Origin of the sequence: Fusicatenibacter saccharivorans (genome assembly GCF_015557635.1) — a bacterium.
GTDB lineage: Bacteria > Bacillota > Clostridia > Lachnospirales > Lachnospiraceae > Fusicatenibacter > Fusicatenibacter saccharivorans.
In genome coordinates this window covers 57,672-115,342 of the sequence record NZ_JADNOP010000010.1, presented here as the reverse complement: position 1 = coordinate 115,342, position 57,671 = coordinate 57,672, and the positions used below count along the sequence as shown (strand labels likewise).

Annotated in this window: 55 protein-coding genes, 1 tRNA gene and 2 riboswitches; of the genes, 12 read left to right on the top strand and 44 right to left on the bottom strand. The window is 46.9% G+C overall.

All coding sequences use genetic code 11. The features are described 5' to 3' along the window. The first annotated feature begins 196 nt into the window (after positions 1-196). Both I2G42_RS10070 and I2G42_RS10065 read left to right on the top strand, forming a co-directional pair. A complete protein-coding gene (locus I2G42_RS10070) occupies positions 197-1,795 on the top strand; it encodes an AAA family ATPase (protein WP_195531011.1) in 1,599 nt (532 codons plus the stop codon). Beyond that, entirely contained in the window at positions 1,795-2,931 is a 1,137-nt protein-coding gene (locus I2G42_RS10065) for a glycerate kinase family protein (RefSeq protein ID WP_055225794.1), read from the top strand. Before I2G42_RS10070 ends, I2G42_RS10065 begins: the two co-directional genes overlap by 1 nt. Before the next feature lie 107 nt (positions 2,932-3,038). Here the strand turns inward: I2G42_RS10065 and I2G42_RS10060 are convergent, their stop codons facing one another. From I2G42_RS10060 to I2G42_RS09980, 17 genes are all read right to left on the bottom strand, one after another. Then, positions 3,039-3,485 (bottom strand): GNAT family N-acetyltransferase, encoded by a 447-nt coding sequence (locus tag I2G42_RS10060; protein WP_055225986.1) that lies wholly within the window; start codon positions 3,483-3,485, stop codon positions 3,039-3,041. A gap of 13 nt (positions 3,486-3,498) precedes the next feature. After that, positions 3,499-5,187: an AAA family ATPase gene (locus tag I2G42_RS10055; RefSeq protein ID WP_055225796.1), complete on the bottom strand. Its 1,689-nt coding sequence runs from the start codon at positions 5,185-5,187 to the stop codon at positions 3,499-3,501. Positions 5,188-5,300: 113 nt separating this feature from the next. Further along, a complete protein-coding gene (locus I2G42_RS10050; protein WP_226906354.1) occupies positions 5,301-5,840 on the bottom strand; it encodes a kinase in 540 nt (179 codons plus the stop codon). 80 nt (positions 5,841-5,920) lie between these two features. Next, positions 5,921-6,670, bottom strand: coding sequence for a nucleoside phosphorylase (locus I2G42_RS10045; protein ID WP_055225800.1), 750 nt, complete (start codon positions 6,668-6,670; stop codon positions 5,921-5,923). Positions 6,671-6,755: 85 nt separating this feature from the next. Further along, on the bottom strand, positions 6,756-6,965 hold the full coding sequence (locus I2G42_RS17005) for a hypothetical protein (RefSeq protein ID WP_055225802.1): 210 nt from the start codon (positions 6,963-6,965) through the stop codon (positions 6,756-6,758). 250 nt (positions 6,966-7,215) lie between these two features. Further along, positions 7,216-7,698, bottom strand: a complete 483-nt coding sequence (locus tag I2G42_RS10035; protein ID WP_055225806.1) for a prolyl-tRNA synthetase associated domain-containing protein — start codon at positions 7,696-7,698, stop codon at positions 7,216-7,218. A 38-nt stretch (positions 7,699-7,736) separates the two neighbouring features. Then, positions 7,737-9,323 (bottom strand): AAA family ATPase, encoded by a 1,587-nt coding sequence (locus tag I2G42_RS10030; protein WP_055225808.1) that lies wholly within the window; start codon positions 9,321-9,323, stop codon positions 7,737-7,739. A 463-nt stretch (positions 9,324-9,786) separates the two neighbouring features. Further along, the gene (locus I2G42_RS10025; RefSeq protein ID WP_055225810.1) at positions 9,787-10,476 is read right to left on the bottom strand and encodes a TMEM165/GDT1 family protein; all 690 of its coding nucleotides are present in this window, start codon (positions 10,474-10,476) and stop codon (positions 9,787-9,789) included. A gap of 12 nt (positions 10,477-10,488) precedes the next feature. Then, positions 10,489-11,490 carry a calcium/sodium antiporter gene (locus tag I2G42_RS10020; RefSeq protein ID WP_055225812.1) on the bottom strand — a complete coding sequence of 334 codons (1,002 nt, stop codon included), beginning with the start codon at positions 11,488-11,490 and terminating at the stop codon, positions 10,489-10,491. A 363-nt stretch (positions 11,491-11,853) separates the two neighbouring features. Next, positions 11,854-12,660 (bottom strand): polymorphic toxin type 15 domain-containing protein, encoded by an 807-nt coding sequence (locus I2G42_RS10015; protein ID WP_055225814.1) that lies wholly within the window; start codon positions 12,658-12,660, stop codon positions 11,854-11,856. Next, entirely contained in the window at positions 12,657-15,092 is a 2,436-nt protein-coding gene (locus tag I2G42_RS10010) for an ATP-binding protein (RefSeq protein ID WP_195531010.1), read from the bottom strand. The genes I2G42_RS10015 and I2G42_RS10010 overlap by 4 nt, the downstream gene beginning before the upstream one ends. Next, positions 15,089-16,054, bottom strand: a complete 966-nt coding sequence (locus I2G42_RS10005) for a hypothetical protein (protein ID WP_055225818.1) — start codon at positions 16,052-16,054, stop codon at positions 15,089-15,091. Before I2G42_RS10005 ends, I2G42_RS10010 begins: the two co-directional genes overlap by 4 nt. A 38-nt stretch (positions 16,055-16,092) precedes the next feature. Beyond that, positions 16,093-17,082 carry a protein phosphatase 2C domain-containing protein gene (locus I2G42_RS10000; RefSeq protein WP_055225820.1) on the bottom strand — a complete coding sequence of 330 codons (990 nt, stop codon included), beginning with the start codon at positions 17,080-17,082 and terminating at the stop codon, positions 16,093-16,095. 94 nt (positions 17,083-17,176) lie between these two features. Then, positions 17,177-17,980 carry a vWA domain-containing protein gene (locus tag I2G42_RS09995; RefSeq protein WP_055225822.1) on the bottom strand — a complete coding sequence of 268 codons (804 nt, stop codon included), beginning with the start codon at positions 17,978-17,980 and terminating at the stop codon, positions 17,177-17,179. A 46-nt stretch (positions 17,981-18,026) separates the two neighbouring features. Then, the gene (locus I2G42_RS09990; RefSeq protein WP_055225824.1) at positions 18,027-18,938 is read right to left on the bottom strand and encodes a protein kinase domain-containing protein; all 912 of its coding nucleotides are present in this window, start codon (positions 18,936-18,938) and stop codon (positions 18,027-18,029) included. Beyond that, a complete protein-coding gene (locus I2G42_RS09985; RefSeq protein WP_195531009.1) occupies positions 18,884-19,279 on the bottom strand; it encodes a transglutaminase domain-containing protein in 396 nt (131 codons plus the stop codon). The genes I2G42_RS09990 and I2G42_RS09985 overlap by 55 nt, the downstream gene beginning before the upstream one ends. 20 nt (positions 19,280-19,299) lie before the next feature. Next, positions 19,300-19,572: a hypothetical protein gene (locus I2G42_RS09980; RefSeq protein ID WP_195531008.1), complete on the bottom strand. Its 273-nt coding sequence runs from the start codon at positions 19,570-19,572 to the stop codon at positions 19,300-19,302. 266 nt (positions 19,573-19,838) lie between these two features. Here I2G42_RS09980 and I2G42_RS09975 point away from each other — a divergent pair, with 266 nt between their 5' ends. The 3 genes from I2G42_RS09975 to I2G42_RS09965 are packed head-to-tail and all read left to right on the top strand — an operon-like array spanning position 19,839 to position 23,003. After that, the gene (locus I2G42_RS09975) at positions 19,839-20,309 is read left to right on the top strand and encodes a nucleotide exchange factor GrpE (protein WP_055225828.1); all 471 of its coding nucleotides are present in this window, start codon (positions 19,839-19,841) and stop codon (positions 20,307-20,309) included. Next, positions 20,293-21,900, top strand: coding sequence for an Hsp70 family protein (locus I2G42_RS09970; protein WP_055225830.1), 1,608 nt, complete (start codon positions 20,293-20,295; stop codon positions 21,898-21,900). Before I2G42_RS09975 ends, I2G42_RS09970 begins: the two co-directional genes overlap by 17 nt. A gap of 20 nt (positions 21,901-21,920) precedes the next feature. Beyond that, entirely contained in the window at positions 21,921-23,003 is a 1,083-nt protein-coding gene (locus I2G42_RS09965; protein WP_055225832.1) for a hypothetical protein, read from the top strand. A 286-nt stretch (positions 23,004-23,289) separates the two neighbouring features. On the opposite strand, the gene I2G42_RS09960 is transcribed toward I2G42_RS09965, so the two are convergent. From I2G42_RS09960 to I2G42_RS09920, 9 genes are all read right to left on the bottom strand, one after another. Then, positions 23,290-25,251, bottom strand: a complete 1,962-nt coding sequence (locus I2G42_RS09960) for an ABC-F family ATP-binding cassette domain-containing protein (RefSeq protein WP_055225834.1) — start codon at positions 25,249-25,251, stop codon at positions 23,290-23,292. A 514-nt stretch (positions 25,252-25,765) separates the two neighbouring features. Beyond that, on the bottom strand, positions 25,766-26,290 hold the full coding sequence (locus I2G42_RS09955; protein ID WP_055225836.1) for a GNAT family N-acetyltransferase: 525 nt from the start codon (positions 26,288-26,290) through the stop codon (positions 25,766-25,768). A 25-nt stretch (positions 26,291-26,315) separates the two neighbouring features. Continuing rightward, on the bottom strand, positions 26,316-26,756 hold the full coding sequence (locus I2G42_RS09950) for a GNAT family N-acetyltransferase (protein ID WP_055225837.1): 441 nt from the start codon (positions 26,754-26,756) through the stop codon (positions 26,316-26,318). A gap of 27 nt (positions 26,757-26,783) precedes the next feature. After that, entirely contained in the window at positions 26,784-27,278 is a 495-nt protein-coding gene (locus I2G42_RS09945) for an AAA family ATPase (RefSeq protein ID WP_055225839.1), read from the bottom strand. Then, positions 27,275-27,835 carry a histidine phosphatase family protein gene (locus I2G42_RS09940; RefSeq protein ID WP_276511279.1) on the bottom strand — a complete coding sequence of 187 codons (561 nt, stop codon included), beginning with the start codon at positions 27,833-27,835 and terminating at the stop codon, positions 27,275-27,277. The genes I2G42_RS09945 and I2G42_RS09940 overlap by 4 nt, the downstream gene beginning before the upstream one ends. Before the next feature lie 110 nt (positions 27,836-27,945). Next, on the bottom strand, positions 27,946-28,188 hold the full coding sequence (locus I2G42_RS09935) for a DUF4177 domain-containing protein (RefSeq protein WP_242856654.1): 243 nt from the start codon (positions 28,186-28,188) through the stop codon (positions 27,946-27,948). Then, entirely contained in the window at positions 28,181-28,786 is a 606-nt protein-coding gene (locus I2G42_RS09930) for a thymidine kinase (RefSeq protein WP_022462768.1), read from the bottom strand. Before I2G42_RS09930 ends, I2G42_RS09935 begins: the two co-directional genes overlap by 8 nt. A 24-nt stretch (positions 28,787-28,810) precedes the next feature. After that, complete coding sequence (locus I2G42_RS09925) at positions 28,811-29,185, bottom strand: GNAT family N-acetyltransferase (RefSeq protein ID WP_242856655.1); 375 nt, start codon at positions 29,183-29,185, stop codon at positions 28,811-28,813. Between the two features lie 165 nt (positions 29,186-29,350). Next, positions 29,351-30,301 carry a 3'-5' exonuclease gene (locus I2G42_RS09920; RefSeq protein WP_055225843.1) on the bottom strand — a complete coding sequence of 317 codons (951 nt, stop codon included), beginning with the start codon at positions 30,299-30,301 and terminating at the stop codon, positions 29,351-29,353. A 283-nt stretch (positions 30,302-30,584) separates the two neighbouring features. On the opposite strand from I2G42_RS09920, the gene I2G42_RS09915 reads away from it, so the two are divergent. Beyond that, complete coding sequence (locus tag I2G42_RS09915) at positions 30,585-32,642, top strand: ATP-binding protein (RefSeq protein WP_118601459.1); 2,058 nt, start codon at positions 30,585-30,587, stop codon at positions 32,640-32,642. A 149-nt stretch (positions 32,643-32,791) separates the two neighbouring features. On the opposite strand, the gene I2G42_RS09910 is transcribed toward I2G42_RS09915, so the two are convergent. The 16 genes from I2G42_RS09910 to I2G42_RS09835 all read right to left on the bottom strand — a co-directional run bounded on the left by I2G42_RS09910 (position 32,792) and on the right by I2G42_RS09835 (position 50,648). Then, complete coding sequence (locus I2G42_RS09910) at positions 32,792-33,967, bottom strand: glycoside hydrolase family 130 protein (protein WP_022461807.1); 1,176 nt, start codon at positions 33,965-33,967, stop codon at positions 32,792-32,794. Then, the gene (locus tag I2G42_RS09905) at positions 33,957-35,135 is read right to left on the bottom strand and encodes an AGE family epimerase/isomerase (RefSeq protein ID WP_055221154.1); all 1,179 of its coding nucleotides are present in this window, start codon (positions 35,133-35,135) and stop codon (positions 33,957-33,959) included. The genes I2G42_RS09910 and I2G42_RS09905 overlap by 11 nt, the downstream gene beginning before the upstream one ends. Positions 35,136-35,153: 18 nt before the next feature. Further along, entirely contained in the window at positions 35,154-36,176 is a 1,023-nt protein-coding gene (locus I2G42_RS09900; protein ID WP_117510535.1) for a glycoside hydrolase family 130 protein, read from the bottom strand. A 305-nt stretch (positions 36,177-36,481) separates the two neighbouring features. Continuing rightward, positions 36,482-37,483 (bottom strand): substrate-binding domain-containing protein, encoded by a 1,002-nt coding sequence (locus I2G42_RS09895; protein WP_055266843.1) that lies wholly within the window; start codon positions 37,481-37,483, stop codon positions 36,482-36,484. A 12-nt stretch (positions 37,484-37,495) separates the two neighbouring features. Beyond that, on the bottom strand, positions 37,496-39,685 hold the full coding sequence (locus I2G42_RS09890; RefSeq protein WP_195531007.1) for an alpha-galactosidase: 2,190 nt from the start codon (positions 39,683-39,685) through the stop codon (positions 37,496-37,498). A 111-nt stretch (positions 39,686-39,796) separates the two neighbouring features. Next, positions 39,797-41,515, bottom strand: a complete 1,719-nt coding sequence (locus I2G42_RS09885) for a phospho-sugar mutase (protein ID WP_022461814.1) — start codon at positions 41,513-41,515, stop codon at positions 39,797-39,799. A gap of 275 nt (positions 41,516-41,790) precedes the next feature. After that, positions 41,791-43,050, bottom strand: a complete 1,260-nt coding sequence (locus I2G42_RS09880; protein ID WP_055225854.1) for an AfsR/SARP family transcriptional regulator — start codon at positions 43,048-43,050, stop codon at positions 41,791-41,793. A gap of 255 nt (positions 43,051-43,305) precedes the next feature. Continuing rightward, positions 43,306-43,944 carry a metal-dependent hydrolase gene (locus I2G42_RS09875; RefSeq protein ID WP_022461817.1) on the bottom strand — a complete coding sequence of 213 codons (639 nt, stop codon included), beginning with the start codon at positions 43,942-43,944 and terminating at the stop codon, positions 43,306-43,308. 260 nt (positions 43,945-44,204) lie between these two features. Further along, positions 44,205-45,821: an amidohydrolase gene (locus tag I2G42_RS09870; RefSeq protein ID WP_195531006.1), complete on the bottom strand. Its 1,617-nt coding sequence runs from the start codon at positions 45,819-45,821 to the stop codon at positions 44,205-44,207. Between the two features lie 117 nt (positions 45,822-45,938). Further along, the gene (locus I2G42_RS09865; protein WP_195531005.1) at positions 45,939-47,417 is read right to left on the bottom strand and encodes an alanine/glycine:cation symporter family protein; all 1,479 of its coding nucleotides are present in this window, start codon (positions 47,415-47,417) and stop codon (positions 45,939-45,941) included. 185 nt (positions 47,418-47,602) lie between these two features. Next, positions 47,603-47,777: riboswitch (Lysine riboswitch) on the bottom strand. 104 nt (positions 47,778-47,881) lie between these two features. Continuing rightward, positions 47,882-48,007: a maltose acetyltransferase domain-containing protein gene (locus I2G42_RS09860; RefSeq protein WP_117510523.1), complete on the bottom strand. Its 126-nt coding sequence runs from the start codon at positions 48,005-48,007 to the stop codon at positions 47,882-47,884. 43 nt (positions 48,008-48,050) lie between these two features. Continuing rightward, on the bottom strand, positions 48,051-48,461 hold the full coding sequence (locus tag I2G42_RS09855; protein WP_117805125.1) for a peptide deformylase: 411 nt from the start codon (positions 48,459-48,461) through the stop codon (positions 48,051-48,053). Positions 48,462-48,502: 41 nt separating this feature from the next. After that, positions 48,503-48,919, bottom strand: coding sequence for a hypothetical protein (locus I2G42_RS09850; RefSeq protein ID WP_195531004.1), 417 nt, complete (start codon positions 48,917-48,919; stop codon positions 48,503-48,505). A gap of 13 nt (positions 48,920-48,932) precedes the next feature. Beyond that, positions 48,933-49,538: a class I SAM-dependent methyltransferase gene (locus tag I2G42_RS09845; protein ID WP_195531003.1), complete on the bottom strand. Its 606-nt coding sequence runs from the start codon at positions 49,536-49,538 to the stop codon at positions 48,933-48,935. Continuing rightward, the gene (locus I2G42_RS09840; RefSeq protein ID WP_195531002.1) at positions 49,525-50,082 is read right to left on the bottom strand and encodes a hypothetical protein; all 558 of its coding nucleotides are present in this window, start codon (positions 50,080-50,082) and stop codon (positions 49,525-49,527) included. Before I2G42_RS09840 ends, I2G42_RS09845 begins: the two co-directional genes overlap by 14 nt. Then, positions 50,079-50,648 carry a GNAT family N-acetyltransferase gene (locus tag I2G42_RS09835; RefSeq protein WP_055221134.1) on the bottom strand — a complete coding sequence of 190 codons (570 nt, stop codon included), beginning with the start codon at positions 50,646-50,648 and terminating at the stop codon, positions 50,079-50,081. Before I2G42_RS09835 ends, I2G42_RS09840 begins: the two co-directional genes overlap by 4 nt. A 195-nt stretch (positions 50,649-50,843) precedes the next feature. Here I2G42_RS09835 and I2G42_RS09830 point away from each other — a divergent pair, with 195 nt between their 5' ends. Beyond that, positions 50,844-51,680 carry an AIM24 family protein gene (locus I2G42_RS09830; RefSeq protein ID WP_195531001.1) on the top strand — a complete coding sequence of 279 codons (837 nt, stop codon included), beginning with the start codon at positions 50,844-50,846 and terminating at the stop codon, positions 51,678-51,680. Positions 51,681-51,844: 164 nt separating this feature from the next. Further along, entirely contained in the window at positions 51,845-53,176 is a 1,332-nt protein-coding gene (locus tag I2G42_RS09825; RefSeq protein ID WP_243277169.1) for an MATE family efflux transporter, read from the top strand. Positions 53,177-53,479: 303 nt separating this feature from the next. Here I2G42_RS09825 and I2G42_RS09820 read toward each other — a convergent pair whose 3' ends face one another. Then, a complete protein-coding gene (locus I2G42_RS09820) occupies positions 53,480-54,475 on the bottom strand; it encodes a DUF3878 family protein (RefSeq protein WP_082424834.1) in 996 nt (331 codons plus the stop codon). Positions 54,476-54,649: 174 nt separating this feature from the next. Beyond that, positions 54,650-54,913 carry a response regulator gene (locus I2G42_RS09815; RefSeq protein ID WP_242856659.1) on the bottom strand — a complete coding sequence of 88 codons (264 nt, stop codon included), beginning with the start codon at positions 54,911-54,913 and terminating at the stop codon, positions 54,650-54,652. Positions 54,914-55,195: 282 nt separating this feature from the next. After that, positions 55,196-55,271: riboswitch (cyclic di-GMP riboswitch) on the bottom strand. Between the two features lie 109 nt (positions 55,272-55,380). Here I2G42_RS09815 and I2G42_RS09810 point away from each other — a divergent pair. The 4 genes from I2G42_RS09810 (at position 55,381) to I2G42_RS09795 (ending at position 57,526) form a co-directional block, all read left to right on the top strand. Next, positions 55,381-55,524, top strand: a complete 144-nt coding sequence (locus I2G42_RS09810) for a hypothetical protein (RefSeq protein WP_022461225.1) — start codon at positions 55,381-55,383, stop codon at positions 55,522-55,524. 374 nt (positions 55,525-55,898) lie between these two features. After that, positions 55,899-55,972 (top strand) — tRNA-Arg (locus I2G42_RS09805). Positions 55,973-56,444: 472 nt separating this feature from the next. Continuing rightward, entirely contained in the window at positions 56,445-56,870 is a 426-nt protein-coding gene (locus I2G42_RS09800) for a GNAT family N-acetyltransferase (RefSeq protein WP_055195028.1), read from the top strand. Next, a complete protein-coding gene (locus I2G42_RS09795; RefSeq protein WP_226906398.1) occupies positions 56,855-57,526 on the top strand; it encodes a GNAT family N-acetyltransferase in 672 nt (223 codons plus the stop codon). Before I2G42_RS09800 ends, I2G42_RS09795 begins: the two co-directional genes overlap by 16 nt. Positions 57,527-57,671: the final 145 nt, after the last annotated feature.

The following is a 57,671-nucleotide window of genomic DNA, read 5'->3' as shown; positions in this document are numbered from 1 at the left end:
CGCGCAGACTACTGTCTTCGTCATCGTTTTTCATGCCTTATTATAACTAGGGGCTGTAAGCGTTGTCAAGAGTGGAAAGCATATTTTATCGGTTCTTTTCCGCGATTTTACGGGATTTTCGGGGGTGTGCGTTGCTATTTGGATGGGGGAATGGTAAAATCGGGGTATAATCAAAAAACGGAAAGGAAGTGAAATCATGGGAAGATTTGTGAATCCGGACAACAGTGCATTTCAGGTTGCTCTCAATTCTGAAATCTATGTGGACAAAACAGGACTTTTATCGTATACCAACAAAGTTCTGGACACCATACAGGGCTATATCTGCAACAGCCGCCCGCGGCGGTTTGGAAAATCATTTGCTGCAAATATGCTGGCGGCCTATTACAGCAAGGGCTGTGATTCCAGAAAGATGTTTTCTGGCCTTGCGATCAGCCAGACGGCAGACTTTGAGAAGCATCTGAACCAGTACGATGTGATTCATCTGGACATCCAGTGGTTTCTTTCGAATGTCAGCGATCCGGAACAGATTGTGGCCTACATTACAGAATGTACACTGGCCGAGCTGCGTACCATCTATGCAGATCAGCTTCCGCCGGAAGTTTCCACCGTTCCCGACGCTCTGTCCCGGATCAAAGAGGCGACCGGACAGAAATTTGTGATTATTATTGATGAATGGGATGTCCTGATTCGTGATGAGGCCTCCAACCAGAAAATTCAGGATGATTACATTAATTTTCTTCGTGGAATGTTCAAAGGGACGGAACCGACGAAATATATCCAGCTTGCGTTTCTCACGGGTATTCTTCCGATCAAAAAATTGAAAATGCAGTCTGCCTTAAATAATTTTCATCAGTATTCCATGCTGAATCCAGGCCCGCTGGCTTCCTATATTGGATTCACAGAAGATGAAGTTTCCGCTCTCTGTCAGAAATACGGACAAAATTTTGAGGAAGTCAGACGATGGTACGACGGCTATCTGCTTGGAAATTACCATGTATACAATCCAAACGCGGTGACAAGTCTGCTTCTGGATGGGACATTCCAAAGCTATTGGTCGGAGACGAGCACATACGACTCGATGGTTCCTTTTATCAATATGGATTTTGACGGATTGAAAACAGCAATTCTGGAGATGCTTTCCGGCGCCGCAGTTCCTGTCATGGTTACCTCTTTTAAAAATGACATGGTCAGCTTTGTGAATAAAGATGATGTTCTGACGCTGCTGATTCATCTAGGGTATCTTGCCTATAATCAGCAGACGCAGATGGCATACATTCCAAATGAAGAAATCCGCCGGGAATTTCTGACGGCGGTTACTTCCAACCGCTGGAATGAACTTCTTACCTTTCAGCAGGAATCTGCAGAGCTTCTGGATGCTACACTTGCTATGGATGAAAATGCGGTTGCTGCAGGAATTGGAAAGATCCATGAGGAATATACTTCTGTGATTCAGTATCATAATGAAAATTCACTCAGTTGTGTGCTCACGATTGCTTATTTAAGTTCCATACAATATTACTTCAAACCCATTCGTGAACTTCCGACCGGGCGCGGTTTTTCCGATTTTGTCTTTCTGCCAAAGCCGGAATACCGATACGATTTTCCGGCGCTTGTAGTAGAACTGAAATGGAACAAGAATGCGGAAACGGCACTGGATCAGATTAAAAGACAGCATTACCCGGCTTCCATTGCATCTTATACAGGGGATATTCTGCTGGTTGGTGTTAATTATGATAAGAAGACGAAGGTGCATGAGTGTCGGATTGAAAAATATTTGAAATCAGGAGAAAAATGATGAAAGTTGTGATTGCAATTGATTCTTTTAAAGGAAGCCTTTCCTCTCTGCAGGCAGGAACAGCGGCCGCCACCGGGATTTATCGTGTCGATCCGAAGGTGGAGACGGTTGTGCGCCCGCTTGCCGATGGCGGTGAAGGTACCGTTCAGGCACTGACCGAAGGTCTTGGCGGACGGCTTGTCTCCGTTTCGGTGACCGGTCCTGCCGGAAAGCAGGTTATCTGCCCGTATGGCATCATCGACCGGACGCAGACCGCCATTATCGAGATGTCGGGGGCTGCCGGTATTACGCAGGTACACGGCGATGAGAAAAATCCGCTGTACACCACAACGTACGGTGTCGGTGAGGTTATCTGCGATGCCATCCGCAATGGCTGCCACCGCTTTATCATTGGAATCGGCGGAAGTGCCACAAATGACGGCGGTATTGGTATGCTACAGGCACTCGGTTTCGGACTGCTCGATGCAGAAGGAAAACAGGTTCCTTTTGGTGCTGTCGGACTGGAATCTCTTACCGCGATTACGGCAGATCACGTTCTGCCGGAACTTTCGGAATGCACCTTCCGTATTGCCTGCGATGTAACGAATCCGCTCTGCGGTTCCAACGGCTGCAGCGCCGTTTTCGGACCGCAGAAGGGTGCGGATGCTGTCATGATCAAACGTATGGACACATCGCTTGCCTCCTACGCCGCACTCTGCCGGAAAACATTCCCGAACGTCGACGCGGAATTTCCCGGAACGGGTGCTGCGGGCGGACTTGGATTTGCTTTTCAGACGTTTCTTTCTGCTTCACTGGAACCCGGCATTCAGATCGTACTGGACGAAACCCGACTTCGTGATGATGTGAGAGACGCTGATCTTGTCATCACCGGTGAGGGACAGCTCGATGGGCAAACCGTGATGGGAAAAGCGCCGATTGGAGTTGCAAAACTGTCAAAAGAATACGGCAAACCTGTCCTTGCGTTCTCAGGCTGTGTTACAAAAGATGCATCTGCATGCAACGCCGCCGGAATTGATGCCTTTTTCCCGATTCTGCGGAGCGTCGTTTCACTCGAAGAAGCTATGGATGTGAAAAATGCGGCAGAAAATATGACCGATACGGTAGAACAGGCTTTTCGGCTATTTTTGCTTCAGTAAAGCGGATATTCGCAATCCGCTTCGCTACTTGCTTGAGTCGGTTAAAATACAAGACCGTTTTCTCCTGCTTTAATTTTTGCAGGAAGGACAGAAAACACGTCGTGCTCTCATCGTCTTAATTCCAGCAGATATTCTGTCGTTCCTGCTTCCAGCTGTTTCGTTCCTGTCCACCGAAATCCGTGGCGGTTGTAAAACGCAATGGCACGCGTATTTTTCTCCAATGCCCATAGATGGTCTGCGTCAAACTTTTCAATTGCAAAGGTAATCAGCCCGTGGCCGACTCCGTTGTTCTGCAGACATGGATCTACGTATAGTTTACAGATTTCGGTTCCGTTGATTTCTGTAAAACCTCTTATAATTCCATCATCGTAGACATAGATGCGGTTTAAGATTTCTTCTTTCTTAAAGTACTGGTCGATCATCGGGACTACCTGCATTTCACCGAAGGAATAGGCCTCCTCGTGAAAAATCGGGAAATAATTGATTCGGTTGTTGAACACGAAAATTTCCGCAATTCTGGACAGGTCTTTCAGTTCTGCTTTTCTGATTTTCATATTTTCTCTCATTTTAATTTCCAATCAACACTTTCTTCCCCCGAAACGCAAATCCATAATACCTGATCCGCTCCTTTGCGATTCCTCTGGCAAGCAATTCTGTGTCATACTGTTTTTCCTGAATCTGACGAAGTGCATGCTCCACCGTCTCTTCCAGCGACTTTTCTTTTGATGTGTTCTGAACCTTAAATTCCATTACGATCGCATCCAGGTTTTCTTTCAATGGCTCCATTACTACGTCATACCTTCCGAATCCACTTTCTCTGTTGGAAGTGATTCTGTATTTTCCGGCCAGATCAACAATCAGCCCAAGGACAAATCCATGGTAAAATCTTTCTGGTTCGAGTTCCTCTGATGGTTTTCCGCCCGTGTCGAAACTGCTGAATGTCTGAAGTGCTACCTGATTCATAAACTGGTTCATATAATCCAGATCTCCGGCAAGCAGAGCATCTTTAAAATTGCCATATGCAGAATCTTCTTCTGTAAACCAGTCCTCTATCATTTGTTCAAACATCAGCATTGTCTCATGATTTGTCACTTTCAAATCATACTGGCGCTTTCCTGTTCGGTTATCCATTTCGTACCGATCCACTTTCAGATATCCGCTCGCAAGCATAAGACTCCAGATGGCTCCCCGCTTTCTGCCAAGCTGTTCAAAAATAACCTGCTCATCCAATTCTGTGCAGATCACTCTGCCGTTTAATAAATCTTCCATTTCCGTCTTGATCTTTGCAGGACTTCGACGGATCAGATTGGAGATCAGCATATTTCCGCTGGTGTCTGCCCAGTACGTTCCATATTCTCCCGTGTCCAGATATTTTGTAATGGACCACGGATTGTAAATATCCTTCCGTTTTCCAAAGGAAAATCCATCATACCAATAGCGGACGGTTCCTTTTTCATCGGACAGCCCATTTTCCTCCAGCGCATGAAAGACTTCTTCTTCTGTAAAGCCAAACGAGCCGCTGTACTTTTCCGATGTTGTTGTTACAACTTCAAGATTATTCAGATCGGAAAAGATAGATTCTTTACTGACTCTTGTTATTCCTGTCAGCAGTCCCCGTTCCATATAGGGATTCGTTTTGAATGTGGAATTGAACAGGCTTCTGATAAACGCAGTAAGATTCTCCCAATACCCATGAATATACGATTCCTGCAAAGGAGTATCATACTCATCCAGAAGAATAATCACCTTTTTTCCGTAATAGCGGCTCAGATAATCGGACAGATAATTGACAGCTACTGCTGCCGCATCATCCGACATATTTTCTTCAACGGAATCAAAATAGGCGCGGTCTTTTTCATTTAATACTTTGCTGGATTTGACAAATTCAAAAGTACTATATAATTTTACCAGCTTACGAATTACCGCTCTTCTTGCAGTCTCATATGTGGTTGCCTTGATATCTGCAAAGCTGAGGGAAATCACCGGATACGTTCCCTGCAGCTTACGAAATCTTTCCTCTTTCCAGATGACAAGGTCTTCAAAATATTTGCTGCATTCGGAATGATTTACGGAAAAGAAATATTCGACCATACTCATATTCAGGGTCTTGCCGAATCTTCTTGGGCGTGTGATCAGAGTAACACTGTCCTGATTGTCCCACCATTCCCTGATAAAATCCGTCTTATCGATATAAAAACAGTTATTCTTTCTGATGGATATAAAATCCTGATTTCCAATGGAAATTACTGATTTCATGGGTCTGCTCCTTCCTAAATCCTTTACCACCGACAGGCTTGCAAAAATTTATTTCTGTTTCTATTTTATCATATTTCTCTGGCAGAACAAAGATCATTCCCTGTCCGAAGCAATTATTTTCCATTAGATATTATGTTTTGACAGATGTCACGAACTATGCTTTCTCTGTCCTGATCCGCCGTTATTCTGGTTTCATACAGAACGGATGTATAATCTTTTTCGTTCCACCATCTCTGCATATCTTCTGCACTGAAATCATTGCAGTTCGGCTTTGTTTTGTGGCGCTTCACGGTCTCCTCGAAGGGGATGTCGAAGTAATATGCGTATATATTTTTTCCATATAAAGCTACTGCCAGCTCAAATAATGCACGATACCATTCCGCATTCAGTATTCCTTCCAGAATAACAATCTCGCTGTGTTTTCTTCCATATCGCAGAAGTTCTTCCAGAAGAGGCAGCGCCTTTGTATTTTCTCCGTCTTTGACTTTGAGCATATCTCTTCGGATAACATCCTGCGAGATCAGCATTGTATTATTTCCGAACACTTGCTGTAATTCCTTTGCAATAGTTGTTTTTCCACTGCCGGAATTTCCTCTTAAAATGATTAATTTATTCGTCCGTAAGCAATCGCCCATTGTCATTCCATTCTCCATACATAATTCCCGCTTTCGTATTATCTAAAAGTTTCTGCAAACGGCTCTGAAATATTTCTTTTTCCTCAAACATTGTAATTTTATACACTTTTCGCTATCTGCAGCGCCAGAAACAGCTTGTCCAGATCGTGGTTAGCGGCAGATAATCCATCCGTTTCATAGTTTCCTTCGATCAGCACATCTCCCGCAACAAGAAAATCATACAGTTCAAATCCATAAAAATCACTGATCGCCTGAACGCCTGCGAGTTCCATTTCCACGGCAATGCATCCTTCTTCTTTTCGTTTTCTTACAAGATTTACCGTTTCCCGAAGCATACTGTCTGTCGTCCATACGCGCCCCTGAACGTATGGCAGTTTCCTTTCTTTGAAAAATTCCGCCAGTTTGTCCGTGTTTTTTATTTTTATGTAGTCCTGCGGTTCTGCAAAATAATAGGACAGTCCTTCTCCCCGGTATGCCTCCGTTGGGAGAATAAACTTTCCATCGGTTGCTTCTTTGTCCAGACTGCCGCACGAGCCAAACATGATAAAGACGGATGCTCCTGTTAAATGATTGACTTCGGCAATCGTTCCTGCTGCAAGAGCGGAACCAATTGGTGTCAGGTAGAAAGCAATCGTTTCTTCCTCATATGGCAGAGTCCAAACCGGTATATTTCCATTGCATGCTCTTACTTCTGCAATCTGTCGGCATGGGAATTTTTCAAGCATGTATTCATATATTACTTTTGAAAAAATTACCATACATTTTTTTACCAGATGCTGCTTCTCCCCATAAAAATTCTCCAGCTTTACAATCGGCTCGCTGTTGATATCATAAGAATCAATAATCATTCTGTTTCCTCCATAAATTTTATTTATCTTTACCAAAAAGTCCCATATCCACCACCCTTACTGCGCAGACATGAGACTTCCGTTTTTATTTTTGCATTACTTCAATAACACATTCATGTTTCTTCGTTTTTTTATTATAATTGATACCGGCAAGCATTCGAACCACAGAATCTTTCAGGCCATCCATATCCATTTGAATATAAATTTTTAAGGCCTCATACGTTTCCGTCTGGTTCCAATAGGTTCCGAATTTGTGGCGCAGCATGGCTTCTACCACAGATTTCGGGCTATACATGGAATAAATTTCATCTCCAGTCTGCCGATGCGCAATCAACTGATAACCATCGTACTACGTTTTTGCTTCTTCAAAACTCATCTCATATTTTTCACAGAGGGCAGATATCTCCTGCTCTGTGAAGCCAAAATATTCCGCCAGATCACCGGGATCTGTCATGGAATACTCGGTAAATATATTTAGTGCAGAATGAGAACCATTTTTGTTTGTGAACTTTTCTTTTTTCAGACTTTTTAGCAATACCTTTCGATTATATACATGCGTATTCCACAGTATTTCCATGCTTCTGAATTATTTTCATTAAATCATCAGCCTGCATCCAAACGGTTGCTGTATTATCATTTGGATGAACACCAATTTTATTTCCGACAAATTCCACGTCCATGAAGACTTGAACTCTGTGTTCGGCATCGTTTAGAATACCAAGCGGCGTAACGGCACCGGGTATCAGTTTCATAATATCAAATAATTCCTCCGCAGCTGCAAAAGAAAGTGCACGCAGACCACGTTGCCTGTGAAACGCTTTCAAATCTACTCGCTTGTTCCCTTTCATCGTTATCAAATAATAATTACGTTTTTTATCGTCGCGAACAAATAAATTTTTAGCGCCCCACTCTGGATACGGCAAATCAACAGCATCTGCTTCTTCCATATTGAAAACTGCCTTATGTTCCGTAATTTCATACGCTATATTTTGCCTTTTTAAATAATGATATATCTCTATCTTATCCATACTCTTTTATCTCTGTAAACTGAAATTGAAATATGCCCTTATTTTTCATACTTTTCAATCCGGCATTCATGTTCTTTTGTTTTTTCATTGTAGTTAATTCCCACCAGCAAAAGCTCCCCTGCATAGCATGCAACAGACTCCGGATATTTTCTGTCTCTGATCTGATCTAATGCTGCTCTGACGCTTTTGTCCCATTTCAGTTCCACAACAAGCGCCGGGTAATAATTCTGAAACTCCGGCTTTGGAATAAACACAAAGTCTGCAAATCCACGACCCGCGGGAAATTCGCGGATTGGTTTGAAATAGTATTGCATGGAACTCAAATAGGCAATGGACAGAACACTGCTGAGTGAGTTTTCATTGTTATACTGAATCACAGAAGTATATTCCCTGTGAATTTTTTCAATTTCTTTTGCTACTGCGTTTCCATTCATCTGAATTGTATCTTTCAGAAGCTGCTCTGATTCTTTTTGAAATACAATCAACTCATTCCATTTTTTCCTTTTCGTTGCCAGAATCAATTCCTGACGGATTTCCTCATTCGGAATAAAAGCAGTTCTAAATGTCCGGTCATAGGCCAGATATCCAAGGTGAATCAGATACGTCAGCACATCGTCTTTATTGGCGAAGCTAACGGTATCGTTCTGAAAAGAGGTAACATCAACCGGAACATGATCTCCTGAAAGCATTTCGATTACGGCACTTTTCAGGCCATCAAAATCCATATTGATCAGCGGAACAATCGCCTCATAGGATGCGGTTCCGGACCAGTAGCTCTGGAATTCGCCTTCGAGCATCAGGTTCACAACGGCATTTGGATTGTATACATGATATTTCCCAATCTGATAACCGTCGTACCATCGTTTGACTTCTTCAAACTTCTGACCATATACTTCACATAGTTTTTGAACTTCTGTTTCTGTAAAACCTACATATGGTGCAATCGGCCCGGCATACAGCATCGAATAATCTTTGAAATTGTTCAGCGCCGACTGTGTCTTTTCTTTTTTTACAGGCAAAATACCTGTCAGATATGCCAGTTGAATATATTTTGTCGGCTCCGTCCCTTTGAACATCGCCCGCAGAAAATTGATATATTCTTCCTGTGTTTTGAGATCCGCCGCCTCGTCACGAATCAGAACATCCCATTCGTCTATAATCACAATAAATTTTGTCCCGGATGCCGCGTTGATCCGCGACAGCGCCTCCGGCAGTGACCGGATTTCTTCTGGAAGTATATGGGGATAATATTCTTTTAACTCCGAAATCGTTTTTTCTGAGATATAAGAAACAATCCGCTCCGGTCCGCCTGCCGGTTCCATACACCATTGGATATCCCAGTGGAGCACATCATACTGATTCAGATGTTTTTCAAAATCCTTTGCCCTGCTGATTTCCAGCCCGGAAAACATTTCTTTCGAACTGCAGCCCTTGCTGTAATACGCGGTGAGCATATTTGCCGTAATTGATTTTCCAAACCGCCGCGGGCGGCTGTTGCAGATATATCCCTGCAGAGTGTTCATGACTTTATTCGTATAAGTCAGCAGTCCTGTTTTATCAACATAAATCTCAGAATTTAATGCAACCGCAAATGCTTCATTTCCCGGATTCAGATAACTTCCCATGCAAATCCCTCCCGTCAACATTTTATATGACTCATTATACTTGATCCCTCTGACTATCACAAGGACAGGATTTTCCCACGCAGCTTCCGGTTTTTCACTTTCGTCCTCCTGTGAGAATCCCATACAATTCCGGTCTTCTGTTTTTCAGTCCGCATTTTTCCCGCTTTCTGCATTTCCTGCATTTCGTTGATACTAAAATCAGACATGTTATTATCCTTCATCCTCGTAAATAATGATTTGAAAATATTGTAACTATTCAGAGCCATGCGAAATGGAAGAAAAATCGCGAATCATGTTTACATGAATGAGCTATTTTTCTGGAATTTCATATGGCGAGATGGGGCTCTGAATAGTTACAAAATATTATACCCTATAAATGCTTCAATGGTAAACTTTCATTTTGCCGCATAAAAAATGCGCACCGCAGTTTTCATCAAAATCATGAGTATGCGGCACGCAGTTTTTATTTTGCTTTTTTCTTCTCTCTTTTCACAAAAAGACAGACACATGCAACAACAAAAACAGCCGTTGCAGCGATCAGTACCGGCCATACCGGCAGTGGACAGACGCTTGCGCTGATCAGTTTCAGTCCCTGGTAAAGTGTGTATACACCGAAAATTGAAAAGATGACAAACGCCAGTGTATTCAGCAGCCCATCCGGTGTCTTGCTCTTTAAGAGATAGCCGACCAGCATTCCGAGAATATCCGCTGCGAACAGTCCGAGAGAACATCCGATCCATACAACGAATGCGGATCCCATCCCTTCATTTGCACCAAAGGTGATTGCGGTAAGCTGTGTTTTGTCTCCGAGCTCTGCTACGAAGAACGTACAGAAAACGGCGAGCGGTGCGAACCGAATTTTGGATTTGCCGCCTTCTTCCTCTTCCTCGTCATCATCACCGGAAATGGTGGATGCTGCGAAGTAAAGAAATGCGAGTGCTGCAATCGTCTTAATCAGCCAGTCCGGAATGAATTCGCTGACGAGGCCGCCTGCGAGAACCGCCATTCCATTCAGTACCAGAATCGCGGCTGCGGTTCCCAGGATAATGTCTTTCAGCTTGTACTTCGAAGTAAGCGCAATCAGCATGAGCTGCGTCTTATCGCCCATCTCTGCGATGAACTCGGTAAGAAACACCTTTAGAAATAACACCATTTTCCATTCCCCTTATCTTATAATGATATAAATGGCATATGCGGCATAAAATGCGACCATACAGAAACCTTCGACTCTTCCGATTTTCTTTTTGGTTCCTGCAAAAATCCATACACATACCGTGAATACGATCAATACACACAAATCAATTATATTTTCCGTAATGATGGCCATCGGGCTGATTGCGGATGCAATGCCAAGTACCATAAGAATGTTGAAGATATTAGAACCGATCGCGTTGCCAAGTGCCATATCAACTTCATTCTTTCTCGCAGCAACGATAGAAGTTACGAGTTCCGGAAGGGAAGTTCCGATGGAAACAATGGTCAGTCCGATCAGAGTCTGGCTCATTCCGAGATCGCCCGCGATTCTCGCTGCGGCATCTACGGTCACATCTCCGCCGACTGCAATGGCGACTGCTCCACCGACGATGAACACGATACTCTTCGGAACGGAAAGCAGCTTGATATCCTCGTCGGAACCGCCTTCAATTTCGACTTTTTTTCCTTCGCGGTTTGCCTTTAAGGCAATCTGAACCATGTAGACAATGTAACCTGCAAAGAATCCAATTAAGATCACACCGTCCAGGTGACCGAGCATCATACCGGATTTATCGCCGAGTCCGCTGATTCCTAAAACCATTAAAAGTCCGGCGCAAATCAGGGACAGCGGGATGTCTCTTTTGATGGTTTCCTTTGCAACTTCTATGGTGGTCAGTACGGCACAGACACCGATGACAACCATCAGGTTAAAGATATTGGAACCGATGACATTACTGACTGCGAGCTCGTTGTTGCCGGTAAGTGAAGCCGATACACTGACCGCGGTCTCCGGAAGTGATGTTCCCATGGCAACAATGGTCAGTCCGATGATGATCGACGGAACGTGCAGTCTCTTTGCTGCGCTTGAGCTTCCTTCTACGAAAAAGTCCGCACCTTTGATCAGCAGGACAAAACCGATAACGAGACAGACAAGCACAAGAGCAAACGGGGCGTTGTTGATGAAATTTTCCATGTTTTCCTCCTTTGTTTTCCATAATCGTATCATTAGCAGAAGCGGGGGTTCCTACTCATTACCCGCGTAAAAAAAGACCCATGTATATCAATAAACGGCCAGCTTTTTTGCAGGCTGTTCATTGATATACATGAGTCTCATTATTTAAGATTTGCCAGATTATACTCTTTTTTTATAATCAGAATGTTGACAAATCACACATTCGTGCTAACTACTCCCTCATGGAATATTACATTACTTGATAAATACTATCAAATGTCGCTGGGGTTGTCAACCGGATTTGCATCTTTTTTACTTTTAATTTTACTCAATTAATGTCCCGATGCCTTGTGCTCCAAACGGTCTTTTCCATTGGTCTTATTATCACAAAACATCCAGCCGCACATCCAGATATGTCCTCTGCTTTTCCTCCTCGGTCATCTCTTCTGCCAACTCATTTACCTGACGATATAATTCATCCGCTCGGCCATGCCTCCAGATAGAGCCAAGAGCGCAGTTGGCTGAACCAGCCGCGAATGCATGGATCTCCTGTGAGTTGCCGCCTGCAATCTGATCGGGGTTATGCAGCGCCGCACCGCCCCGCAGTTCTTCTTCTGTTGCAAGTTCCGCTTCTTCCAGGCTGTATCCCTCCTCCATTTTATCCTCAACCAGGGCAGTTTCCAGTCTATCGCGAAAGTCTGCCTGCGCACGGCTTCCTGCCGGATCTCTTCCATTTTCCAAATAAGTTTCATGATTTTTTAAGAGCTCTTCTACTGTAAGCATGTTGAGTCCATCTTCCTGCATCTGTGTCTGCTCCAGAAACTCCTCTGCGGAATAACTGGCTGATGAATTTAACGGCATATCGATATGAATCTCTGCCGTCCGGCTGTTGCTTCCGCCTGTCCTGACACTGCCAAGATCACTGGGAAGTACCTCGTCGAACTCTCCGCTTTCCTCCATTTCCCGTACCACGGCAAGGTCTGCTTCTCCGATTGTGGGATCCCGCAATTCCTCCAGATCCGGTTCTTCCAGATCCCACTCCGAATCGTTTGCACTCAAATCCATGCGATCATCCTCTGCCAAATCAGCATTGTCATCCCAAATATCCTCATCCAGATCGAAACTGTCATCCTGGATATCCTCGGTCATATCATCCGCGTCATATTCCATATCACTCATATCTGCACTCATGCTTTTGATCCTCCTGTTTTCTTTTTGCTTTCTGCCAGTTTCCGCAGTGCCTCTACATAAATTTCCCGCACCAGATGTGACGATGCTGACTCCCGATTCAGCTGCCGGATCAGCTGCGTGATACAGCAGTCGGTATTGTCGGCTTTTGCAATTTTCACAGCCATATAATCCAGAACTTTCCGCAGCTGTTCCTTTGCCATCCTGCTCTCTCTCTGACTTTTTTCGTCCCCCGTTTTCTCTTCTGCCGCTGCACGTTCTGACGCACGGACTGCATTCCAGAACAGACCGCGGCACTCCGCATCCACACTGATCGCAGTCTGACGGGCCTGCTGTTTCTGTTCCAGGGTACAATGTCCGCGGGAAGCACAGGTCCGGCATTCCAGATAGGTTTCAAAAAGTGTACGGGCATTCCTTTCCACAAAAGAATTCTCTGCAGGATATCCCTCTTCCATCTGATAACGGTCTATAATATTGGGCGTAGAAAAATGCGCTCCGACTGACATTCCATATGTCGTATAAACACCTTCTCCCGGTCCCAGAAGATACAGATGTTCCAATGTCGTTTCATCTGCCCGGAAAAGTGCCGCATAACGCTCGATTCCGGAAAATCTGGAAGGTCCAAGGAAAACTTTTGTCCCACAAATATCCGGTATTGTCGTCGGAACGTTGTCTGCCGTCTGATCAGCAATCATAAATCCAACCCCAATCGAGCGCATTTCAAGAAGAAGATTCTGAAAGTTTTCTGCAAAAGAATACACCCCTTCGCCGTCACTTTTTTCTGCTCCCCGAAGAAGATTGTGGGCCTCATCTAAAATGATCACCAACTGAAGTCTGCTGCTGTGTTTTGCATTGATCCGAAGGTATGCTGCCAGTGAAATGAGAATCATAGTCGCAAACATCTGCTTCGCCTCGATCGTTGTAAGACAATTCAGCTGCAGAAGATTTTCTCCATTCAGCAATTCTGTGATGGGGATCGGCTGCACTGCTGTATCATAAACATCCGGGTTTGCATCAAGAAGTGCGTGCATGCGTGTACGGCCTGCTGATTTTATATCGGCCATCGTTTTTCCGCTGTATCCGTTCTGATCCAGAAGACGGTTGAACTCGAGCATAAACTCATGAAGACCAAATGGGATCGTGCCCGGACTGTACATCATACTGGCCTGCGTATATCCATACTTTGCAAAACATCTGGTCAGCGTCGTCTGATACAGTTCTTCCAGCGGGCCGTCTCCCTTAACGCAGGTCTGCAGGATCTCTTTCAGAGAGGCACGGTATTGTTCCAGTGTAACATTGGGCGGGAGGGCAAACGGATTCAGGACAAAGTTACCGCTCTGCGGCCTCCAGACCCGTAAATTCTGCATCGTCTTTCTGAGGTAATGCTGCTCTTCCTTTGCCGATTCCAGCAGCAGCACCGGAATCTTCTGCCGGTGAAGCTGATTGGCGATCGAAAAAATGAAATTTCCTTTGCCGGAACCGGGAGCTCCTGCAACAAACATGTGCTTTTTTAATTCTCGGAATGGGATTCTCTGCTCCTCTCCCATCTCATTTTTCCCCAGCAGCAGAGAGGTATCTTTAGACCAGATACTCTTATTTTCCTGCTCTGAAAACAGTGTGTCATGATTTCGCCGAATTCCATTTTTCTGTGACACTCCTTCCAGACAGGTTAATGTCTGAATCTCCTCCGCCAGAAACAGAAAAGCTGCCGTGCTGCTTCTTGGCATAACCTGCTGGGCAGTCTGTTCTGCTGCTTTCCATACCGTTTCGGTATCTACACAAATCTTAGTCTTCGGAATGTTATATGTCTTCATCCCAGCAAACGCATGCATCAGCTCCATCTCGAGCTGCTTTCGCTCTTCCGGATTCTGTCCAAAAACCGCCATGACACACTGATACCGCGTATCTGCATGAAACAGCTTCTCATAAAGCTGCATGTCGGCATTCTGATTCTGTTCTGCCATATTTTTCAGCAGGGTAGATGTGCGCATGTCCAGCTGCGGAGACTTTCGAATCAGCACCGAATATCCGTATCCCTCAGGCATCTGGCCAAGCGTATAATACAAGCTTTTGCTGCGTCCTGCGTCTGGAACAATTTCCCGCATCAAAAGCGTACTTCCCCGATTCTGTCCCGGAATGATGTGATATGTTTCTGACGCACCGCGCAACAGCAGTGTTTCGGTGCTCATTTCCGAAAGCGGCTCCGCTGAGTGAAAGCCGCAGCGTAGCTGCTTCAACAGCAAAACGAGAGTTTTTGCACAACTAAGGGAAGAGACACCCATGTAGCAGTGAATCGCATCTGCTTCTTTCTGGAGGCGTAATTCCACTGCCTCTCCTCCCTGTGCAAGCCGCTCTGCCAGCTCTGCGGCCGGAGCCAGAAGCGGTGTGTTTTCTCTTGCAATCGGAACGCTTGTAAGTTCTATGTAGGCCTTCATCTGGTAACTCCTCCTGTAAGAGCCTTCACATTTTTCAGTAAAAGTTCCGGCGTATATTTTTCTGACAGTGCTTTCAGCTTGCCGCAGAGCGCTGTCAGTTCATCCGCACTGACCATGGGCTGATTCTGTGCGTAGACTGCCACAATCTGAAGCATCTCCGGCGGGATGGCTGACTGACCATAGGCAGCAATCAAGGCATCGCCTGCTTTTTCCACAAGGCGCATCTGCATAGCCCTTTGTTCTGCTGATTCCGCTTCTTTCTGCCTCCATCTGTAGTTTTCTTTTTCCAGTATGCTCTCATCCAGATCCAGTACCTCCAAGGTCACTTCGCAGGATACTACTTCAAGCCAGGGAAGCATCTGCTCTGCATGGCTGGCCGCTGTCTGACCAATGGAATCAGCTTCCTCATCCAGTTCGGCAATACCTTCGAGTACATGACCGGTTGTAATAATCTGCGGCATCTTACGAGAGATCTCCCGTTTCAGACACTTCTTTATAATCCTCTCGGCACGTCTTTCCGGCGCTGTAACTTTTCCACGTTTTACTTCTTCTTCCATCAAAAGGTCACTGTCACGCACACGAATGGAAATCTCTGCTTCACCATAAATACGGACAGCAGCCTGCTCTCCATCTGAGAGTGTAACAATAACAGGACTCACCGGAATCTCCAGTGGATCAAGAAGAAATTCTTCTACATCAACTGCTATCACCTGTGCAGCGTGACAGCCTGCCCGGAGCGCTTCCAGAATTCCAATCCCATTTTCAACGGTCACTGCGCCATTCTCAGCGGAAAACGGTCCTGCATAGTTGCCGTCTATGCAAGTGTAAAGCAGTTTTCTGCGGCTGCCATCAGACAGTCTGAATCGAAGCATCCGCCCATTGCGCGGCGGTGTGAATCTCTCTGTCAGCAGCATGGTTTCTGTCCACTCATCAATCTCTACTTCATCATATAAAAGCGGCATCTTTCCACCCCCTTTCTGCCATTCTGTACAACACAGATTTATTCTGCCATTTCGTTAAGAAGACATTCCAGCTCTACGCAGACGGCATTGTAAGCCTGATATCTCGGTTTGAGACTTTTTTCACGAAATCCTGCTGCTTCTGCATCATTTTCCATTTCTCTGTATTTTCTGAGCCCTGCCGTCAGGAAAGCCTCTAATTCACGTTTTTCCTCAAGAAGTTTTTCCTGCTTGTGGAACTTATGAACTTTCTCTGCTTCTTCAGCGGCCTGCTCTCTTACCTCTCTTTTATACTTTTCCGTAAAAGCATTTTCATTCAGAAAGAGGACAATTGTCTGATCATCGCCGCGGTGATCTTCCGAAACCATTTCCTTTTTCAGATCACTTTCCTGATATGTTTTCCAGTTTTCTATAGCGTTGTCTAACAGTTTCCACGGAAATCCTCCTTCCGGCTCGTATCCATCACTGTTTAGAACTACAGCGGATGCGGAATCCTCCTGATAGCTGATTCGGAATCGCTGCACTGCATCAGGCTGTACCAGCGATGATGTGATATTTCCATAACAGTTTGGATCCGCAGGCAATTCATTAAACGGAGCTCCAAATGTATCAAGCACCGACAGTTTTCCGTCACCAAGCTGAACACGATATGTACCTTTTGGTGAAATCTTTACTGCCAGTAATGTCGTACCATAGGCATACGTTTCAGGTCTGGAACCAAGTTTTTTCTTTTCCTCATCGGTGAGGGGATGGAGATGAAGATGCTTCTCTGTGTAGGCATCAAAAACCTCTTTGATCTTTTTCGGATATTCTTTCACCGGAATTGTTTCATCTGCCATAATTTTTTGTGCTGTTCTGCATGCAATTTTGGCTCCGAAACCAGAACGCATATATGGAGAGCCTCCATGACCATCTGCTAACGTCAGAATCCATGTGTTCTCATCGATTTTTTTTATCATGGAACGATCCTGGCATGGTTTTCCTGTTTTCTCATGGGTGCGTCCTCTTTTGCTGATGTTCAGAACTACCATAATACATCACATCCTTTGCTTTTCTGTTATATGCTCCAGCTTCTGCTTACCCCTTACATTAAAAGCTGGAGCTTTCTTTCCTGTTGCCTTCTTATCAAAATCCGAGCAATTTCTTCAGCTCCTCGTGAAGCTGCTCATCTTTCTGGTTCTGTGCGCTCTGTGCTCCCTCAATAGCACGTTTTTTCTGCTGTTCTGCCAGCTCAACCGGGCTGTTTGTTTCATTCTGTGTATTTGTATGTGTTGAGTCTGTACTTAACAATGTAGAACCGATAAGCACTGGAGTTAATAATGTGTCTACATCGCTTTCAAGAACCACTACATTATCCTCACTGCCGACAAGCTCTGCGGCATCAGCGCGACGGTTTTCTGATCCAAGATAAATACAAAGTCGTCTCGTTTTTTCATAAAAACGGTTGGACAGAAGTTTATTTTTTGCCTTTTCATAATCTTCTTTCGTATCTGTCGGCACATAATCGCTCACATAAAGAACCATCGGATAAAGATCACCAGGCTTCATCTGAGTCAGAAATCCATTTTTCTCGCGGCTGAAAATCCGATCCAGTTCCGTAAAGACATTAGCCAGACTCGTTCCCCCTCCACACTTGTAATCTTTACGCTCAAATAACTCCAATACCTGTTCTGGCGGAAGAGGTGTATTATTTGGATTGAAAACATGCACATTGTTATCAAAAGTGAGCAGAACCACCTTAATTTGCATATCCAATGCGGTCTCATTCTGTTTGGCAAGCTTTTCCATCAAATTTGTAAATGCATCATAAATACTCCCTTCTTTCGTGGTTACGCTGCCTGATTTGTCAAGAAACAGGAACAGTACGCATGTACGCATTCCTTTGTTCTCCTTTACTTTGATATACATTCCATTTCCTTTTTTATACATATAATTTTTCCTCCTTCATCAGGTTCTATTTTTTTCCGTTTTCCTGTCAGCAAAATCTCTGTAAAATTGTCAACAGCATCTGAGCCGTAGGACGTTTCTCCGGTTCATGCAGGCATTTGTTCGAGAACATCACATTAAAGTACAATTGGAGCTGCGCAGGAAGTTTCTCAAAACGCTGTCTGTAAAACTCATCCAGAGGTGCATTTTCAGTTGCCTCAGCAAAAATATATTCGGGATTTTTTCCGAAGGACTCCTTTACAAACTCCGGAGTGAACGGCTGTGCATGAGTGCGAACGCCATCAAGAGGATGACAGCCCGTAAGCATCCGAAATGCGGCTACCGCAAGTGCATATGCATCACTCATTTCTGTCGGTGAAGCCCCCAGCATTACCTCAGGAGCTCGAAATAAACCGCTTCCGGCGAGACCCAGCGACTCTCCAGTCAATGAAATGTTGTCACAGTCCAAAACACGCACATCAACTCTTCCGTCAGGAGCGATACCGTAGCAGATATTTGTACCGGAAACATCGGAATAAATAAAACCATTGTTCCCGAGGCTTGAAAAAACCTCTGCCATCTGTCTGCAGATTTCCATCTTCTGATCCATAGTCAGAAGATCTGGATTTTTCATTACCATAGCGATTGCATTATACTCACAGCTGATTTCATCCATCAGATATACAAAGCTGTTGGTTTTTTCATCAAAATCACCTACTTCCTTTGGCCAGATCAGACGTACATGAGGAGCAGAATGCGTACTGAGAAGTTTCACTTTTCTGTAAAACAATTTTTTATTACTGCAGTAATCTCCATATAGATGTTTGATCACCATGTGCTTTTTCTTGTCGAAGTTAACAACACGATAGACATCGGCCTGCATTCCAGAAGACAAAAATTTTTCTACTACGATGCGTTCATTGCCAACTGTAATGCAGTCGCCTTCTCTAAAATACGGCATATTCTTTCCACCTCTTTTTTCTTAATGTTTATAGTTTCTCTGTTGTCTTCCGAGCATTTGTAATCCTTTTTATTCCATAAGTGAGAATGCTCTTCCATAAACTGATCGCTTTTCAGAAAGTAACTGTTTTCACAGGACTTTCCTAAGCTCCACGTCACATCCACATGGTACTGTTTTAACGTTACGTTCCCATTTTTTTCAGATTCCGGAAGTGTGACAATATTCCATGCATGAAGTCCAGCATCCTCGGTAAGCCCCTTGTTCCAGGCAAATCCAATAACAATGCTGCATTCGATTCCAAGACTGTAACAGAGAATACAATACAGTTCTGAAAAGCCCATGCAGACTGAGTTTCCAGTAATTAATGCAGAGACATATATACAAAACGATTCTCATTCTCTTCGTCAACATATGTACCTCTTTTTACCAGGATTTCAAACAGAAGCGCCGCTTTCTGTTTCGGTGAAAAGTCAGCTGGAATCATTTCTGTGAATTTCCTGATAAGTCTACGTATACATTCTATTTCTTTTTGATTCATCAGACGAAACGTCCGTTCAAGGTGCCATGGAACATAATCATCTCCAACTTCCTTTCTCAGGAATTCTAATGCTTCCTTTTCATCCTTTGGAATCATTTTGCTCACCCCCTTTCGGTGACCTTACGATATCATAGTGCAACCCTTTTATCAATTTCCGCTCTCCGTTTTTCCATTATTTTTTCCTGTCTTTTTCCGTTTTTCCGTCTGTTTGATTGTATTTTTTCATTTTTCCCGTTTTTTTCCTTTTTTCCGAGGAAATTTCGTTTTTTTTCAAATTGACGCTTCCCTTTTTTCCTGTTACACTACAGAAAAAGAGAGTTTAAACACTGCGTTTATTCTGTATTCTCAGGAGGAAATATATCATGATGAACCATTCCACTACTTCCCCTGCCGGATTTGAGGAACTGGAACAGCAGATGCGGCAGATTCTGCAGCAACAGGCAGGACTTCAGCATTCCATTCTGGCGCTTCGGGACACCACAGCATCGCTTGGGGAAACACTCCGTCAGGCTGATCTGCAGCCCGGTTTAGAAAAACTGTTTGATCTCTGGAATATGATTACCCGATCTTCCGGAGAACTGAATCCCTGTTATGCGGATCTTCTGGAACAGGCACTGCTGCTGCTCGGTGCCGAGCCGATTATTCCAAAACCCGGAGACCTCTACGATCCTGCACTGCATCTGAAACAGGTATTTTCCTCTCCTTCTGACCGCATCGTTTCCTGTGATCCCTGCAGCCGCGGATGGAAATTCCACGATGTTGTTCTGCGGAAGGCAGTTGTTATAACGGATGATTCCGGAAAGGAGGAACACAAGGATGACCTGGAAAACTGATTCGAACTCTCATCCAGAAGCATCGCTGTTTGACGATTTATTCTCTTTGTTTTACGGATACGGTCTTGACTTCGGTACCTACCGCTCTATGATGGCCTGTAAATCAACAGAAGAGCCTTTTCCTCTTGCCGCCCCTTATGAAACGCCATCCACACGCGGCGGAGTCCCGAGTCTTTTCTGGTACTCTGCACGCAGCAACCGGGAATATCTCTGCGAAGAGGTTGCCGATTACAACGGACTTTCTGACGATCCGGCCGGGATCTGTTCTTCCATCAAAATGAAACTCGACGAACCTTTTGTCACTCTACATGGAAAGCAGTTTTCTACCGCAGATATCGCAGAAAAAGAAATCCGCCGGATTTTGTCTGTCAGCCATCAGGCACTGGAAAAATCCCTGTTCTCCAAACCTGCCTATCACAAACTGGTAGTCGGTGTTCCGGTCCGCTTCGGTGCTGCCAAACGTCAGACACTCCTGCAGATTCTGGAACGCGCCTCCGACGGCAAAGAAATTGTTCTTCTTCCGGAACCGATTGCAGCCGCCCTTACTTATTCTCACTATGCACGAAAGACTTTGGAAAAAGTGCTTGTTTTTGATCTTGGCGCCGGAACGTTTGATACCGTTCTTCTTGTTCCTAATCTGCACAGGACAGATAAACATCCTTACGAATACAAGGCTCTCTGCCCGGACGGCCTTACCCTTGCCGGTGATTTTTTTGATTCCGCGATGGCCGAACTGATTCTGGATGCACTGCATGCCCATCCCGGAAATCTGGATCCGGACCGCCTTTCCGTTTCTGGAACCGCAGACCATCAAAAGCTTCTGCACACTGCAAGACAGATTAAAGAACAGCTTTCTTCCGCAGAATCCTGTTCTGCTTTTATCGAAGGTACGGATGTTTCCGGCCGCCCTGGTATTCAAAAGGTAATCATCACCCGAAAAGATTTTGAACGGAAAATTTTTCCTGCTCTGCAGCAGTGTGTCGACTGTGCCGCCCGCGTACTTGACCGCGCCGGAGAATCCACCAATCCCCAAATTGAAATTCTTCTGACCGGCGGTTCCTCTTATATCCCGCTTGTCCGCACTCTGTTAGAACAAAAATTTCCGCATCTTGCCAAAGATCATATCCTGCAGCGTTTTCCGGAACAGGCTGTTGCGCTCGGCTGTGCATTGTATGCAAACCGTCAGCTTTCCGACACCCCGGTTGCCTATGCCTATGCTCTGCGGGTACGGCTGCCTGGCAGCGGACAGCAAAAGCTGAAAGTGCAGATCCCCTCCAATGCGCCGCTTCCATTTCAGGTCAGCGGAACCTACACAACACATTCCGCAGATCAGACTTCTGCCCGCTTCGCTTTTTTCGAAGTAGAAAACGGAGCCGCAAATTCTTATCTTGAGCTTGATGATGGAAATCCTACTTCTCTGGTCATTCAGCATCACTTCTCACATCCGGTTCCTGCCGGTACGCAAATGCTGCTGACAATGACGCTGACTCCAAACGGAACACTGATGGTCGTTGTTGATGACCATGGTATTTCCCCTGTTACTTCTCACTCAATGAGTCTTGCAGACCTCAGGCATTCGAACGATACCTGACGCAGAAAGGAGACATTATTTTGAAAAATTCTTTTGCATTTGCAGACGATATCTGGTATTCTTTTTTCTTCAGTCTTGCAGACTGCGGTCATGCGGCTGTGATCCGGTGTTTTCTGGCCCCGGCTTATCTTCCCGCGTTTGCAAAAGAAGCCGGTTTACCAGAGGAGAAAACCACTTCCAAATACTGGTTTAACTATTTGATGGGACAAGTTAAATCTTATAAGGCCGATCCTCCGGAAAGTACCAACGAGAAAAAAATCATAAAACAGCGGATTAAAGCCCTTGGCACTTTTCTCTGTGATGCTGTTTTGAACGATCATAATCTTGATTGCAGTGATTATCTTGGAAAAAACCGTAATGTTCTTGCTTTTCCAGAACGATACTTCCAGGCAATTTTTCCTTTTCATGAAAAAATTTCGGAAAATCTGCTTTCCGTCGCCGACACCTGGTATCATACCCTTTTAAAAACGCTGTATGCTGGACTTCCCCGGGCACTTTCTGAGCTTTTATCTAACCTGCGGAGCCAGAACAAAAAACTCTCCTGGATGCAGGTACCGGAGATCACTTCTTCTACGGATTATTTAAGTGCATCCTCACTTTTGTCTGCCTTTGCTTTATTAAGCTCTGCACGTCAGACGGAACGAGCCGACAAAGGCGGGCTGCTCCCGGAAGAAAAAACGGGGATCTTTCGGATGGTACAGAATATTCTCGAAGTTCCTGTAACATCAGACAGTACTCTGGAAAGTACCTCTGTTTCTTTTCACCCATCCGCTCCCGTTCCAGGTTCCGGTACTTTTTCTGTCCCTGTTTTTGATTTTATTCTGTTTTGTACTGCCGCTTTGGATGCCCCCAACTGTGATCTTTTACGGCACATGTACCAGCTTTCTCTCTTTCTTCCCGGCAAACTGCCATCTGGAAGCAAAGCATCTTCCGCTGCCCGTGATCTGCTTGAAAAAATCCAGTTCTGCAGACAGGACATTCTAATCAGCCTCACAAAAAATCCGAACGCGGATGATAGCTTTTATGACGCAGAAGAAGAACTGCATCTGCTTGTAAAGCTGGAAAGATACTGGAAAGATGTTGCACTGGCTGGAGAATTGTAAGAGCAATAAAAATATCCCCTTTCACTGAACATAAAATCCAGTAAAACAGGGATATTTTTTATTGCTCTTTTCATATTTTATCTGTACTTATAGCAAGACCCGAAAATAATGCAAAAAAGGCAGTGCTGCAGAGCGCGAATTGCAATGAACAGATTTGAAGGCGTACCGGGGTACGACGTTATGTATCAGGGCCGGGATAAGAGTGTGGCGCAGAAAGACAGTGTTCTTTCGCCTGATTTAATTCTGCAATGGACTGTGATATCTTTTCGATCGTTCTCACCTCGCTTTACTCGTCTGCCTCGTATTCTTCCAGTTCCAGTTCTGTCTCCATCATGCGTTCCAGCAGGGATTCCTGTGTTTTGTTTTCCTCGTCTATTTTGGTCTGAAGCTCCATCAGCCGTTCGTAATCCGCAGAAAGTTCCGGATCCATCATTTCCAGCTGGAGTTCGGAGAGACTGCTTTCGCTTTCGGCGAGCTGCTGCTCGTATTTTTCAAGCTGCCGTTTCAGGCGCGACAGAATTTTTCCCGGGTTATAATATTTTTTCTTATCGAACACATCCTCCAGAGTCGGAACATCGGCTGGTTTTCGTACATTCGTTGCTGCATTTCCCGTCTCTCTTCCCGGTGTCTGCCGCTTGATTTCCTCCAGATACTGCGCATAATTCATGCCGTAAAACTGTACGTCGTTCTCGCCGAACGCCAGAATGCCGGTTGCGACCTGGTTGATGAAATAGCGGTCGTGTGATACAAAGAGAACGGTTCCCTCGTAGCTTGTCAGCATTTTTTCCAGAGCTTCCTTGCCTGCCAGATCCATGTGATTGGTCGGCTCGTCCAGAATCAGGAAATTCGGTTTTGTATAGAAAATCCGGCAGAGCTCCAGCCGCACTTTTTCACCGCCGGAGAGCTGTCCCATTTTCTTTTCAACATCCTCCCCGGAGAACAGAAAGGCTCCCAGTGCACTTCTGACGTCGTTGCGGAGCAGATTCGGATAAAGACTCCAGAAATAGTCGAGCACCGTCTGCTCCGGGTCGAATTTCTGGTTGACTGCTTTGTGCTGATCGAAGTAGGCAAAATCCACGCGGTTTCCAAATTGATAACTTCCGCCCAGTGGATTGATTTCGCCCACAACGGTTTTCAGAAGCGTCGATTTTCCTTTTCCGTTTTCTCCGATGATCGCAATCCGTTCTGCTTTTTTGATGACGGCCGAAACCTCGCTCAGAACGGTATCGTATCCTATTTTCAATTTTTTCATCGTGAGCACGTCCGTATAGCTTTCGCGTGCCGGATGGAATAAGGCATGGAACGTCTTCGTGTCAAACCGCCGCGGTTTCTCGATTTTTACCATGTGCTCGATCGCCATTCGTTTCGAACGGGTGGCCGCAACTTTTGTCGGTGTGTTTTTCCATTTCTCAATCCACGCCGTCAGACGCTCAATTTCCTTCTGCTGCGCCTCATAATCTTTTTCCTGCTTGATCTGCGCTTCTTCTTTTAATCTCACAAACGCAGAATAATTTCCCGGATACCGTTTGATGTCACCGTATTCGATTTCATACGTCACATCAATCACGCGGTCCAGAAACATGCGGTCATGTGATACAATGATAACGGCATTTTCGTAGCTTTTCAGATAATTTTCCAACCACTCCACTGCAGCGATGTCGAGGTGGTTGGTCGGCTCGTCCAGAAGCAGGATGTCCGGACGCTGTAAGAGGAGCTGAATCAGCGCAATTTTTGTCTGCTGTCCGCCCGAAAATTCACCGATCGGTTTTTCCAGATCTTCGAGCGCAAAACCAAATTTCTGGAACATCGTTTCCATATCTTTTTTCCAGCTGTACCCGTGCAGGCTCTCGATTCTCCGCTCCAGGTAATCATACTCCGCCAGCAGTTTTTTATGATCTTCGGTCTCGGCAAGCAGCTTTTCGATTTCCTTTTTTCGCGCTTCACACGCAAAGACTTCCGCGAAAGCCTTCTCCAGCTCCTCTCTTACCGGCACATCTCCATCGGTAAAATTAATCTGGCGCAGAAAACCGATGTTCTGTTTTCCGCTCATTGTAATCCCGCAGGTCTCGTCGCTGTCCAGATTACTCATCTCAATCTCCCCGGCAATCAGCCGCAGAAGTGTCGTTTTTCCACAGCCGTTTCTACCAACAATTGCAATTTTTTCTGTGTCGTGAATTTCGAAATTCACACTGTTTAAAATCGTATCCGCGCCAAACTGTACTTTTGCATTTCTGATCTGATATCTCATGTTTTATACCTTTTCTGTTGTGTGAACCTCACAGTCGGTATTTTCACGGAGTCTGACATGTCGAAAATAGTTCGACTGTGACTTACCTCATGTCAGTGGAAGATACCGTTTTCTCTCCGCCCGCCACTGCTGTTATGTTTCTTTTAACAATTCATCCCACCGTTTTAGAAGCGGGGGACTTCTTGTCTACTGATGTTAAAATTCTGTTTCCATTATACCGTCTCCGCCCTTCGTTCTCAATGCCAAAAATTTTTCGAATCAAATTTGGTACGCCTGCGGCATAAAAATATCTCTGTTTTACTGATTTGTTCCAGTAAAACAGAGATATTTAACTTCCTATATATTCCGAAAGTCCCTTACGCAAAAATACTACTCATGAGTAGTATATAATATGCTTCTAAAAAGCTGTTACTGTACGGCTGAATAATGAGCCTTTCTGTTTTTAACATAAACTCCACACTTCTTTCTCCCATCGAACTTTCTTTACACTCGTCCCTCATTTATTTTACAATTTCTATTTCAGATTGCAAAACTCATCCGCCGTCAGCTCATAGTCGACAGAAGATTCCATTTCCCCCAGCTGATTTTTCCAGGAATTGTAATGGACTGCGGTTTTGCGGAAGCCGAGTTTTTCGTAGACATGCTGTGCTCTTGTGTTTTTGAGGTTGGTATCAAGAAAAATAACGTTGGCTCCCATGCGGAACAATTCTTCTATGAGCATGCTCAGTACAACTCTTCCAATGCCTTTTTCCTGGTAATCGGATTCGCAGATTTTGATTCCGATTTCATATCGATGATTTTCGAATACATAGAAACTCATTTCGCCGATTCGCACATCGTTGTATTCTATGATGAGTCTTCGTCTTGTTTCATCGCTGTCGTCGGCAATCTGTTTTTCAATTTCCGCTGCGCTTGTCCCAAGCCCGTTTGGAAATCCGGCGTGGGCCATGACGGTTCCATCGTTCCACCAGACGGCTAATTGTTCACAATCTTTCTTTTCGGCATTTCTAATGCACAGCTGATTGTATTTTATGTTCATTTCTTCTCTCTTTCTCTGCAATCACTTACAGCTTAGACTCATACCATTCCTCCGCCGTTTTCTCAAATCCGACCGACTGGAACATGCGCTGGCTTTGTCCATTAAAAGAATAAATATTGGCTTTTACCCGCTCCATTCCCTTTTCTCTTGCAAGCTTCAGCATCTCCAGAACGCACCGTCTTCCAATATGCTGATTCTGGTATTCTTTACAGACAACGACAGCGATTTCACTATTCTCTCTCAGCGAAACATCTCCCACCAGCACGCCCTTATATTCTATATAATAGCAGTCACCGTGCGCGGTAAGATAATCATACATCCGATGCAGCAGCTCCACATCATACGGCTTCTCCCGGTTGTCCACCTGCCTACACACATCCAGATCCTGATACCACGTAAGAGAGGCCTCGTCATTCCTGTAATATGGGATCAGCCGGAGTTCATTGTCTATGATTCGTTCGGTCATTTTGGTTTGGCTCCTTGTTTTTTGATCTTAAAGTGCTGCAATTTCCTCTGTAATTTCACAGACACTCTTATTACTCGTATCAATTTTTACCGTATCAAGTACCTGATACATCTGAATTCGTGCAATGCTTTTGTCCATAATCTCTTCCGTACGAATCTTATTTGCGATGTCGGATAATAACCGCTTCCGCAAATTTGCTTCATCCACGATCAGCGAAATTTTAATCACTCTGCATTCTTCCGTGTCCAGCTTACTGACGATTTCATCAACAATACTCTGCTCATGCATCACCCAGCAGAAAATAACGTTTTCATAAGCGCTGCAATGCAGAAAGTTATTCAGCAGATAACAGATGTTGTCCATCACCATCTCTTTCGTCTCATCCGTCACCTGAAACGGATCGGCGTCCCAGCACCAGTCGCCGTCAAGAAAAACGCTGTTCGCCAGCTCTTTTTTCAGTTGCTGGCTTACTGTCGTTTTGCCAACGCCCATCGTTCCGCCGATCAAATATAATGTTTTCATTTTTCTCTCCCCATAACACGAATATCCGAAAAAATATCGTTTTCAAAAAGGATTTCAAATCCATCTGCCGGCCGAAATCTGCCATTCAGGATTTCTTTTCCATGGAAAGATATTTTTCTTACTTTGTTTTCCGCATCTTTCACTTCAATTTCACAGTAAGAAAGCAAATATGCACAGATCGCCGTCGCATGAGAAACCACGAGTGCCGTTTCACCCTCTTCCATCTGGCAGACAATGGAATCTATCGCTGCTTTCATTCGGACCTTCACCTGATTTAATGATTCCCCGCCCAGATTGCGAAAATCGTGATCTTCATACTGTTTCAGCCAGAAATCCTCCCTGGCATCCCCGATCGTTCTTTCATGCAGCTCCTTCACAATGACCGGGTGATCTGCGATGAATTCAGCCGTTTCCATTGCTCTCCGATAAGGTGAAGAAAAGCATCTGTCCACATTTGAAAATATATTTCTTTTTGATACAGCAAGTGCTTTTCCCTTTTCCGATAAAGGAATCCTTTCATTCGGCATATCTCCTTTTTCCGGGATAGAATGCCGCATTAAAAATATCTTTTTCATTTTTATCTCCTTCGACAGAATATTTTATTCGGTTATCATTGACTCGGTTGTAACCGAGTAAAATAATACATCTGCTCGAAAAGTGATTTGGCTTATTTCTCTTTCCGAAATGTAATCACAAACGCCCCCTTGATCTGCATGGAGGTCGCCATATAATCGTATGTGACGAGTTCCCATCCTTCGGCGGCTCTTTCGTTGATGCGTTTGTCCAGAATTGCAAGGTTGGCTGCATCGGCTTTGTCTGAGAACCATTTTGTTCCTACGGTTAAAAGTTCCACGAGTTTATCCATCAGCTGCGCTCTCTCCTGCACTTCCTGTATTCTGATCTCACTCATCTTCCTTCCACAGCTTTCCTTCCTTATAATGCTTCCTGCAGAGCGCCACATAACTCTCATTCGATCCAAGGAAAATCTGCGCACCTTCCCGCACGATTTTTCCGTTTGCATATCTCGTATTGCACTGTGCACGTTTTCCGCACCAACAGACCGTCGGAACTTCCTCGATGACGTCGGCGATCTCCATCAGCCGCATGGATCCCGGAAACAGACGGGTCCGGAAGTCGGCACGCAGGCCGTAGCAGAGTACCGGGATCTCGTAAAAATCTACGATATCCGAAAGCGTATCAACCTCCTCCGGTGAAAGGAACTGCGCTTCGTCGATCAGGATCGCGTCCACTTTCTTTCCATGATACCGGTATTCCCCGCTGTCCGCACTCCATGTCTCCGAAATTTCTTTTAAAAACTCATCCACATACTCCGCCGGTGCTTCCAGCCCGATGCGGGATTTGATCTCATGCTCTCCGTCGCGGTTGTCCGTCCGCGGCTTCAGCAGGACAGCATACTGTCCACGCTCCTCATAATTATAGCGAACCATCAAAATATTAGCAGATTTCGAACTGCCCATCGCGCCGTAGCGGAAATATAATTTTGCCATTGTTTTTCGTCCTTTTGTCTTTTCTTATTCTTTCAGTTCTTTCCGTAAAAACGACTCCTCATCAATCTCTGCGTTTTCAAAGCTGTGATAAAATTTATCTGCATTTGGATTTGTCGCCCGAATCAGATAATATTGGTTAATCCCATGTTTCCTGCAGTCTTTTTCCATCTCCTGAAACAGCCCCTGCGCAACGCCTTTATGTCTGGCTTCCGGCAGCACATAAACCCAGTCCACATACGCCATCCGGTAACCGTCCTGCATACATCCGTAAAAATGATACTCAATTCGCCCAAGAACCTGATCATTCTCCATAGCAAGAATGGATATTGTATTCTGATAGAAGGGATCTTTTACTCTTCTTCGCAGCCCTTCCCGATCCACCGCTTCCACATGCATCATCTCCGGCTCTGCCCCCATTTCTTTTCTATAACAGAAAACTACCGACAAACCTGCTTTTATCGATAGTTTCTTCAATTTTTATTATAACCGATCCCGCTCTGTTTTCCAATTAAAAAGGCAGAAGAAATGAAACCTTTTATCCCGTTTCCATTTCCTCTGCCTTTCTTACATTTCTTTCCTCTTCTGATTCCTCTTCTTCCGCAGGTTCTCTTTCTTCTGCCGAATTTCCCCCGCCTCCTGTTCGCTGCTGATGCGGATGGTTTTCACGACGAAGAGTTTTCCTTCATCCGAATGTTTCATGCGGGCTTTGCCTTTCAAATATCCGTGCTCCGGGCACCAGGCTACGCAGTAGTAGTTTTTCCCGCCGGCCGAAAACCAGCGTAAGCGTTTTCTTGCCGTTTTCCCGCAGATGCAGCAGTGCGTGCTGCAGACCTCGCGGTCGTGCATGGCTTCTTCTTTTGTGTCGAATTCGCGGGAGATGAATTTCGTGTAGCCATTATAGACGGCGTGGATCTCCTCTTTTTTCGATTTCGGGTTCTGATATACGTCGATCGAGTCGTACGCCAGCACAACATCCATATCGATGCGCGCAAAAATGTCGGCCGTATATTTTGCATCCGAAAGCGCCTGATGAAAATGCTCGTCCTTCGGGAGATGGAGGAAGTCGGCGGCGTACTCGAGCGCCCGGCGGCTCTTCATCGTTTCGTACTGGATCGCGAACAGTTTCTGTACATCGTAAAAATGAATCGGCCCGCGGATCAGCGACAGGAGGTTATAAAATTTCATGTTCCGCTGGAGCTCCGTCAGGTCTCCCGGTCCCCAGGTGCCGAACATGCACGCACCGCCGGAGAATGCAAAAAATTCCTGCACGGCCTGCGCAAATGGGATTCCGTTCTGCAGATCCTCTTCTGTCAGTCCGACGACCTCGCGCGTCCGGTGATGGAGATGCTGGTAGACCACCGGTTTTACAATCCGGTGAAACGTTCCCACCACATTCCGCTCACCATCCATCTTCACCGCGCCGATCTCAATAATCTCAAATGGCAGCTTCGGGTTCTCTTTTCCTTTTCCATAGGGACACTGGTTCCATTCCAGGTCAAAAATCACATAGTCCATTGTATTGTCAATCCTTCATTCTGTGTCGTCTGTCCCTATTATAAATGATTTTGATATAATGAGCAACTATCTGGCAATTCCATTCTCTGCCCATTCTGGCAATTTTCTTCCTGTGCATTACATTTCCCATTCATTTCATCCTGTTCTCTTTCAAACTTAACGCTTCTTTTATTGAAATCCCAGGGTAAATCCGATATAATATTTTTAACTCCGGCCTTCGTTTTTACTCAAAAAAATCACCTGAAAAAGCCGGAAATATTACGAATTTAGATGAGCATCCGATATGAAAACAAAATTAACGCAAAAACAGATTCGATTTCAGGCGCTTCTGCTGTTTTTTATTACATTTTTTCTTGTCGAGCTCTGCGCCGGTTTTCTGTATCAGAATCAGTTAAAGGAAGCAAAGCTGAAAGCTGACTATACCGCACAGACGACCATCGGCCGCGTGAAATCGCAGTTAAACCATTATCTTGCCGAATCCAATCTGATGAAACACATGATTGAAGCCGGTTATACCGTCAATGACGAAGAGTTTTCCGTCCTCTCCTCGCTGATGCAGGACGACCAGAATGTCATCAAAGCACATGAGCTTGCAAAGGACGGCATTGTCACACTGATTTATCCGATGCGTGGAAACGAAGCCGCTCTCGGACTCAATACGCTCGAAAATCCTGCCAGACGGCAGGAGGCCACTCTTGCCAAAGAGAGCGGTGAGTACACCATCGCAGGACCATTTGAACTGCAGCAGGGCGGCATCGGCGCACTGCTTTTTGACCCGATCTACACAACCGATGACAGTGGAAACAAGACCTTCTGGGGCTTTTCGCTTCTCGTTCTCGACTGGGAATCCTTTCTGGATGAAATCGAACTGAATACGCTGGAAGAAGCCGGCTATACCTACGAAATCTGGAAAATTTCTCCGGCCACCGGCGAACACGTTTCCATCGCACACTCCGGTAATTCCCGGCGTTCCGATGCCATGGAAGTTCTCTGCACCGTGCCGAACGACACCTGGCATTTTGAAATTGTACCGAAAAACGGCTGGCTCAGTCTGCTGCAGGTTTTTGTTTTCTTTGCACTCGGGCTCATCCTTTCCCTGCTTGCCTCTATTGGTTTTCTGCAGTTCCAGATGCGCCGCTATAAAGACGAGATTCACGCAGCAGAACTGGAAAAAGCCGTACAGGAAGCACAGTCTGCCAACGAAGCAAAAACACGTTTTCTGTTCAACATGAGCCACGACATCCGAACCCCGATGAATGCCATCATCGGTTTCTCGGATCTGCTGGAAAAGCACATCGACGAGAAGGACCGCGCGGTCGACTACATTGCAAAAATCAAGTCCTCCAGCAGTTTTCTGCTCTCCCTGATCAACTACGTGCTTGAGATGGCGCGCATTGAGAGCGGTAAAGCCTCGCTGAAAATCGAGCTCGGCAGCTACAGCGAGCTGATCAATTCCCTGAATGCAGTGTTTGAGCCTTCGTTAAAAAGCAAAAATCTTTCCTATCTCTGTTACAACACGGTGGAACACGATGCCATCCTCTGCGACCGGACAAAAATACGGGAGATTCTGCTGAATATCATCAGCAACTCCATCAAGTATACGCCGGAGGGCGGAAAAATTTCCGTAAAAATCGAAGAGACACCGGCACCAAGGAAGGGCTTTGCCTCCTACCGCATCACCGTGAAGGACAACGGCATCGGCATGAGCAAAGAGTATCTGCCGCATATTTTTGAAGAATTTACAAGAGAACATTCCTCCACCGAAAGCCACATCACCGGAACCGGCCTCGGCCTTCCGATCGTAAAATCCCTCGTGAATCTGATGGGCGGAACGATCGATGTGGAAAGCGAACTCGGTGCCGGAACAATAACTACGATCTGCCTCACGTTTGAACTTCCGACCGAAGAACAGCTTGCGGCTCACCAGCATAAAGACGAGATTCTCGAGCAGTCCCTGCAGACGCTTTCCGAAAAACGCGTGCTGCTTGCCGAGGATAATGACCTGAATGCAGAAATTGTACTCACCGTTCTGGAAGAAAACGGCATTCACGCCGAGCACGTAAAAGACGGCGCCCTCTGCTTAAAAGCAGTCCAGAACGCACCAGAAGATTATTACAATGTTATTCTGATGGATATTCAGATGCCGAACATGAACGGCTATCAGGCCGCAGAAGCGATCCGTGCACTCCCGGGAAAACGCGGGGAAATCCCGATTGTCGCCATGACGGCAAACGCGTTTGAAGAGGACCGCCGAAAAGCACTGGAATCCGGCATGAACGCCCATATCGCGAAACCCGTTGACGTTTCGGTTCTTCTCGAAACACTTTCCAGGTTTTCATGACCTTTACAGATCCCGATGCACCGCGCCTCTTCTATGGAATTTTAACTTCCATCGACGATCAGAAACCCAAAAACAAATAATATGCATGAAAAAAGGAGCGTTCCCGTAAAGAGAACAGCTCCTTTTTTCATGCGCCGCAGCGGACGCTTTTATTTCTCGTTTTTCAGCAGCTCCAGGTTTTTGGAGATCAGCTCGCATCTCTGTTTTACGCAGTCCGGGGATCTGTGCGGATCCTGCGGTGTGTTGAACAGATAGTCCTCGAGTTTGTCGATTGTGGTAGTTGCTACATGCATTCTTGTATCGCAGGATGCATAGTAGATGTAAACCTCTCCGTTCTCACGCGCAATCGCGCCGTTTGTAAATACAACGTTGGAAACGTCTCCGACTCTCTCTTTTCCAAGCGGAACCAGGAATACACCGGACGGCTCTGCAATGACTTTGGACGGATCGTTCAGATCGGTACCGAAGACATACAGAACGTAGCGAAGGCCTGCTGCTGTATTTCTTACACCGTGTGCAATGTTGATCCAGCATTTCTTACCTCGGATCGGCACTGCTCCAGCACCGTTTTTGGACTCGGTCAGGGTATGATAAATACGTTTGCTGATGATCTTCTCCTCGTCGATGACAGCGTGTGTGATATCATCGCAGAGTCCGAAGCCGATTCCTCCGCCGCTTCCGGTCTCAATGAAACCATCCATCGGACGGGTGTAGAAGGCATATTTTCCGTCTACGAACTCCGGATGCAGAACAACGTTTCTCTGCTGCGGAGAACGTAAGGTTTTCAGGTTGTCCAGACGCTCCCAGGTCTTCAGGTCTTTCGTTCTTACGATACCAGCCTCAGCAACAGCCGCGGACAGATCCGGATCGTTTTTGTCCTTGCTCTCAGAGCAGAACACTCCGTAAATCCAGCCGTCCTCGTGCTGGGTCAGACGCATGTCATAAACGTTGGTTTCCTCTGCGCAGGTATCCGGCAGCACAACCGGGTAATCCCAGAAATGGAATCCGTCGATACCAGTATCACTCTCTGCAACAGCAAAGAAAGATTTTCTGTCATTGCCCTCCACGCGGACAACGAGATAATACTTTCCATTCAGATAAATCGCGCCGGAGTTCATCACAGCGTTGATGCCGAGACGCTCCATAAAGTACGGATTCGTCTCCTCATCCAGATCATATCTCCAGTGAACAGGAGCGAACTCTCTTGTCAGCACCGGATACTCATAGCGGTCATAAATACCGTTGTAAAAATCTGCTTTTGTGTTCTTTCTTGCCACAAGGCGGTCTACCTTGGCTTTTTCCACATAATACTGTTTATTCAGCATCTTTTAACCTCCCAATTACTTCCATACACATACGTCCATTGTGATACGGGCATTTCCACGGTTCTACAATCGGCTCATGAATCGGGCTTCCGTCTGCATTCACGCACCAGAACCACTCAGACCCCTCTCGTTTGTCGATCACATATTCCTTGATGTAGCCCCAGATGTCTTTTGCCGCATCGAGATACTTTGTTTCCTCCGGTTTTTTCTGCCATGCATTTAAAAATCCAACGACTGCTTCTGCCTGTACCCACCAGACTCTTGTGGTATCATCCACACCGCGCTCGCACTCATTCATCAGCGAATGATTTTTGTATGCCGTGTTGTAGATATTTTCCGCAATCTCTCCGGTGATCGGCAGCAGTTTTTCCCGGTAAGCCGGATCGCCGAGCACTTCTGTACCCCGGTCGATCAGCCAGGAAGTCTCGATATCATGGCCATAAGAATACAGATCAATCAGCGTATTCCATGTCCGGTCGAAGAATACTTCCTGACGGCCTTTTTCTTTGTTATATACTTTATCCGCGAAGAGATCCATCATAAAGCGGAGACGGTCACCGGTAAACGGATCCTTTGTCACGCGGTACAGCTCGGTATATGCTTCGAAAACATGCAGCAGCGTATTCATGGTCTTCTCTGCCATGACGCCGTTCTCCGAGAGCTTTTCATTGCTCTCCGGCTTGAAATCGCGGGTAAATGCCTCGAGATAACCGTACTCGTCGGTGCAGTGTGTCTCGATGATCTGCTGCAGCGATTTTGCCAGCTCCAGCGCCTCGGTGTCGCCCGTCGCATCAAAATACGTAGACAGCGCATAAATTGCAAATGCCTGATTGTACGTATGCTTTGTCGTATCGAGCGGTTTTCCGTCGTAGGTGACAGACCAGAACACGCCACCGTACTCGCGGTCCACACACGCCTGTTTCATAAAGCGGTACGCATGCTCCGCATCGGCGCGCAGCTTCTCGTCCTTTAAGGTCAGGTACGCATTCGAGAAAAACCAGAGAATTCTGCTGTTTAAGATGCAGCCCTTCTCATACGTTTTCTGCACGTTCAGATCAAAGTCCTGATAGCCGTAAAATCCGCCGTATTCCTCATCTCTTAAGCCCTCCCAGAACGGAACGATCCGTCCAGTAAGCTCCTGCTTTACTTCCTTTGCCAAAGACTGCATCTTTTCTTTCCTTCTTTCTTATCTTCTTCCAATTTCGGTGTCAGACTCGCGTACGACACTGTTTTTCTTGATATAATCTACAATCAGATCTACGGTTGTGAATGCCAGTCCTACATACGTATCGGCTGCGCCGTAGTAGATCGCGATCTTTCCGGTCTCTGCATCGTGAATGGTTGCGCACGGGAAGGTTACGTTCGGAACGAAGCCTCTCTCCTCATACCACTCTTCCGGTGTCAGAAGGAAGTTCTGGCAGCGGTATTTTACGATGGACGGATTCTCTTTGTCGAGGATTGCGCCGCCGATGCTGTATACATAGCCATTGCAGGTGCCGCTTACACCGTGGTAGAACAGCAGCCATCCTTCGTTGGTCTCAATCGGAGCTGCGCCGCCGCCGATCTTTAAGGACTCCCACCACTCCGGGCTCTTGCTCATGACGTGGCGGTGTTTGCCCCAGTACAGCATATCCGGGCTCTCGGACAGGAAGATGTCACCGAACGGTGTGTGGCCGCTGTCGCTTGGACGGGACAGCATCACGAAGTTGCCGTTGATTTTTCTCGGGAAGAGAACGGCATTTCTGTTGAATGGAAGGAATGGATTCTCCACACGTACGAAGGTTTCAAAATCTTTTGTTTTTGCCATTCCGATGGCTGCACCGTAGAAGTCCTGGCACCAGATGATGTAGTAGGTATCTTCTACTTTTACAAGACGCGGGTCATATGCGTAAACCGGCATGAACGGTTTGCCTTCTTCGTCAACGAACTGGATTTTGTTCTCATCGAAATTCCAGTGGATCGCATCTTTGCTTCTTCCAAGGTAGATGTACGGGATTCCGTTTGTCTGCTCACCACGGAATACTCCGATGAACTCGTCGCCGTACGGCATAACGGCGCTGTTGAAGATTCTTGCTACTTCCTTCACCGGATTTCTTCCGATGATCGGATTCTCGCTGTATCTCCATACCGGTGCACCGGAAAACTCAGCCGGGCCTTCCTGCCATGGCATATTTTTGACAGCATCTCCAATAATTTTAACTTCGCTCATTTTTTGAAACCTCCATGAAAAATATTGTTTGTTTATGAGTTGTACTTTGTTTTTTTAAGTTTCTGTTAGTGGACAGAATCTTGTTTTTTCATTCTTTTTTCTCCGAACCGCCGTGTTTTATCACCCTCACGCCCAGTCCTTTAGCTTAATTTTAACATAGATGATTAATTTTTCAACTGGAAATTACTTAAAAAATAAGTTCCGTTAGATACTGTCAATTTTTAAGTGACTTTGTTGTGTAATATGTACAAAAACGGGGCATTTCAAAATGCCCCGTTTCTTAATTTATAATTCAGTTATAAAAATCAAAGCTTTACGCTCTCTTTCGGCACCAGCTGTCCGGAGACAATTTCCATATTTTTGCCGGATGCCGCGCCGCGGATCTGCTTCAGCGCTTTTTCGAGCGCTACTTTTACCATCGCCTTCGTATTGATCTCATACGAAGTGATCTTGAGATCCGGGAAACCCGGATACAGGTAATTATCGAAGCCGACAACGGAAACGTCCTCCGGCACGGAGATGCCGCGTTTTTCCAGCTCGAGCATCAGAAGGCCGGCGGTCAGGTCGCAGTTGCAGACGAACGCTTCCGGCATCTGTTCCGGGAGATGAATTTCGATCTGGCCCCGCTCATCACGGTCCTCCAGAATCCATTCCGCCGGTGTCACATCGCGGTGTTCCAGAACAGCCTTAGAAAAACCGCAGTACCGATCCATGATACTGCTGGAAAAATGAATCGAACCGACAAAAGCCAGCTTGGTAAGGCCATGCTCATACAGGTATTCCGTCATCAGATACATTCCGTGAAAGTTATCTGCGATCACGGCATCTTTTGCCAGCTCATTGTCGTAGAAATCCAGAAATACGATCGGAAGATCCACGTTTTTCTTCAGATAGTGGATGTAATCGCGGCTCGTGTCTCCCATAAGGATCAGTGCATCGACGGTCTGCTCCTTGGCGATGCACGGCACGATCATCTCATCTTCCATCTCCTGTTTCAGGATCTCCACGGTCACCATACAGCTCTTTTCCGTCGCCGCCAGTGCCATCTCCTGATACATTTTCCAGTAAAATGTCGTATACTCTGCCAGATACCGTTCCGGAATCACCACTCCGATGCAGCGCAGGCTTTTTCCCTGTGTATTTCTCGCTCCGCTTCCCGGCTGGCGGTACCCCATTTCCTTTGCAATTTCCAGAATCCGGGCGCGCATCTCATCGCTGACCCCTTTCTGTCCTGTAATCGCGTTATGCACGGTGACGGCGCTGACGCCCGCCACCTTTGCAATATCTGCCAATCTTACTTTTGCCATATCCGTTGCTCCTTAGTCTACTGCAACAAAGTGATACAGTCTGCTGACGAAATCACCCCAGAAATCTTTCATCCGGAAACCGGCATTCATCAGCATCTCGCCGCTGTAAACCTCATCGGTTCCCTCCAGACGATATTTTTTCGCCGGATCAAAGCCGCGCAGGCGAACCTTGCGGGACGGCATATTTGCCTGTGCCAGCACCTGTACGTAGGTCACAAGCACTTCGCTTTTATCCTCCGATGCTACTGCCCAGCAGTCGGATCTGTGGTTTTCACGGCTGGAAAGAATACGGTAATACTCTCCCTCGCGGATCAGTTCATGATATTTGTGATACATTGCGGTCTGCTCCGGAATCAGCTTTCTCTCTTCTTCCGGCAGTTTTGTGATATCAAGCTCATAGCCGAACGTTCCGGCCAGTGCCACATGGCCTCTCGTTGTAAACGGAGTTACACGGCCAACCGTGTGGTTCGGGCATACGCTGACGTGTGCACCCATTGAGCAGAGCGGGTAAATGAGGGCTGTTCCCTCCTGGATTTCCAGACGCTCAATCGCATCGGTGTCGTCGGAGCACCAGATCTGCGGGCTGTAGTAAAGCATTCCAGGATCGAAACGTGCACCGCCGCCGGAGCAGTTCTCCAGAAGCAGATCCGGGAACTCCTGTACCAGACGCTCCTGCATCGCATACATACCGAGCACGTAGCGGTGGAACAGCTCCTGCTGGGAATCCTCATCGAGATAGGTGCTGCCGAGATCGCTTAACTGACGGTTCATATCCCATTTCACGTATTTGATGTTTGCACTGCGCAGGATTTTTGCCACACATTCATACGCATAATCCTGCACTTCCGGGCGGGAGAGATCCAGCACGTACTGGCAGCGGATCTCAGTCGCTTCTCTTCCCGGAATCTGAATCGCCCATTCCGGGTGCTCTCTGTAGAGGTTGGAATCCGGGGAGATCATCTCCGGCTCGAACCAGATACCGAATTCAAGACCGATTTCATTCACTTTGTCAACCAGATTTTTCAGGCCGCCTTTGATCTTCTCTTCGTTGACAACCCAGTCACCGAGGGAAGAATCGTCTTTATTTCGTTTTCCGAACCAGCCGTCATCCATAACAAGCATCTCGATGCCGTCTTTTTTTGCCTCTCTTGCGATATCGAGGAGTTTATCGGTATCAAAATCAAAGTAAGTTGCTTCCCAGTTGTTAATCAGAATCGGGCGTTTTTTGTGGTTGTACGGGCTGCGGATCATATGTCTGCGATAAAATGCATGGTAGGAACGCGTCATTTTGCCAAGTCCCTCGGCAGAGTAGACCATAACAACCTCCGGCGCCTGGAATTCATCGCCGGCTTTTAAATTCCAGCAGAACTCCTCCTGGTTGATACCCATGACCATACGAACGGTATCAAACTGGCATCTTTCCACCTGTCCGATAAAGTTGCCGGAATATACGAAGTGCATTGCGTAAACCTCGCCGCGCTCCTGATCCGTTCCCGGTGTCACCAGGGCCACAAACGGGTGCTCCTGATGGCTGGACTCTCCTTTTCCGGAGGAAACGAGCTGTTTTCCGTAACGGAGCGCACCCTGCTGGATGTGGCGTTCTCTTGCCCAGGATCCGTGAAGGGAGATCATCTCGAAGTCCTCGTTGTCCATGTCGAGGCAGGCACTGTAGATTTTCTCTACTTTCAGTGTTTCGCTGCCCTCATTCTTCACACAGACGCTTCTGGTGATAACGTTTTCTTTTTCAAAAACAGAGTAGGAAAGAACAACAACGAGTCCAAGGATCGGATCTTTGCAGGTGATTTCCAGTGTCTCAACTTCCTCTTCGGTTCCGAAAGAAGCCGGAAGACCTTCCATTTTGCGTTTGCCTTTGAAGATCTCATAGGAATCAAAATGGATTTCGCATCCCATGCGTCCCTGCGCATTTCTCACGTTCAGGCAGCTCTCCCGGTAATCACCGATTCCGCCGGTCGGATACTCCATCGGGAAACGGTCGAGGAAAGAAGATTTTTCTCTCTTATTGACGGACGGGGTAAACGGCGGCTCGTCCATGCGGAGCGGGTACAGATCCGGCTCTCCGTGCAGAAGCGGTCCGTAGTAAACGTGTCCGACGTAGCCTTCCGGACTCAGACCGATCACATACGTCGTTTTCTCTGTATTTAACTGAAAAAGCTTTTTGTCATCATAATATAAAATCGCCATTTTCTTCTCCTTGTCTGAAGGCAGCCGCCATCCACCGCGCCGATTTTCTGCCAAAAAAGCCCCCGCCCGCCGGGCTGCGACCTTTTTTTTTGTTTCTATATCACACAGCGTTTAAGCAGTTACCATTGCATTTTTTAATTTTTCCAGTTTCTTGGCTGCATCTTCGAGGGATGTGCCTTTTACGCCGAAATAAAATTTGATCTTCGGCTCGGTACCGGATGGGCGTACGCAGCACCATGCGTTATTTTCCAGCTCATAGTAAAGAACGTTGGAGGACGGAAGTCCGGTTGCGCTCTTCTCGCCGCTTACGAGATCCACTCGTACGTCTGCTTTGTAATCGCGTACAGCAAGAACTTTGAAGCCGCCCAGCTCTTTCGGCGGGTTCTCGCGGAAGTTGGTCATCATGGTCTGGATCTCTTTTGCACCGTCGATACCTTTTAAGGTCATCGTTGCAAGACCCTCTTTGTAGTAGCCGTACTCTTCGTACATATCCACCATGGCATCCCACAGTGTCTTGCCCTGCTGTTTGTAGTATGCAGCAACCTCGCACAGCATCATAACTGCCACGCAGGCATCTTTGTCTCTTGCATATGTTCCAGCCAGGCAGCCGTAGCTCTCCTCCAGGCCGAAGACATAGTTGTGTGCACCGCTCTGCTCAAAGAACTTGATCTGCTCGCCGATGTATTTGAATCCGGTCAGAACTTCGATCAGTGCCACGTTGTAGGCTTTTGCGATTGCTTTTGCCATATCTGTGGTAACGATCGTCTCAACGAGAGCCGGGTTCTCCGGCATGGTTCCGTTCTTGGTGCGCTCGCGCAGGATGTACTCTGCGATCAGCATACCGGACATATTTCCGGTGAAGCTTACGTACTCGCCGGTCTTGCTGTCTTTTGCATAAACGCCGAGACGATCTGCGTCAGGGTCGGTTGCAAGGATGATGTCAGCGTCTACTTCTTTTGCCAGTTTCAGCGCTAGTGTCCATGCTTTCTCGTCTTCCGGGTTCGGGTAAGCCACCGTCGGGAAGTTTCCGTCCGGCACTTTCTGCTCTTTTACAACGTAAACCTGATTAAAGCCAAGCTCGCGCAGAACGCGGCGTACCGGCACATTTCCGGTTCCGTGAAGCGGTGTGTAGACGATCTTCATATCTTTTGCCGCATCTTTGATGATTTCCGGATGAATGCTCTGCTCTTTTAATTTTGCGACATAACGGTCATCAAAATCGGTTCCGATGACCTGGAACAGGCCTTCTGCTCTTGCATCATCTTCTTCCATCGTTTTAACGGCAGAAAACTCGGTTACTTTTGCTACCTCTGCGAGGATGTTTTTGTCGTGCGGCGGTGTAATCTGTGCGCCGTCCTCCCAGTATACTTTGTATCCGTTGTACTCTCTCGGGTTGTGGCTTGCGGTAATGACGATACCGGAAATGCAGCCGAATTCACGGACAGCAAAAGAAAGCTCCGGTGTCGGACGCAGGGACTCGAACAGATACGTTTTGATTCCGTTTGCATTCAGGCAGAGTGCTGCTTCGCGTGCGAATTCCGGAGACATTCTTCTGGAATCGTGTGCGATGGCTACGCCTTTTTCCTGTCCGTTCTGGGAAATGATGTAGTTGGCAAGGCCCTGGGTTGCCTGGCGTACGGTGTAGATGTTCATGCGGTTGGTACCCGCTCCGATGACACCGCGGAGTCCGCCGGTACCGAACTCAAGCTGACGGTAGAAACGGTCTTCGATTTCTGCCTCATTTCCTTCGAGTGCTTTCAGCTCTTCTCTGGATGCCTCATCAAAATATGGATCATTGCACCATTTTTCATATACTTCTCTGTAACTCATGTTTGTTATCCTCCCTGTCTGTTGTACTTTATTTAACTTAAGACAGCAGACTTTTTTCTGGATTTAAGCTCGTTTCATTACAGCTTAAAGTTACCATTTATTTAGTCTGCCGTCAACTTAATTTTTAATTTACAATTATTCAGAGCCATGTAAAAACTCAGAGGCGGCTGTGGATCCTGCTTGCAGGAATGAACAGCTGCTTCTGAATTTTTATAGGACGAGAAACCGCAGCGAGATGCAGCGCAAGCGGAATCTTCCAAGCAGCTGTACGCGAATCATAAAACATCGTCTCCTTCTAAGAACTCAAGCTCTTTTTCGGTCTGAATTGCCGGCAGTGCACTGTATTTCAGATTCTTTGCCCAGCCTTTTTTCTCCTCGGAGAAGCGCTCGCTGATTCTCTTGTAGACGAGTTCGCATCCTCTCTGGTTGCCGCCCTGCAGCAGAATCACATACTGGGACGGGCTGTATTTTGCAAAGAAATCGGAATGACGCAGGCTGCGTTTCATTACCTCAAGCAGCTTTTCGGACATACGGTCAAGGCGCGGACCGCCTTTTGCCGGGTAACCTTTTCCGTCTGTAATGGTGCACAGCATCAGCCACGGCATCTGTCCGTTCAGCTCGGACATACGGTAAACAAGTCGGTAGCAGTCACGGAATCCGGCGAGGGAACAGAAGAATGCTCCGCCCTTTTCTCCCGGGCTCTCCTGAAGATCTGCCTGTACCTCTTCGATCACGCGGTGTCTGCTGCCCATGCGGCTTCCCAGATAGCGGTACTGCTCCACCAGTTTCTCGCTCGGTGTAACGCCAAGCTCTTCAAAGTAATGTTTCGAGGTCTGCTCGTACAGTTTCATGGCCTCTTTGTATCTCTCCAGGCCGATCAGCGCCTGCATCTGGACTGCCTGCCACTCGTCGAACGGATACAGTTCGGAAGCAACAGAAGTCAGCTTCTGCAGCTCATCGAACTCCTCGTTTTTCAGAAGATACTCACTTACTTCTTTCAGTGCATCGGAATATACTTTTTTCAGCTGCGCGCGCTCCGCCTGTACCCACTCTTCCTCGCCGAAATCTGCAAGGAACTCTCCGGTGTACAGCTCCAGTGCTTCGATCATCTGATCCATGCGCGCTTTCTCGTCTGTCTCTTTTCCTGCTTCCAGGATCTTATTTTTGATATCAATCGCATCTACCTCGACCGGCATCGGGCTGGTCCAGTGGTAAACGCCTTTCTGTGTATAAATGTACTCAAACTGCGGAAGTCCTGCCTCGACAAGGCCTCTTTTCAGGCGATGTACGCCGACACGCAGGCTGTTTGCCGCGTCCGCCACATCTTCTCTTCCGTATGTGCTCTCCAACAGTCTTCCTCTGGAAATTCCATTGTCCTTGTTATAGAGGAAAATCTGCAGAAGTCTCATCGATTTTGTTGCCATTGTTTTCCGGAAGGAAATCGGCTGGTCGCCGTACTCCAGGAAAAAACTTCCCATCATGTGTACTTTTAAAAGCGGTAACTGTTCTGTTTGGTTTTTCATTTCTTCGTTCATACTAACTCCTGTATTGCCTGTTGTGCTCTAATCTCTGTTGTCGGTTGCGCTGCGCTCCGCAATCGGCTGCGGTAACGGGCCGGCGGTTCCCTGTTCGTTCATTTCAAAAACAATTACGGACGCCGGATTTCTGTTTTCTATTTTACATCATTTTAATCAAAAATCCTACTATAAAATGTATAAAATATTAACTTTAACACCGAAAAATTCCTGCTTGTTCTTCTTTTGTCTTGTTATCTTTTTGTCAATCCCATCTCATCCGTAAATTGCCCGCATGATTTTAGCCATCAGCCGCCCTGCAGGCGCCGAGATCACCAGTATTACAGCAAGAGATACCATGCCGCACCCGAGCAGTGCGCGGTTCACAAGTCCCCGTGCTGAGCAGAGTCCGAGACAGAATCCCTTCTTCCAGGGCCAGAACAGCTTTTCCGGTTTCCGGTTGAAAAAATCGAGCACCAGATGGGACAGAAAGCCCACGGCAAAATAAGCGGACACATCCGGGTAGATGATGTCCACGCACGCCGTCAGCAATGCCAGCGCCGCAAATGAATGCATGAAGGAGCGGTGCGGCTGCTGTTTCCCATAGGCGCAGATCAGCAAAAATGCTGCCGTTCCGGCGAGGAGACGCAGCACGCTGCTGTCGCTTGTGAGGCGGCGGTAAATTCCAAGATTCAGTTTATACTCCGCAAGAATTGTGAGCACTGCAACTGCAACTGTTGCCGTAATGATCTTATCGGCATCGCGGTGCGCCTGTGAAGTGCCGACATCAATGTCACTGATCAAACCGCCGATCGCGGCAGCCCCGGCACCGGCCACAAGCGCGGGAACCGTCTGCGGCTGTAAAACAGCAAGTGCCGCTGCTGTTCCAATAAAAAAATGTGTTCTTCCAAGCATTTGTCTGTTTTTTCCTTTTGTAAAATTTCCTTTATCATAGCACATTCCCGCCCTTTTATGCAACCATTTGTTCGATTCTTTTACGACCGTATGGTCCTATCAGGATCAAAAAAGAACCTCCTGCGACCGTTCATCGCCGCAGGAGGTTCTCCTCTGTTTCTGCCTTTATTCCATACTATTTCCAGGTTATCTTATTTCACGTTTTTCCCTTCATTGTATGAATTTTCATTTGACATTTATTGCTCATTTGAGTTATATCCTTATGCTTCATATACCAGTTCACCGGCAAGATACGTCCGGCACACCGGAATGTCTTTGATCGCGCTCTCATCCACCTCAAACGGATTCTGACCCAGTACGACGAAGTCTGCCATCATGCCTTCTGCGATCTGGCCTTTCACGTTCTCCTCGAAACTTGCCTCGGCGCTGCGGATTGTGTAACTGTCGAGTGCTTCCTGTACGGTGAATTTCTGATCCGGCAGGTACGGGCCGACGTGGTCGCGCAGCGTTGTTCTTGTGACAGCGCACTGCATGCAGGCGAGGGCATCCGGCAGCTCTACCGGGCAGTCGGTTCCGTTGCTGACGGAGACGCCGTTGTTCATCAGCGTCTTCCAGCTGTAGCTTGTGCTCGCAAGCTCTTTGCCGACGCGCTCCTCTACGATATGGTTATCGTAATCGAGGAAGATGCTCTGTGCGTAAACGTGAAGATGCATTTTCGCGATTTTTTCAAGCTGATCGGCTCTTGTGATCTGGCAGTGCACGATGCCGTGGCGGTGATCTTCTCTCGGGTTTTCAGCAAGGGCTTTTTCATAGGCACTTAACACGCGGTCGAGGCACGCATCACCGATCGTGTGAACTGCAGCCTGCATGCCGTGTGCATTGGCGTAGCCGATCATCTCATCCATGGTTTCCTGGGTGAATACCGGGATTCCGCAGGTGGACGGGTCGTCTGCGTATGGGCGACTGAGGAATGCTGTTCTCGCACCGAGTGCGCCGTCGCCGAGCATTTTCAGCGGTCCGATTTTAAAGCGGTCTGTGCCGATGCCGGTCACATTTCCAGCCTCAACGAAACCTTTTAAGGATTCCAGATCGGTAAAGTTGCTCTGCTCGTAAACGCGGACGGTCAGCTCGCCGGAATCCTCGAGTTCTTTGTATGCCTCGTTGACGGTCTGCCACGGAACGGCGCGGTAAACGCAGTAATCATCACTCTGGCTGCTGGTGACGCCGTAGCTGTTCAGGGCTTTGCAGGCGCTGCGGATCATATCTTTGATTTCCTCTTTGCTCGGCACCGGAATACTGTCGTAAACCGGTTCCATTGCATTGTCGAAGAATCTTCCGTCCGGCTCACCGTTTTCCATACCGATCTCTCCGCCCTCCGGCTGCGGGGTATCTGCGGTGACGCCGAGGAGTTCCAGCGCTTTGCTGTTGACTACGAGGCAGTGGCCGCACGCTCTCGTCGCGCAGATCGGAACTTCGGTTGATACGCGGTCAAGATCGTAGCGGTTCGGCATGCGGTCCACGTCCGTGAAGTAATCCTGATTCCAGCCGCGGCCCATCAGCCATGCGCCGTCTTTTCGCGGATGCTCTTTCTGGAAGGTGTCGAGGCAGGCGAGCATATCTTCCAGGCTTTCGGTATGTGCGGCAAGCTGCGCTTTCAGCAGGGAGCTTCCGTAATTTAAAAGGTGCATATGGCTGTCGTTAAAACCGCTGCAGACGAATTTTCCGCCGAGATCTACAACTTTGTCGCCGGCTGCTGCAAGGGCATCTGCCTCTGCGCTGCTTCCGGCGAAAACAAATTTGCCGTCTTCTACTGCAAACGCTTCGACAAGCGGCAGTTTTCCGGTGTAGACAGCTCCGTTTTTGTAAATTGTTTTCATATCATTATCCTCCTACTGTCATCTAAATTTGATTCTATTCTTTTCTGCCCATTTGCGCAATATACAAATTCAGACACGCCATTCTCATGCGTGTCTGGATTCACTTTTGAATATTTTTTATTTCGTTTTCTCTTCGTAGAACAGGCAGGCGTTCTTGTCTACCGTGCCCTGGCCGAAGTTTCTTGCTTTGTAGTCTTTCAGCAGTTTGAAATACTGGTTCGAGAGAATCAGGATCACTGCTACGTTGACGAAGGTCGGGATCGCAGATGTGATATCAACGACAGTCCAGATAAAGCCCTGGTTGTTGGTCTTTACCAGATAGATCGTCCACAGTACGCCCGGCAGAGCGCGGACTGCGTAGAAGACTTTCATGACGATATCTTTCATCTTGCCTTCTTTTTTATACAGATGCTCCAGAATTGCCAGATAGTAGGTGAACCATCCGCCGGAAGTCGTTACAGTGAAGATGACCATAATGACTGCCAGAAGGATGCTTCCAAATTTGCCGAATCCGCTTGCAAATGCACTTAAAGCAAGTGTTCCGCCGTTCGTTCCGTCGGTCCAGTTTCCGCTTAAGATAACGGAAAGTGCGGTGATCGTACAGATAACCATGGTATCAAAGAATACCTCGAAAGATCCCCACAGACCCTGCTCTACCGGATGCGGTGTTTTTGCGGAAGCATGGATCATTGGAGAAGTACCCCATCCAGCCTCATTGGAGTATACGGAACGCGCCATACCCACACGGATAATCTCGCTGACTGCGCAGCCGGCAAAACCGCCGATCGCTGCTGTTCCGGTAAATGCGTTTGTTACGATGGCTGCAAATACGCCAGGAACGCGGTTGATGTTGATGATGATCATGCCAATTCCCATCAAGATATAAAGAACGCTCATAAATGGAACGAGCTTGCTGAACAGACTTGCGATTTTCTTCGTACCGCCGCTTGTAACGACATAGGTCAGAATGCAGAGCAGAACGCCCATCACGATAACGCCTTCTACTTTGAAGCTTCCAAGATTGATATTCTCAATACCGAACGCACCGGCTACGACCTGAGATGCGGTCAGGTTGGAAGAGGTTACGAAGAAGGTGGAGAAAATACCGATGCCGAAGATGAGCGCCGGGATCAGCCACAGCTTGCCCCAGTGGCGCTCCTCGCCAAGTCCGCACTCCATGTAGTAAGTCGGACCGCCGTAGTACTCACCTTTTTCGTTGGTGTGACGGTAGTAGCAGCCGAGGGTAACCTCAACCTGTTTTAATATCATACCAAGCAGAGACGAAAGCCACATCCACATAATGGCTCCCGGGCCACCTGCTGCAACTGCAGTTGCAACACCGGCGATATTACCGAATCCTACGGTACCGCCGATAGCGGTCGAAATCGCCTCAAACGAGGAAAGCATACCCTTTCCTTCACTTGCTTTGTCTTCTTTCTGGAACAGTTTTCCGCCGGTTCTCTTCATAATCCAGCCAAAGTGACGGAACTGGAAAAATCCAGAACGAACGGTAAAGTACAGACCGGTCAGAATCATCAGCGCGATCAGCGGCACGCCCCAAAGGACACCGTCCAGCCAGTTAAGAAATGCTATCATGTCAAAATCCTCCCTTTTTTCTTTTCCGGCAACAGTTTTCTTCAGACGTATCCTGTAACACCCGTTTCGTCTTTCGTTCTCCAACCAAACAGATTTCCACCCCCGGAACCTTTTGTCACGGTTCCAACTGCAGTACAATAAAAAGAGCAGCGGTCTTCACCACTGCTCCATTAAATCTACGTTCATGAAGCAATAGCTCCTCCACCAGTACGGTGAGAGTGCACAGCCTGTTCGACTGTACCCCAACGCAGACAGTTTTTCGGGAACTGCCCCGTTTCGGCGAATGCTCCTTTCCCTGCCCGTCCCAGACCCCGTTGTCTCAGGACAGCTACTCTTAGCCTTCGCGCCTCTATTGCCGAATATGTATATTGACAGGTATTATCATATGTTTCTTTTCGCTACTTGTCAATCGTTTTTTCGACATTATTTTACAAAAATTTTATATTTTCGAAATTTGTCCTGATTTATTTGACTTTCTTGTCTCCCTCTGACGGCTTCAGCTGGTTGAACTTCCACAGACGCTCCATATAGCCGGACTGCTCTTTGGCCAGCTCTTCCACATTCGGGTTGTAAATGATTCCTTTTACCATTCATTCTCTGTCTGTCATACCGTCCTCCTGTCTGCTGTAGGATCTAAATAAGTATCCCTTCCAGATGATCCATCTCATGCTGGCAGATCTGGGCCGGCCAGCCGGTGAATTTCTGGCGTTGTTTTTTCCAGTTCCAGTCGTAGTATTCGATTTCGATGTTCTGGTACCGCTTTGTTTTCCGCACGCCTGGCAGGGAAAGGCAGCCTTCTTCTGTTTCGTAGGGGCCGCTTTTGCGGACGATCACCGGGTTGAACATGATGATGTCGCGGAATCCGGCGTTTACGATGATGATGCGTTTTTTCACGCCGATCATATTTGCCGCCATGCCGACGCATGCCTCGCGGTTTGCTGCCAGTGTGTCCTGCAGATCTCTTCCCACCTGCAGATCTTCCTCTGTCGCCGGGACGGATTTCTGTCCGAGGAAGAGAACGTCTCTCATAATTGGTTTTACCATTTGTGTTTCCTTTCTCTTTCGGCCTTAAAGGCCGAAATCGTTTAATTTTCTATTTGAATCCGCATATCGCACGATGTGCATCCGATTACGGTTTTTCCGCCTTTCTGCTCCAATCGTTCTACTGTTCCGCTGCAGAACGGACAGATCCAGTCAATCTGTTTTCCGGCTTTGACGGCCTGCATCATGTTGACGAATTTTGTCGTATCTACATTTTTCGAATCACAGTTCTGCGTCCAATCACCAGAAAGTGTTTTTCGCAATTCGCCGTTTTCATTCAGAATGACGGTATCGCCCTCCTCGATGTTCCGGTCATACAGCATCTGATCCTCCTGGCGGATGCGCGATTCGTTCCCGTTTTCATCCTGTAACACAACAACTGCCATGACAGGCTCATCGGCGCTGCGTTCCTCGCAGCCGAAATCGATGTCTTCGTCGATCCGCACTACCTGATATTTCATTTAAAAATCCCCCTTACTCTGCTATCGTAAAAATCACAACCCGCTCCCGGCTGTCCCCGCCCGGGAAGAGATCCATGCAGTCGATCTCATCAAGAAATTCCAGTTCCGGCACGGTCATCAGATACGAGATATAGGCATCCGACGGGTAATAGAAAAACAACTGGATCTCCCGCGGATTTTCATAGTACGATTCCAGCAGTCTTGCCATTGCTTTTCTTAAAATTTCGAGCGAAAACGGGTTAAAAAAATACACCCGGTCCACTTCCGCAGGAACGGGAAAATTTTCGGCGCTCTCCAGCACAAACTCCGTCCGCGCGCCGGAGACCGCCGCTTTTTTATTTTCCACCGCCTTCGCATAAATCCGGTCATCATACTCCACACCGATGGACCGGCACCGGGTCTGCGCCGATAAGAAGAAATCCACGCGGCCCTTTCCGCATCCGTAATCGAGCAGCGTATTTCCCTTTCGGATCATCCCTGTGTTTGCCATCCGCTCCAACGCGCAGTATGGGGTCGGCTCATACGGATACCGGTACAGATCCGACCGGCTGTCGTCCCGCCCCATTGTGTGGCTCTGAAGCAATCTGTCCCAGCGGTTCTCGTTTTTATCTTCTCTCATCGCCCGTCTCCCGATACTGATACTGTTCAAATAATTCCAGATATTCTTTCTCCACTGCATCAAACGGCCGCACCGCGTAGTCCAGCGTGATGTGAAGCTTCGGTGCATCCCCCTCCTGCGGCTCCTCCAGCAGATTCGTCAAATCGTACCACAGCAGATCATTGTCGATCTGTTTCATCATCCGCTGCTCCTCCGCCGTCAGATCACTGCCAAGATATTTCTCATAAATCACCGAAAGCAGATGGTCCTCGATCTCGCGGTACCGCGGCATCTCCTGCTTTAATGGCCGCGGCACGTCCGACATGTAACACTCGCTCGCGTCATGCAGAAGGCACGCCAGCACCAGCCGCCGGGAATAGCCGCGCGCGGCAGCCTCTTTCGCACAGCAGATGCAGTGCTCTCCCACTGACCAGAACGTCGTCACATGGCCGTTTCCGCGGCAGATCATCGGCAGCGCATGCGCAAAATCCTCCACACAGAGCAGCCCCGGATCAGGACGTACGGGATCGAAATGTTTTCTTGTATACGTCGTTATCGTACTCATTCTTTAACCTCGCTGTACGGCTTTACTGCCGGCTGTCCCGCGTGCGGCTCGCCGATGATTTTTTCCATCCAGACCATATCGTACCAGCGGTCGAATTTGTAGCCGCAGTTGTGGAAGGTTCCCACGAGTTCAAATCCGAGATGCGCATGGAACTCGGCGCTGTTTTTCGTCAGATATTCATCCTCGACCTGCGGATAGCCGATGCAGGCGTAGAGGTTCAGAATGCCCATTTTTTTCAGGCGGTCCGCCAGCTCTTCATACAGTCTCCGGCCAAGGCCTCCTTTTCTTGCATTGGGATCGAGATAAATGGTCAGCTCGCTCGACCAGTCGTATGCGGCGCGGCCGACAAAGGCATGTGCGTATGCATAACCTTCGATTTTTCCATCCTGCTCGATGACGAGGTATGGATATTTTTTCATGATATCACGCATGCGGTTCTCAAATTCTTCCAGAGACGGCACGTCCCACTCGAAAGAAATGACGGTGTATTCTACATAGTAAGCATAAATCTCCAGAATGCGTGCGGCATCCTCTATTTTTGCATCTCTGACAGTAATTGTACTCATAATAAACTCCTCCTCTGACCGTACTGCTTGCGTTTTCTGAACTTTATCTTATCACTCCGCTGAAAAATGGACAACATGATTTCCAGATTTCCTTTTTTTCTAAATTTTTCTGTGCTCTTTGCTTTCTTTCCTGTATAATAAAAGAAACAAAACGGATCACTATTTTTCTTCTTAATGAAAGAAAGGAACGTGCCTATGAAAATTTTAAATCTCGAAAACGAAAACCGGAAATTCACCAAATCCATCGAAAATTTCCACGTCATGGAATATCTCCAGGATTCCAGCGTCTCGCCGATGACTGCCATGGAGGAGTATTACATGAGCAAAATGAATGTGCGCCGCCGCCAGGTTGTCATTGAACTGGACAAGGAGCACTCCGCGATTATCCAGTCCGGTGCGATGCAGTGGATGGGCGGCCATGTACAGGCGACCGCCGGAATCAAAGGGATCGGCGACCTGTTCGGAAAGGCCATCAAAGGCGCCATGACAAAGGAATCTGCCGTAAAACCGGAGTACGTCGGCGACGGATATCTCGTGCTGGAACCGACCTACAAATACATCATTCTTGTGGATGTCGAGAAATGGGGCTCCTCCGGAATGACGATTGAGGACGGCATATTCCTCGCCTGCGACGGCAGAGTCAAAAACAAACTGACCGCCCGCAAGAGTATTTCCTCCGCTGTCCTCGGCGGTGAAGGCTTCTTCAATCTGAGCCTCGTCGGCAGAGGCGCCGTTGCCCTCGAAAGCAACGTACCTGAGGACGAGCTGATCGAAGTCGAACTCGAAAACGACGAACTGAAAATCGATGGAAACCTCGCCGTCTGCTGGTCCTCCAACCTTGATTTCACCGTAGAGCGCTCCACCAAAACTCTCGTCGGCTCCGCCGTCAGCGGTGAAGGCCTCGTCAACGTCTACCGCGGAACCGGCCGCGTCCTCATGAGCCCGGTCGCCCCGACAGATTCCCTGCTGACTGCAACCAACACGATCCAGGCGAACCCCGCTGTGAAGAACAACCTTCCGCCGGAAAATTAAATTCGAATCCTCTCCGCCCCTATGCCTAATACGCATAGAAAAAAGTCAAATTAAACCTCGTTTTTGATTGACACTTTCTTCAAAACATGTTAGCGTAAAATACGCATTTATCTTTACATTCTTAAGAAAAACCATACGATAAAATACATGTTCTGGAGAAAATGATGAATAGAATAAACTGGACTGAACTGAAACCGCAGATTCAGCAGGTCGGGCGATTAAGTCTGCCTGCGATTCTTACACAGATTACTACGATTGCGATGCAATACATTGATTCCGCGATGGTCGGCGCGCTTGGGGCGAATGCTTCGGCGGCGATCGGACTGGTTTCGTCGACGACGTGGCTCCTCAGCGGTACGATTTATGCGGTTTCAGCCGGTTTTTCTGTTCAGGTAGCACATCAGATCGGGGGAAATCATGACAAGAAGGCAAGGGATGTTGTGCGGCATGGCATCGCGTCCGCGCTTGTTGTGTCGGCTGTTTTGTGCCTGATCGGGCTTCTGATCAGTCATCCGCTGCCGGGGTGGCTCGGCGGTGCGCAGGAGATCCGGCAGAATGCCACGCTCTATTTTATGATGTTTGCCATCATGCTTCCGTTTTCCCAGCTCAACTCGCTGATGTCGTCCTTCCTGCAGTGCAGCGGTGATATGGTGACACCCAGTATTTTAAATGCCGTTATGTGCGTGCTCGATGTCATTTTCAATGCTCTTTTGATTCCGGTTTTCGGTGTCATGGGTGCCGGTATGGGAACGATGCTGGCCTGCGCCGTCATCAGCCTCACGGGTGCCTGGTTCTGTTGTGTCCGCAATCCGCGGCTGCGTCTCCGCCGGAAGGAAAAAACGGTTTTCGATGCGAAAATTCTGAAAACTGCATTCAAAATCGGTGTGCCGGTTGCCGTACAGGAAATCGCGATGAACAGCGCCATGGTTGCTGCCACCATGCTGATTGCCCCGCTCGGCTCCATTGCGATTGCGGCCAATTCGTTCGCCGTCACCGCCGAAGGCCTCTGCTACATGCCAGGCTACGGCATCGGTTCCGCCGCGACAACGCTCGTCGGCAAAAGCTACGGCGCCGGAAATTACAAGCTGGCGAAACGCTACGGAAATATCTGCATTGCCATGGGCGCAGTCCTGATGGCCATCACTGGAGGTCTGATGATGATCTTCTGTCCGTTCGTCTTTAGCATTCTGACTCCTGACCCGCAGGTTCGCTCGTTTGCCGCCGAGGTACTCCGCATCGAACTGCTCGCCGAGCCGTTTTTCGGCGCTTCCATCGTTGCCGCCGGAGCCCTCCGCGGAACAGGCGATACGTTTGTGCCAAGCCTTCTGAACCTTGGCAGCATCTGGGTCATCCGCCTCGGTCTCGCGGTGCTTCTCATCACCCCGCTCGGCCTGCGCGGCATGTGGATCGCCATGGCTATCGAGCTCTGCATCCGCGGATTGCTGCTGCTCTACCGCCAGCATACATCGAAATATTATAAACTGCCCGCAGCCTGACTTGGCGGCAGCGTATAGAAAAAGCGCTTATTTGAGATTTCATTCCCGCCTCAAATAAGCGCTTTCTATTTTACCTTATCCCTTGTTTCAATTCACAGTCGGTATTTTCACGGAGTCTGACATGTCGAAAATAGTTCGACTGTGACTTGCCTCATGTCTGTGGAGGATACCGATTTCTCTCCGCCCGCCACTGCCGTTATGTTTCTTTTAACAATTCATCCCACCACTTTAGAAGCGGGGGACTTCTTGTCTACTGGTATTAAAACTGGATCACTTCCGGCTCGTCCGTAAAGGAGCTGATCGTTACTGTTGCATTCTGGAAATTTTAAACGTCTCAACCTCCACAACCCGCTCTTTCCCTCTCGTTCCCCAGATCATCAGATGGACCTTATATTCCACCGAATCCCGTGCATAAAAGAATGGCTCCTCGCGCAGCAATGATGCGCGTTTTCCTTCGGCTTCCAGTATCTTTTTCCGTTTCATTGCCTGCTCCTGGATTTTTCGGATCTGGGTTCCTTCTTCGCCAGTGAAGCGTCGTTTCGGGTAATTCTGTGCTTCGCGGGCCAGTTTTTTTTCCAGTAAATCCACGACTTTCGCGTGGCGGCTCGTATGCAGCAGTTTTGCGATCTGTTTTGCGAGGAGTTTTCCCTGCCATTTTTCATAAAGTGCAAGATACCGCAGCAGCACTTTATCGCCTGCCTCCGATGCCAGTTTTTTCATCTCCGTAATTGCCTCTTCCGTCGCTTCCCACCACGGGCATGACGGTACGAGATACTGATCCGGCACGGCCGGGTAGCAACAGAAATTGAGCGGCGGGAAATTGGCCAGCGATGCCAGACGCATTTCTTCCTCGGTGCAGAACGCCTCGCCGAGGTATTCCAGCTTGTCCCGCAGGATCGCAATACGGAACTCAATCTGCCGCAGATACTCGTATCCGTCCACCCAGAAATGACCCGTTTTTCCGTAATCAAACAGATGCACTTCCAGTGAAAGGCGGCTGAAAAACAGCGTGCACACCGTCTCTTTCTGCCGCACGATCAGAACGTACTGCTCCCCGTCTTTTTCCAGTGCGGCATCTATTTCTCCCTCGTATTCCTTCTGATACGTTCCCGTCAGCTCCGCGTCATGAAAAACGAGAAAGCTCTCTGCCGCATCGTTCATCAGATAGACAAGCCAGATCTCCTTTTCTCCTCCCCCGTACCGCTCACCCGGAAGCAGCAGCTCGAACTGCCCCTGCGAAAGAAGCACATCCAGCCTTTCCAGTTCCTCGGTCCATGTGATATTTTCTGCAATTTCCATTCCGTGATTCTCCCCTGTTTTCTTTTACTTCCTATGATACACCATAAAAAGGCTCCACTGCAATCCAAAGCAGTAGAGCCCCTTCTCCAAATTTTTCTGTTATTAATCCGTCCCGTTATCCGGCGCATGCCGTCCGCACTTTCTCGTCCAGCGTCGTCTGAATCTCTTTTAAATTCACCGGTTTCGGAATATGCCCGCGTCCGCGCACCGCTTGCGGTCCGTTGCAAAAGTATTTGCTGTCATCGCAAAAATCGGAACATCATTGTCCTCACGCACACTGTTTCGAATTTTTTTCGTCGCCTCGATGCCATCCATCACCGGCATCTGCATATCCATGAAGATCGCAAAATAGCTTCCCGGATCCGACGCTTCAAACTGATCCACGGCCTTGGAACCATTCTCCGCCCAGTCCACGACAAGGCCGAGGCTTCCGAGCAGCTCCGTCGCAACCTCTGCATTCAGTGCATTATCCTCCGCAAGCAGAACAGCAGCACACCTGCAATCAGTGCCACCAGATACAGCGGGTGGTCAAACAGATACGCCATGATGGTCGGTGTCTCCACGTTCATGCTCGTAAATACGGTGATCGCCGGATGGCGGGAAAATGCAAACTCCTCCTCTCGTATTTTCTTTTCGCAGGCAATAAAAAAGCACCATAGATTCTCCTACCGTGCATTTCAGTCATTTCTCCCTATTTATTTTATAAGAAATGTTCCATATTTACGCAGCTGGCTGCCATTTTACAGGCCTTGTAGCTTTGCGTCACAGCCTTTCGACTGCTTTGCCGAGATTCTTTTTTTATTTTAATTCATTGCTGTAAGACTCTCTTCTCCTTTCCCATCGGAATATGATATAATGACCTCTGGATTTTGGCAGATTACTGTTTTTAACATTGGAGGTGTACGATGAAATACAGACTCATGACAGAAAACGATTTAGAATATGTTGTCGAAAAAAATAATGAATACTACAACAATGTCGAAGGCTGCTGGACCTATGAAAAAGCCTATAAGAGAATTTATCAGGTACTCACAATGGAAAATTCCTGAAGTAAACTGCGGAATCGCAAGTATGTGTTTCGTCTTGAAAAAGCAGCAAAAATATAGTATAATATTTTTGCTGCTGACCTGGCTGAAACATTTATAATTTTTGTTTCTGTAGCTCAGTAGGATAGAGTGTCCGCCTCCTAAGAGAAAGCCGAGGCATTCCCCAAAGGGAAAAAATGAAAAACAACTTTCAGTTCGAATCTATTCTGAAAAATGCCAAAGGTGACAACAAAGCATTCCCCAAATTGGGGAGCATTCTAATGTTACCAAATCGAAAAAATCTGTAGATTGACAACTCGAAATAGAGTTGATAATCTTATATATGGCCGAAGGGAAAAATCCCAGAAACCCAGTAAAATCAAGGGTTTGCGGCATGTGTCGTCATAGCTCAGCTGGATAGAGCACTCGCCTCCTAAGCGAGGGGTCGGAGGTTCAAATCCTCTTGGCGACGGGCTTCAAAGCGTTCGAAAATGTTAGCTGGATTAGCTGACAACGAACGCTTTTGTTATTTTCTAATCACGTTCTTCAATTCTATTAGCTACAGCTAATGGTCAAACAGCAATGTCTGTTTGGAACTTTACTATCTATAAAAGTTCCAGGCAGGCATTTTTTATTTCCTGAATCCTGGAGGAAAGGAGTCAAGATGACTGAACCAAACAAGCGAAACGTCTGTTATTGAGAGGGTATGGGGAGATCCCCATCAAGATAAAACCCATAGGTTGACGGGAGGCAAAATGGCAATACCGTTAAACATGGGTGGATCTTGCTCTTATTTGTATCCCTCTATATAACGAAACGCTCAGAGTCTGTTTTACAGTGAGGGAAAAGAAAAAATATCAAGAAATTGATAATTAATGGTGAACTTGTGATAGAATGGAAAAAAGAAAAAAGCATAAAGGATGTAGTTGTGGAGAATATTTGTTATGATTAGAAAGTTGCTGAACGGAGATATCGATAGAGTCGCTGACATATGGTTAAAGACAAATCTGAAAGCACATTATTTTATTTCCAATCAATACTGGAAAAGTAATTATGAATTAGTAAAAGAAATGCTGTCACAATCCGAAGTCTATGTGTTTGAAGCAGATAAAATGATACAAGGATTTGTAGGACTAAATGATGAATATATCGAAGGTATTTTTGTCTCCGATGAAATGCAGTCATGTGGCATAGGTAAGCTTTTATTGGATTATATTAAGGATAAAAAAGTTAGCTTACGATTAAATGTATACCAGAAGAATGCCAGAGCAATTTCTTTTTACCAAAGAGAAGGGTTCATTATTCAATGTGAAGATTTGGATGAAGATACTGGTGAAAAAGAGTACACTATGCTATGGAAACGAAAATAGAAATCGGAATTTGGAGAATTAGACGTTATGAGGAGCGTAAAAATATGAATGCTGACTTCAGAATAGACGGAAAAGTAATAGAAACAAAAAGGCTCATTCTTAGATCATTCAAACAAACAGATTTGGAGGATTTCTATGAGTATGCATCTGTCGAAGGTGTTGGGGAGATGGCAGGATGGAAACATCATGAAAATATTGCTGAATCTCAAAGTATTATGAATTCCTTTATCAGTGAGGATAAAGTATTTGCAATCTGCTTAAAGAAAAACAATAAAGTAATCGGTACTGTTGGCATAGAAAAATATGGGTTAGAAGATGCTTTGACAGAATTCAAGGATTATTACGGCAGAGAATTAGGATATGTTTTGAGTAAAGATTATTGGGGAAAAGGACTTATGCCCGAAGCCGTAAATGCAGTTAAAGATTATTTATTTGGCGAATTGGATTATGATTTTCTGATTTGTGGTTACTATGATTTCAATGAACAATCAAAACGAGTTCAGACAAAATGTGGCTTCAAACCATATCGTTCATTGGTCATGACAACGCAAATGGAGACAAAAGAACAAGGTACATTGATGTTGTTGCTGAATTCCAAGAAGAATATTAAATTAGTTTTTTCACATCCGGAAACCTTAATCTCCGAAAATTGGTAAAATCCAGTTTGTTGAACTGAATCCGAAAAGCATTAGGGCGCAGAGGAGATAGAATCCTTTGCGTAAAAGACTAACGAACATATTTAATGAAACATCGGAACCATCTTCTTTTTGTTGTCTACCTATAATAACGATTGGAGTAATC

Bases quoted from the DNA above. Each gene is read 5' to 3' on its own strand.
- I2G42_RS10070 (WP_195531011.1), top strand. From the start codon at position 197: ATGGGAAGATTTGTGAATCCGGACAACAGTGCATTTCAGGTTGCTCTC.
- I2G42_RS10065 (WP_055225794.1), top strand. From the start codon at position 1,795: ATGAAAGTTGTGATTGCAATTGATTCTTTTAAAGGAAGCCTTTCCTCT.
- I2G42_RS10060 (WP_055225986.1), bottom strand. From the start codon at position 3,485: ATGAAAATCAGAAAAGCAGAACTGAAAGACCTGTCCAGAATTGCGGAA.
- I2G42_RS10055 (WP_055225796.1), bottom strand. From the start codon at position 5,187: ATGAAATCAGTAATTTCCATTGGAAATCAGGATTTTATATCCATCAGA.
- I2G42_RS10050 (WP_226906354.1), bottom strand. From the start codon at position 5,840: ATGGAGAATGGAATGACAATGGGCGATTGCTTACGGACGAATAAATTA.
- I2G42_RS10045 (WP_055225800.1), bottom strand. From the start codon at position 6,670: ATGATTATTGATTCTTATGATATCAACAGCGAGCCGATTGTAAAGCTG.
- I2G42_RS17005 (WP_055225802.1), bottom strand. From the start codon at position 6,965: ATGTATAGCCCGAAATCTGTGGTAGAAGCCATGCTGCGCCACAAATTC.
- I2G42_RS10035 (WP_055225806.1), bottom strand. From the start codon at position 7,698: ATGGATAAGATAGAGATATATCATTATTTAAAAAGGCAAAATATAGCG.
- I2G42_RS10030 (WP_055225808.1), bottom strand. From the start codon at position 9,323: ATGGGAAGTTATCTGAATCCGGGAAATGAAGCATTTGCGGTTGCATTA.
- I2G42_RS10025 (WP_055225810.1), bottom strand. From the start codon at position 10,476: ATGGTGTTATTTCTAAAGGTGTTTCTTACCGAGTTCATCGCAGAGATG.
- I2G42_RS10020 (WP_055225812.1), bottom strand. From the start codon at position 11,490: ATGGAAAATTTCATCAACAACGCCCCGTTTGCTCTTGTGCTTGTCTGT.
- I2G42_RS10015 (WP_055225814.1), bottom strand. From the start codon at position 12,660: ATGAGTGCAGATATGAGTGATATGGAATATGACGCGGATGATATGACC.
- I2G42_RS10010 (WP_195531010.1), bottom strand. From the start codon at position 15,092: ATGAAGGCCTACATAGAACTTACAAGCGTTCCGATTGCAAGAGAAAAC.
- I2G42_RS10005 (WP_055225818.1), bottom strand. From the start codon at position 16,054: ATGCCGCTTTTATATGATGAAGTAGAGATTGATGAGTGGACAGAAACC.
- I2G42_RS10000 (WP_055225820.1), bottom strand. From the start codon at position 17,082: ATGGTAGTTCTGAACATCAGCAAAAGAGGACGCACCCATGAGAAAACA.
- I2G42_RS09995 (WP_055225822.1), bottom strand. From the start codon at position 17,980: ATGTATAAAAAAGGAAATGGAATGTATATCAAAGTAAAGGAGAACAAA.
- I2G42_RS09990 (WP_055225824.1), bottom strand. From the start codon at position 18,938: ATGCCGTATTTTAGAGAAGGCGACTGCATTACAGTTGGCAATGAACGC.
- I2G42_RS09985 (WP_195531009.1), bottom strand. From the start codon at position 19,279: ATGGGCTTTTCAGAACTGTATTGTATTCTCTGTTACAGTCTTGGAATC.
- I2G42_RS09980 (WP_195531008.1), bottom strand. From the start codon at position 19,572: ATGATTCCAAAGGATGAAAAGGAAGCATTAGAATTCCTGAGAAAGGAA.
- I2G42_RS09975 (WP_055225828.1), top strand. From the start codon at position 19,839: ATGATGAACCATTCCACTACTTCCCCTGCCGGATTTGAGGAACTGGAA.
- I2G42_RS09970 (WP_055225830.1), top strand. From the start codon at position 20,293: ATGACCTGGAAAACTGATTCGAACTCTCATCCAGAAGCATCGCTGTTT.
- I2G42_RS09960 (WP_055225834.1), bottom strand. From the start codon at position 25,251: ATGAGATATCAGATCAGAAATGCAAAAGTACAGTTTGGCGCGGATACG.
- I2G42_RS09955 (WP_055225836.1), bottom strand. From the start codon at position 26,290: ATGAACATAAAATACAATCAGCTGTGCATTAGAAATGCCGAAAAGAAA.
- I2G42_RS09950 (WP_055225837.1), bottom strand. From the start codon at position 26,756: ATGACCGAACGAATCATAGACAATGAACTCCGGCTGATCCCATATTAC.
- I2G42_RS09945 (WP_055225839.1), bottom strand. From the start codon at position 27,278: ATGAAAACATTATATTTGATCGGCGGAACGATGGGCGTTGGCAAAACG.
- I2G42_RS09940 (WP_276511279.1), bottom strand. From the start codon at position 27,835: ATGCGGCATTCTATCCCGGAAAAAGGAGATATGCCGAATGAAAGGATT.
- I2G42_RS09935 (WP_242856654.1), bottom strand. From the start codon at position 28,188: ATGAGTGAGATCAGAATACAGGAAGTGCAGGAGAGAGCGCAGCTGATG.
- I2G42_RS09930 (WP_022462768.1), bottom strand. From the start codon at position 28,786: ATGGCAAAATTATATTTCCGCTACGGCGCGATGGGCAGTTCGAAATCT.
- I2G42_RS09925 (WP_242856655.1), bottom strand. From the start codon at position 29,185: ATGATGCATGTGGAAGCGGTGGATCGGGAAGGGCTGCGAAGAAGAGTA.
- I2G42_RS09920 (WP_055225843.1), bottom strand. From the start codon at position 30,301: ATGGACTATGTGATTTTTGACCTGGAATGGAACCAGTGTCCCTATGGA.
- I2G42_RS09915 (WP_118601459.1), top strand. From the start codon at position 30,585: ATGAAAACAAAATTAACGCAAAAACAGATTCGATTTCAGGCGCTTCTG.
- I2G42_RS09910 (WP_022461807.1), bottom strand. From the start codon at position 33,967: ATGCTGAATAAACAGTATTATGTGGAAAAAGCCAAGGTAGACCGCCTT.
- I2G42_RS09905 (WP_055221154.1), bottom strand. From the start codon at position 35,135: ATGCAGTCTTTGGCAAAGGAAGTAAAGCAGGAGCTTACTGGACGGATC.
- I2G42_RS09900 (WP_117510535.1), bottom strand. From the start codon at position 36,176: ATGAGCGAAGTTAAAATTATTGGAGATGCTGTCAAAAATATGCCATGG.
- I2G42_RS09895 (WP_055266843.1), bottom strand. From the start codon at position 37,483: ATGGCAAAAGTAAGATTGGCAGATATTGCAAAGGTGGCGGGCGTCAGC.
- I2G42_RS09890 (WP_195531007.1), bottom strand. From the start codon at position 39,685: ATGGCGATTTTATATTATGATGACAAAAAGCTTTTTCAGTTAAATACA.
- I2G42_RS09885 (WP_022461814.1), bottom strand. From the start codon at position 41,515: ATGAGTTACAGAGAAGTATATGAAAAATGGTGCAATGATCCATATTTT.
- I2G42_RS09880 (WP_055225854.1), bottom strand. From the start codon at position 43,050: ATGAACGAAGAAATGAAAAACCAAACAGAACAGTTACCGCTTTTAAAA.
- I2G42_RS09875 (WP_022461817.1), bottom strand. From the start codon at position 43,944: ATGCTTGGAAGAACACATTTTTTTATTGGAACAGCAGCGGCACTTGCT.
- I2G42_RS09870 (WP_195531006.1), bottom strand. From the start codon at position 45,821: ATGAAAACAATTTACAAAAACGGAGCTGTCTACACCGGAAAACTGCCG.
- I2G42_RS09865 (WP_195531005.1), bottom strand. From the start codon at position 47,417: ATGATAGCATTTCTTAACTGGCTGGACGGTGTCCTTTGGGGCGTGCCG.
- I2G42_RS09860 (WP_117510523.1), bottom strand. From the start codon at position 48,007: ATGGTAAAAGGAATCATTTACAACCCGAATGTGGAAGAGCTGGCCAAA.
- I2G42_RS09855 (WP_117805125.1), bottom strand. From the start codon at position 48,461: ATGGTAAAACCAATTATGAGAGACGTTCTCTTCCTCGGACAGAAATCC.
- I2G42_RS09850 (WP_195531004.1), bottom strand. From the start codon at position 48,919: ATGAAATATCAGGTAGTGCGGATCGACGAAGACATCGATTTCGGCTGC.
- I2G42_RS09845 (WP_195531003.1), bottom strand. From the start codon at position 49,538: ATGAGAGAAGATAAAAACGAGAACCGCTGGGACAGATTGCTTCAGAGC.
- I2G42_RS09840 (WP_195531002.1), bottom strand. From the start codon at position 50,082: ATGAGTACGATAACGACGTATACAAGAAAACATTTCGATCCCGTACGT.
- I2G42_RS09835 (WP_055221134.1), bottom strand. From the start codon at position 50,648: ATGAGTACAATTACTGTCAGAGATGCAAAAATAGAGGATGCCGCACGC.
- I2G42_RS09830 (WP_195531001.1), top strand. From the start codon at position 50,844: ATGAAAATTTTAAATCTCGAAAACGAAAACCGGAAATTCACCAAATCC.
- I2G42_RS09825 (WP_243277169.1), top strand. From the start codon at position 51,845: ATGAATAGAATAAACTGGACTGAACTGAAACCGCAGATTCAGCAGGTC.
- I2G42_RS09820 (WP_082424834.1), bottom strand. From the start codon at position 54,475: ATGGAAATTGCAGAAAATATCACATGGACCGAGGAACTGGAAAGGCTG.
- I2G42_RS09810 (WP_022461225.1), top strand. From the start codon at position 55,381: ATGAAATACAGACTCATGACAGAAAACGATTTAGAATATGTTGTCGAA.
- I2G42_RS09800 (WP_055195028.1), top strand. From the start codon at position 56,445: ATGATTAGAAAGTTGCTGAACGGAGATATCGATAGAGTCGCTGACATA.
- I2G42_RS09795 (WP_226906398.1), top strand. From the start codon at position 56,855: ATGGAAACGAAAATAGAAATCGGAATTTGGAGAATTAGACGTTATGAG.